This window comes from Leucobacter japonicus (assembly GCF_001273855.1).
Classification (GTDB): Bacteria; Actinomycetota; Actinomycetes; order Actinomycetales; family Microbacteriaceae; genus Leucobacter; species Leucobacter japonicus.
The window spans coordinates 1-57671 of sequence record NZ_JHBX01000078.1; the positions used below are offsets into that span (position 1 = coordinate 1).

A 57671-nucleotide genomic window follows, 5' to 3' on the forward strand; every position below is an offset into this window, starting at 1 on the left:
ACACTGTACGACCCTTTCGCTTTTTTACGACATTTCAACAGCGCTGATTTTCGGAGGCACCCCATGAATGAACGACCCGATCGGAACGACTCCTCGGATCGTGGACCCCGAAACCAGCGCAACGACTCCCGTGGGGGAGGTGCGCGCCGCGATGATCGTGGAGGCCGCCAGCCCTACGATCGCGACCGGCGCGACGGAGGCTCTGATCGTCGCCCCCAGCGCGATGGTGATCGCCCGCGTCGTGACTTTGGCGATCGGACTGATCGTCAGCGCCGTCAGTTCTCCGATCGTGATGATCGTCGTCCGCAGCGTGACGGTGATCGCCCGCGTCGTGACTTTGGCGATCGTGATGATCGTCCGCGTCCCTCGTTCGATGACCGCGGCGATCGTCGTCCGCAGCGTGATGGCGATCGTCCGCGTCGCGATTTTGGTGATCGGACTGATCGTCCGCGTCGCGACTTCGGTGATCGTGATGATCGTCGCCCGCAGCGTGATGGCGACCGCCCGCGTCGAGACTTCGGTGATCGGAATGATCGTCCGCGTCGTCAGTTCTCCGACCGTGATGATCGTCGCCCGCAGCGTGACGGTGATCGTCCGCGTCGCGACTTTGGTGATCGTGATGATCGTCGCCCGCAGCGTGATGGCGACCGCCCGCGTCGTTCGTTCGATGACCGAGGCGATCGTCGTCCGCAGCGTGACGGTGATCGCCCACGTCGCGACTTTGGGAACCGTGATGACCGCCCGCGTCGCGATTTCGGCGATCGCAGCGATCGTCCACGTCGTGACTTCGGCGACCGTGATGATCGTCGTCCGCAGCGCGATAGCGATCGTCCGCGTCGCGACTTTGGCGACCGTGACGACCGTCCGCGTCGTTCGTTCGATGACCGTGGTGATCGTCGCCCGCAGCGTGACGGCGATCGTCCGCGTCGTGATTTCGGGAACCGTGATGACCGTCCGCGTCGCGACTTCGGTGACCGTGATGATCGTCGTCCCCAGCGCGATGGCGATCGCCCGCGTCGTCAGTTCTCCGATCGCGATGATCGTCGCCCGCAGCGCGATGATCGCGCCGACTACGGTCGTGGCGGCACCCGTGGCGGCGGCCGAAGCGACCGTGGCGGCAAAGACCGCGTGTTTACCGAGGCGGAGCGCCTCCAGCACGAGCTCCGTCCGGTCCGCGCAGACCACCAGGATCCGGTACTCCCGGAGACCGTCGAGCCGCGCGACCTGCACCCTGCCGCACGCAATGAACTGAAGACGTTGCAGGCTGACGTGCAGGAGCGCGTCGCGCGCCACCTCGCAATGGTGGTGTTCCTGATCGACGATGATCCCGAGCTGGCGCACCAGCATGCGCTCTCGGCAAGTCGACGTGCGGGGCGCATTCCCGTCGCACGCGAGACGCTCGCGATCACGGCGTACCGCACCGGCGACTTCGCACTCGCGCTCCGGGAGCTTCGCACCTACCGCCGACTGAGCGGTCTCGACGGGCACGTCGCGATCATGGTCGACAGCGAGCGCGGCCTCGGACGCCCTGATAAGGCGCTCGAGACCGGTCTGGCCGTCGATGCGTCGGCGCTCGACACTGACCAGCGAGTGCACTTGGCGATTGCGATGTCGGGCGCACGCCTCGATCTCGGGCAGACCCAGCAAGCGCTGTTCGAGCTCGAGATTCCAGAGCTGAACCCCACCAAGGCGTTCTCCTGGAGCCCCGACCTCTTCTCGGCCTACTCCGCAGTGCTCGAAGACTTGGGGCGCTCGGAAGAAGCCGCGAAGTGGCTCGAGCACGCGAACCACGCCGCGCGGGCGCTGCAGGCGCACCACGGCTCGCAAGACGAACTCGAGGTGTTCGAAGTGTACGAGTCCGAGCCCGAAGGGTTTGAATCTCGGGCTGAGCAGCTTGACTCCGCGGATGATCGCGGCACGGATCATGAGGGAGAGCGCGAAGAGTTCTCCGCTGACGCTTCTGACGGCATGTCGGCCGACGCAGACAGCGCCCGTGTCGATGACGCGACCGCTGAAGCTGAGCCCATTGCCGTGGGCGCAGATGTTGAGGCTGAGGCTGAGGCTGAGGCTGAGACTGAGACTGAGCCCAGCGTCTCGCCGATTGATGCGGCTCGCGCTGAAGAGGCCCATCTGCCCGAGGACATGTCGATCGAGGATGAGGTCGACGAACTGCTCGCCGCGGCCGGCATCGGCGCGCTCGACTCGGATGACTCGGACGACGACGCGGATCGCAAGAACTGATGGGGCTGTTCGGCAAACGCTCCACAGCCCTCGGCGACACCCCGATCGCGGGGCGCGAGCTGCTGCTCGCGGACCTCGACGGGGTGATCTATCGCGGGCCGAAGGCGATCCCGCACGCGGTTGCCGAGTTGAACCGCGCGGGTGAGCACCTGCGACTGGGCTATGTCACGAACAATGCCTCGCGCACCGATGAGACCGTGGCGCACCACCTGCAGGAGCTCGGTCTGCACGTGACGCCCTCGGACGTCGTGACATCTCCGCAGGCGGCCGTGGCACTGCTCGCGCGCACGGTCCCCGCAGGATCGCGCGTGTTGGTGATCGGTGGTGATGGGCTCGTCGATGAGCTCACGAAGGCCGGGTTCGAGGTCACTCGGAGCGCGGATGATGCGCCTGCCGCGGTGGTGCAAGGATTCGCGCCCGACGTGGGCTGGGTGCATCTCGCCGAGGCGGCGTTCGCGCTTGCCGAGCAGCCGGGTCGCGAGCCGCTGCCCTGGATCGCCACGAACACGGACTGGACCATCCCTGTCGAGCGCGGTCTCGCTCCGGGCAACGGCACCCTGGTCTCTGCAGTGCACACCGCGGTGCAGCGGCTTCCTGTGTTCGCGGGCAAGCCCGAGACGCCGATCTTCGAGGCTGCCTTTGAACGATTCGGCACGCGCAATGCGCTGATGATCGGCGATCGTCTCGACACCGACATCAAGGGTGCGGTGGCGGCCGGCATTCCGTCGCTCCACGTGCTCACTGGGGTCGATCGCCCGAAGCAGCTTGTCGCCGCATCGCAGGACATGCGCCCGGAGTTCATCGTCGCGACGCTGGCCGAATTGCACGAGCCTTATCCGACGACCGAACGTCTGAAAGACGGCACGATGCAGGTGGGCACGGCGAAGGTGCGGATGGACGGACACATCGCCTCGGTCGTCGCCGAAGGCGATTCGCCGATCAACCTGCTGCGGGCGGGGTGCGCGGCGATTTGGGCCTCCGGTCTCGCGATCTACGGGCTGCAAGTGCCCGAGATTCTGTATGAGGATCACTGGCGCGTCTAGCCTGTGGACAGCGCGGGTGGATGTCCCCAGTCATCGCTAGTCTGGAGTCATGAACGAATCAGCCGCTCCTGACACCGACTCGGGCTCTGCCGGAGCTCCGGCGACTCCGGCGGTGTCTGAGGACGGGCTGATGAGTCGTCTCGACGTGATCGAGTCGCAGCCGCTGGCGCAGCGGGCGGCCGGTTTCGAACAGGTGCACGATGAGTTGCTCTCCGAACTCCAGAGAGGCGACCGGGGTGAAAGCTGACATCAACCGACCGTCGGGCGCTGCTGAGCATGCTCACGGGGCGGTGTGGAGTGCGGCACCCGAACGTCTCGATCGGGTGCTCGCGGAGCTCGGCCTCGCTCGTTCCCGCAGCCGGGCAGCCGAGTTGATCGCAGCCGGTGGTGTCACGGTCGATGGCAGCAACGCTGCGAAGGCCTCGCTGAGCGTGCCTCGTGGGGCCCGGGTCGAAGTGTCAGGTGACGATCACTACGTCGGGCGAGCGGCGCACAAGCTCATCGCCGCACTCGAACAATTCGACGTCGACCCGGCAGGCCGAATCGCCCTCGATTTGGGGGCGTCCACCGGCGGGTTCACGCAGGTGCTGCTCGAACGTGGGGTCACCGCGGTGCAGGCGATCGACGTCGGGCATGATCAACTCGCCGCGCAGTTGCGTGGCGATGCGCGCGTGCATCTCGTGGAGGGGCGCAACGCCCGCGATCTCACCCCTGAGAATCTCGCTGCCGACACCGGGATCGACGAGCGTCCCAGTCTGGTAGTCGCCGACCTCTCATTTATCTCGCTGAGCCTGGTGCTCCCCGCAATCTCGGAGTGTGCGGCCCCCGAAGCCGAACTCCTGATGCTCATCAAACCGCAGTTCGAAGTGGGGCGCGTGCGCGACGGGGTCGTGACCTCGCCCAAGCAATGGGCCGAAGCAATTCGCATCGTGCTCGATGCCGCGGCGCGACACGGTTTCGCGGCCCGTGGCATTGCCGACTCCCCGATCGAGGGCGGGGCAGGCAACCGGGAGTATCTGGCGCACTTCGAGCGCGCCGCGGCACCGGTTCCGACAGAATGGGAGTCGCGCATCGCTGCACTCACCGGCGCGGCGGCGGCGGTTGAGCCCGATGCGGGTGCGGTCGAAACGGGCAGCACGCAATCGACAGCGGATGGAGGGCGATGAACGTGCAGCAGCAGTCCGAGCAACGGCGTATCTTGATCGTCTCGCACACGCACCGCGATGAGGCGGTGTCGGCGACGGTCGAAGCGGTGACCACGCTGATTGGAGCAGGAGTACTGCCCGTCTTTGATGCGCCGGATCGCGAGGCGTTCTCCCCGCATCTCGAAGTCGAGCAGATCGGCCGACTCGGCGACGACGTCACGATCGATGAGCTTGAAGCGGCGATCGTGCTCGGAGGCGACGGCACGATTCTCCGCGCGGCAGAACTGCTTCGAGGCTCGGAATGCCCCATCATCGGGGTCAACCTCGGGCACGTGGGGTTTCTCGCAGAGATGGAGAGCGTCGATCTCACGACCACGATCGATCGCGTACTGCGTCGCGACTACACCGTTGAAGAACGCTTGACGGTCGACGTGCAGGCCAGCCACGACGGCGTCGTGATCGCTGAGACCTGGGCGCTGAACGAAGCCAGCGTCGAGAAGCAGCGGCGCATGCTCGAAGTCGAGATCGGTGTCGACGGCAAACCGATCTCGACCTTCGCCTGCGACGGCGTCGTGCTCGCGACACCGACCGGGTCAACGGCGTACGCGTTCTCCGCGGGCGGCCCCATCGTGTGGCCGTCGGTGCAGGCGATGCTGCTCGTGCCCATTGCCGCGCACGCGCTCTTCGACCGCCCGCTCGTCACCGGCACCGACTCCGAACTGCGCGTGCGCATTCTCCCCGAGAACATCGGCCCGGGTGTGCTGTGGTGCGACGGGCGCCGTCGCACCGAGCTACCGGCAGGTTCGATGGTCACGGTGCGACGCTCAGACCTCTCCGTGCGCCTGGGGCGCCTCACCGGGGGCGTGTTCTCGGACCGACTCGTGCGCAAGTTCCACCTGCCGACCTCGGGGTGGCGGGGCAGCCGACGCGGAGGGGAGATCGCGTGATCGAGGAACTCCGCATCAGAGACCTGGGCGTAATCGTCGATTCGACCGTGCCACTGGGGCCGGGCTTCACCGCGATCACCGGTGAGACCGGCGCCGGCAAAACAATGGTGGTGAGCGCGCTGGGGCTGCTCATGGGCGAGCGCAGTGACGCCGGCGCCGTGCGATCCGGTGCCGCTCAGGCCCGCGTGCACGGCATCGTGCGTACGCAGGATTCAGTGGTCATCGACCTCGTCGACGAGCTCGGCGGAGAAGTCGAAGACGGCGAGCTCGTGCTCAGCCGCACGGTAAGCGCTGAGGGGCGCAGCCGTGCCGGTATCGGTGGAGCGAGCGCGCCGGTTGGCAGCCTCGGCAAACTGGCTGACCGGCTCTTCGCGGTGCACGGCCAGTCCGAGCAGCTGCGCCTCAAATCGGCGTCGGCACAACGAGAAACGCTCGACCGTTTCGGCGGAGAGATGCTCGCGACGACGCTGGCGGAGTACCGCGAGTCGCATCGAGAGCGTCAGCTGCTCTCCGCGCGCGTGCACGAACTCACCGAAGCACGTGAGGAGCGTGCCGCAGAGGCGGTGCGCCTGCGCACTGAGCTCGACGAGATTGCCGCGGTCGATCCGCAAGCGGGCGAGGAGATCGAGCTGTCGGGCCGTATCGAGCTGCTCAGCAATGTCGAAGCGTTGCGCTCCGCAACCGCGACCGCTCACGAGGCTCTGGCGAGCGAATCCGACGACCCGCTCGCGCGCGATGCCTCGGGGTTGATCGACGAAGCCGCCCGCGAACTCGAACGGGTCGCGGAGTACGATCCGCGCCTCGCTGCCGTACTCGAATCGCTGCGCGCAGTGAGTTTTCAGGTCGCCGATGCGGCCCGAGAACTCGCCGCGTACGCCGGCGACCTCGATGAGGAAGGCCCCGGAGAACTCGCGCGAGCGAACGAGCGCCTGGCCGCGCTGAACGTGCTCTTCCGCCAATACGGCCCCGATTCGGCCACCGTCATCGCCGCAGCCGAAACGGCCGCGCAGCGACTCGCGGAGCTCGACGGAGACGGTGATCTCGTGGATGAGCTCGCTGCGCGCCTCGATTCCGAGGCGGCCCGTGAACGCAGCCTCGCCGAGCGGCTGACCGAGCTGCGCACGGCCGCAGCCGAACAGCTCTCTGAACTCGTCAGCGCAGAATTGCGCCAGCTGGCGCTGCCGGATGCCCGATTCGTCGTGCAGGTTGCGCCCCTGCCGGCGCTCGGCGGTTCTGGAGCCGACGAGGTGCAGCTGCTGCTTAGTCCGCACGCCGGAGCGGCACCCCGTCCGGTCGCGAAGACGGCCTCCGGTGGTGAGCTCTCGCGCGTGATGCTCGCACTCGAGGTCGTCGTCGCGGCGGTCGATCCGGTGCCCACATTCGTCTTCGACGAGGTAGACGCCGGCGTCGGCGGGGCGGCCGCGATTGAGATCGGGCGTCGTCTCGCGCGCCTCTCGCGCACGTCGCAGGTCATTGTGGTGACGCACCTCGCGCAGGTCGCCGCGTTCGCTTCGAATCATCTGCAGGTCATTAAAGACTCTGCGGGCGGATTCACCGAGAGCAGCTGCCAACGACTCGAAGGAGACGCGCGGCTCGCCGAGATGGCGCGACTGCTCTCGGGGCTCAGCGACTCCGGGAGCGCGCTCGAGCACGCCGCCGAACTGCTCGCACTGCGCGACGCCGCGTGAGCCGGTACCGGGTGTCCATGGTCACTGCTACGCTCCCCACATGGTGAAGTTCCTCGGCCGTCTGCGGCCCTCGGCGCCGAGAAAGCCCGACCTCAACGACAATGCCGCGGCGAAGGCGGCATATCTCGATTCGCATCCCGATGTGAAGCACGCCGACATCGAGCAGATGGACGCCGACACGCGAGAGATGTACCGCGACGCCCGAGAAGCCGCAGTCGATGCGCGCGAAGAGCGGGCGAAGGCGCAGACCCGTGAGTTCGTCGTGCGCGGGCCGTTCCAGCTCGGGTTCACCATCACCCTGGGCGTGCTCGTCGCGATGCTGTTCGGCGGCATGATCGAGCAGCTGACCACGATCATCATGTACGTCGCCGCGGCGCTCTTCGTCGCGTTGGGGCTTGACCCGGTCGTGCGATCTCTCGAACGCCGCGGGCTCAAGCGCCCGCTGGGCATTGCCGTCGTGTTCGGCGGCTTCGTGCTCGTCATCGCCGGTCTCCTCGCGATCATCATCCCGATGATCGCGAGTCAGATCACGCTGCTCGTGCGCAGCGCACCGGGGCTCTTCCGAGACATCACGCACCAGCAGTGGTTCCTCGACATCAATGACCGATTCGGGCAGTTCGTCGACTTCGACGGCCTGTTGCAGATGGGACAAGATCTCGTCAGCAAGCCCGAGAACTGGGCGCAGGTCGCCGGTGGGGTGTGGCAGGCCGGCATCGGCATCGCCAACGGACTGACCGCGGGCCTCATCGTGCTCATTCTCACGCTGTACTTCCTCGCCTCACTGCAGTCGATCAAGCGAGCGTTCTACTCCCTGGTGCCGCGCTCCGGCCGCGCCAAGGTGATCGACATCACCGAGCAGGTCACCAAGTCCGTCGGCGGCTACGTCAACGGCATGGTGATCCTGGCATTCGTGAACGCCGTGCTCGGCTTCGTCATGATGACGATCGTCGATGTGCCGTTCGCGGGCCTAGTGGCGGTCGGCGTCTTCTTCCTCGCGTTGATCCCGCTGATCGGTTCAGTCATGGCGACGGTGCTCGTGACGATCGTGGCGCTGTTCCAGTCACCCTCCGCTGCCATCATCGCGGCGGTCTACTACCTCATCTACATGCAGATCGAGTCGTATCTGCTGACCCCGCGCGTCATGAATCGGGTGGTCTCGGTTCCGGGCGCGCTCGTGGTGATCGGTGCGCTCGCCGGCGGCACCTTGCTCGGCCTGCTCGGTGCACTGATCTCCATCCCCGTCACCGCGATGGTGCTGATGATCATCAAGCAAGTCTGGGTGCCGCGGCAAGAGCTGCGATAGGCCCGAAGCGAACACGTCCGAGTTGAACTGATAGGATTGAAGCCCGTGGGAACAGAGCAGAGCGCGGACCAGGCCGGAATCACCAAACACATCTTCGTCACCGGAGGTGTCGTTTCATCGCTGGGCAAGGGCCTTACGGCTGCGAGCCTCGGAAATCTGCTCACCGCGCGCGGGTTGCGCGTCGTGATGCAGAAGCTGGATCCCTACTTGAATGTGGATCCTGGAACGATGAACCCGTTCCAGCACGGCGAGGTGTTCGTCACCGACGACGGGTCGGAGACCGACCTCGACATCGGGCACTACGAGCGATTCCTCGGCATCAACCTCTCGGAGGCGGCGAACGTCACCACCGGGCAGATCTACTCGACGGTGATCGCCAAGGAGCGTCGCGGCGAGTACCTCGGTGACACGGTGCAGGTGATTCCGCACATCACCAACGAGATCAAGCGCCGTATGCGCCTCCAGGCATCGGAGACCCCGCGCCCCGACGTCATCATCACCGAGGTCGGCGGCACGGTTGGCGATATCGAGTCGCAGCCGTTCCTCGAGTCGGCGCGCCAGGTGCGTCACGAACTCGGCCGCAAGAACGTGTTCTTCGTGCATGTCTCGCTGGTGCCCTTCATGGGTGCTTCGGGCGAGCAGAAGACCAAGCCCACCCAGCACTCCGTGGCGGCCCTCCGCTCGATCGGTATTCAGCCCGACGCACTGGTGCTGCGCAGCGATCGACCGGTCACCGACGACAACCTGCGCAAGATCGCGCTGATGTGTGACGTCGATGAGAACGCGGTCGTCAACGCGATCGACGTGCCGAGCATCTACGACCTGCCCCAGCTGCTGAACTCGCAGGGGCTCGACAGCATCATCGTCGAGAACCTCGGGCTTTCGGATCGCTCGAGCGACGTCGACTGGACCGGCTGGCAGCCCGTGCTCGACGCCGTGCACCAGCCCAAGGGCGAAGTCACGCTGGCGCTCGTGGGCAAGTACATCGATCTGCCCGACGCCTACCTCTCGGTCACCGAAGCGCTGCGCGCCGGTGGGTTCGCGCACTCGACTAAGGTCAACATCCGGTGGGTGCCCTCCGACAACTGCGAAACGCCCGAGGGTGCGCGCGAGGCGCTCGGAGACGTCGACGGCATCTGCATCCCGGGCGGCTTCGGCATCCGCGGCATCGAAGGCAAGCTCGGCGCACTGCGATTCGCCCGCGAGAACCACGTTCCGACTCTCGGCCTCTGCCTCGGCTTGCAGTGCATGGTGATCGAGTACGCCCGCAACGTCACGGGTCTCGAAGGTGCATCGTCGACCGAGTTCGACCCCGAGACGACGGTTCCGGTCATCGCGACGATGGCCGAGCAGGTCGACATCATCGACGGCGGCGACCTGGGCGGCACGATGCGCCTCGGTCTCTACGAGGCCGCGCTCGCCGACGGATCGCTGGCCGCCAAGCTCTACGGTGCGCCGAGCGCCAGCGAACGTCACCGTCACCGTTACGAGGTCAACAACCGCTACCGCGATCAGATCGCGGCGTCGGGCCTGTCGTTCTCGGGCACCAGCCCCGACGGCGCGCTGGTCGAGTACGTCGAACTGCCGACCGACGTGCACCCGTTCTACATCGCGACGCAGGCGCACCCAGAGCTGCGCTCGCGCCCGGGCACCCCGCACCCGCTCTTCGCCGGGCTGGTCGGTGCCGCGATCGATCGCCGCGAGGCCGCGAGCCTCTTCGAGGTCGAGCCCGAGGAAGCCGCCGAGCACGGTGAGTGAGTCGTTCGGCACGGACGTCATCGGCGAGGCTGGCCGCAGCGGCCTCCTCGCCGACTCCCGTGCCGACGACGTCGTCGTCTCGGCGAGCGAGGTACTCGCCGAGGGGCACGTCTGGGACATGCGACGAGATCGCTTCCCGTTCGGCGGCACCGAGCTCACTCGCGACTACCTCGATCACACCGGCGCCGTGTCGGTGCTCGCACTCGACGCCGACGACCGCGTCCTGCTGATCAAGCAATACCGACACTCGACCGGGCATCGGCTCTGGGAGATCCCCGCAGGGCTGATGGACGTACCCGGTGAATCGGGACTCACCGGCGCGCGCCGCGAACTTGCCGAGGAAGCCGATCTGCAGGCGAATTCCTGGCATCTGCTGCTCGACCTGTTTCTGGCACCCGGAAGCTCGACCGAGGCCATGCGCGTCTTTCTTGCCCGAGACTTGACGCCGATAGCGCACGACTACGTGCGCTCGGAAGAAGAAGCCGAGCTCACCCCGGAATGGGTGCCGCTCGACGAAGTCGTGGCAGCAGTGCTCGACGGCCGGGTGCAGAACACGGTGACCGCGAATGCCGTGCTCGCCGCAGAGGCTGCACGAGCGCGCGGGTGGTCGACACTGCGCGATCCCGCACTCCCGTGGAATGGCCGCGCCGCCGTGCGCGGAGAACGTTCGCGCTGATGCCGCTGAGCCCGGAGCAGGGCGCGGAGCGCTATCTGCGCCACGTCGCGCTCGAACTCGGGCTGTCGGCCAATAGCCAGGCCGCGTATCGCCGCGACCTCATCGCCTACAGCGGCTGGTTGCGGGAGCGCGGCATCGATGACCTCGCCGAGGTGCACCCCGACACCCTCGCGGCCTACGTCGCCGACCTCGCCGATCCGCCTCGGCCGAGCGAGGGGCACCCGGTGTCGGCACTTGCTCCGGCGTCGATCACGCGCCGACTCTCGACGGTGCGCGGAATGCACCGCTTCCTGTTCGAGGAAGGGCTGCTCGCCGAGCACGCCGGCAGCGGACTGCGCACCCCGAAACGCGCGCAGCGCCTACCCAAGGCCCTGCCCTTCGAATCGGTGGAAGCGCTACTCGGTGCGGTCGGCGGTGACGATCCCGTAGACTTGCGCGACCGTGCCCTGCTCGAACTGCTCTATGCGAGCGGCGCGCGCGTGAGCGAGGTGACGGCGCTCGACGTCGACGATCTGCTGCCGGTTCCGGGCCGTGCCGACACGGTGAGCGAACCCGAAGCCGCGCTCGGCGACGGCGGGTTTCTGCGGGTGACCGGCAAAGGATCAAAGCAGCGCATCGTGCCCTACGGCAGCTACGCGGGTCGCGCGCTCGCCGCATACCTCGTGCGCGCCCGACCGACCATGGTTGCGCGTGGCCGCGGAACACCGGCGCTGTTCGTGGGCCCGCGCGGGGCGAGATTGTCGCGCCAGAGCGCCTGGCTCGTGATCCGCGCCGCCGCCGACCGCGCCGGCATCACGCAAGAGGTGTCTCCGCATACGCTGCGGCACTCCTTCGCCACGCACCTGCTCGCCGGTGGCGCCGACGTGCGCACCGTGCAAGAGCTGTTGGGGCACGCCTCGGTCACCACGACGCAGATCTACACGCAGGTGACCGCCGACACGCTGCGCGAGCACTACCTGCTGTCGCACCCGCGCGCAACGTAGGAGCCGTCGGGAGCGCGGTTCGGCCCCACGCATCGCAGCGGCGTCACGCGCTCATGCCGCTATGTCGTCGTACCGCCATCCCGCCGTGCCGCCATCCCGCCGCGCGTTCAGAGGAAGATCTGCACTCAGCGGGTTCGTTTCGGGTGCCGGGGTTCCTCTGACTGCAGATTTTCCTCTGGGGGCCGGTGGCGGGCGAGTGCGGGCTCCGGCGGGGTTGGGGGGGTCGGTGGCGGGCGAGTGCGGTGCGGCGCGCTGGCAGCGCCCATCAGGTGAACGCCGGGTAGCCAACAGGGAAAGACTCGGTGCTGCGAGCGGAAATCTCGGCAATACGGGCCTGCGAGCTCTCGTGCGGGTGACATTCTCGAAGCAGCACCCGCGCGCGCCCGACCGGTCGCGTCGCGCCCGAACGACTGCGAGAAGACGCCGCCTCTTGAACGACTCACTGCGCGAAGATCCTCAGATCCCGCTGACCCGCGGTGCGCACGCCGCCCCCGAACGCACACTCATCGACGTGCTGCGCGCGACAGCAGCGGCGTACCCCGAGGCCTCGGCGATCGACGCCGGATCGGGTGCGCTGAGCTACCGCGAACTCGTCGCAGCAGTCGATGAGCGTGCCAGCGAACTGCGGGCGGCAGGGGTGCAGGTCGGCGATCGCGTCGGTGTGCGTGTGGACTCGGGATCGCAAGACCTGTACATTGCGATTCTCGCGATCATGCGTGCGGGGGCGGCATACGTGCCGGTTGACGCCGACGACACCGATGAGCGGGCCCGCCTGGTATTCGGCGAGGCCCGAGTGGTGGGCATCGTCGGCAACCACGGCTTCGTGCCGCGCGCGAGTGATGCCTCGGCAACTGATGAGCCCGCGGTCATCGAACCCGCGAGCGAGGTGCCCACAAGCGAGGCGATTGAGGCCGAGGCAGCCCCCCTGGTCGACCCGACCCCGGATGATGATGCGTGGATCATCTTCACCTCGGGGTCGACGGGCGTACCGAAGGGCGTCGCCGTCACCCACCGATCCGCCGCCGCATTCGTGGATGCCGAGGCGCGCATGTTCTTGCAGCGCGAGCCTCTCGGCCCCGGCGACCGGGTGCTCGCGGGCCTGTCGGTCGCGTTCGACGCCTCGTGTGAGGAGATGTGGCTCGCGTGGCGGCACGGGGCCTGCCTGGTGCCGGCTCCGCGGGCGATCGTTCGGGCCGGTGAAGACCTGGCGCAGTGGCTGGTGCGGCAGAGCATCAGCGTCGTGTCGACCGTGCCGACGCTCGCCGCCATGTGGCCGCGTGAGGCGATCGAGCACGTGCGCCTGTTGATCTTCGGCGGCGAGGCGTGCCCGCCCGAGCTCGCCGCCCGCCTCGTGGAAGACGGTCGCGAGGTCTGGAACACGTACGGCCCGACCGAGGCGACGGTGGTGGCCTGCGGGTGCCCGCTCGACGGCGTCTCGCCGATCAGTATCGGTCTGCCGCTCGACGGCTGGGATCTGGCGGTCGTCGACGCCGAGGGCCGCCGTGTGGCGCCGGGGGAGTCGGGCGAGCTGATCATCGGCGGCGTCGGCCTCGCGCGGTACCTTGACCCTGCGAAAGACGCGGAGAAGTACGCGCCGATGCCCGAGCTGGGCTGGGAGCGCGCCTATCGTTCGGGCGACCTGGTGCGGTACGAGCCGACGGGGCTCATGTTCTTGGGCCGTGCCGATGACCAGGTGAAGGTGGGCGGTCGACGCATCGAGCTCGGCGAGGTCGAGAACGCGTTGCAGGATTTGCCCGGCGTGACGGCCGCTGCCGCCGCGGTGCGCTCGAGCGACGCCGGTGTGCCGGTGCTCGTCGGGTACCTGGTCGTCGAGGGGGAGGCACCGCTCGATCGCGCACTCGCCCGTGAGCATCTCGCCGCGCGACTCGCGGCCGGAGTGATGCCGTTGCTCGCCGTGGTCGACGAACTCCCCATTCGTACCTCGGGCAAGGTCGACCGCGCGGCGCTGCCGTGGCCGTTGCCCGGAGTCGACGCTCCGGCGGCCGAGGGGCTGAACGCGAGCGAGGCCTGGTTGGCCGAGCAGTGGCAGGCCGTGCTCGGGGTGCCCGTGCCGGGCGCCGACGCCGACTTCTTCGATCTGGGCGGCGGCTCGCTACCGGCGGCGCAGCTCGTTTCGCGCATTCGCACCCGGGTGCCCGAGTTCACCGTCGCCGACATCTACGATGTGCCGCGTCTCGCAGCGATGGCGAAGGCGATCGCGGCGGTCGATGACGCGGGTGATGCGAGCAGCTTCCACCAGCCCGCCCCGACGCCGCGCGGCACGCAGTGGGCGCAGACGCTGGCCGGTGTGCCGCTGTTCATCGCGAGCGGGTTGCGCTGGCTCGTGTATCTGCTGACGGCGGGCACGATCCTGAATCTTTCGACCGGGTTCGAAGTGCTGCCGAGCGTGTCGATCTGGATGCTGCTCATTGGCATCCTGGTGCTGTCGACGCCGTTCGGCAAGATGGCGATCGCGGCGATTGTGGCGCGCGTGCTGCTCGTCGGGGTGCGCGCCGGTGACTACCCGCGCGGCGGCGTGACGCACATGCGCCTGTGGCTCGCGGAGCAGTTCGCGCAGCAGATTGACGCGGTTGGGCTCGCGGGTGCGCCCTGGATCACGATCTACGCCCGTGCCCTCGGCGCGAAGATCGCGCGCGATGTCAGCTTGCACACGCTGCCGCCCATCACGGGAATGCTCGAGGTCGGCGCGCGCTCGGCCATCGAACCCGAGGTCGACCTCACCGGCTATTGGATCGACGGCGACCTGCTGCGCATCGGCGGTGTGCGCATCGGCAGCGATGTCACGGTCGGCTCGCGCAGCACGCTTGCGCCGGGCACCCGAATCGATGACGGCGCGGAGATCGCGCCCGGTTCGGCGGTGTTCGGTCGTGTGAAATCGGAGCAGACCTGGGCAGGATCGCCGGCCGTGCGCATCGGTGGCAATCGAGCGGAGGAGTGGCCCGATGGCCAGCCGCATCACGAGCCCGTGTGGCGCTTCGCGTACGCGGGGTCGTCGATCGTGCTCGCCCTGCTGCCGTTCGTCTCGTTCGCCGTCGGCGGCCTGCTCATCGCTGCCGGCATGCGCGGGGCGGAGTCGCTCGGCACCGCATTCGGTGCGGCACTGCTCTGGTTGATTCCGGCTGCACTGGTCACCGGTGTCGTCTACGCCGGCGCGGTCGTGCTGTTCGTGCGGCTGCTCGCGATCGGGCTCGACGAGGGCACCTTCCCCGTGCACAGCCGTATCGGCTGGCAGACCTGGACGACGGAGCGCCTGCTCGACGCGGCGCGCACCTTCCTATTCCCGCTCTACTCGAGCCTCTTTACACCGGTGTGGCTGCGCCTGCTCGGCGCTCGCGTCGGCCGCAACGTCGAGGCGTCGACGGTGCTGCTGCTCCCGAAGATGACGCGCATCGATGACGGCGCCTTCCTCGCCGACGACACGATGGTCGCGTCGTACCAGCTGCACCGCGGGTGGATGCGGATCGGCCGCGTGCGCATCGGCAAGCGCGCCTTCCTCGGCAACTCGGGGATGGCCGGACCCGGGCACCGCGTGCCCAAGGACTCACTCGTCGCCGTGCTCTCGGTCGCGCCCGGCAAAGCGAAAGCGGGCTCCTCCTGGCTCGGCTCACCGCCCGTGCGCCTGCGCCGCCTGGCGCAGGACGGTGACGACAGCCGCACCTACCACCCGGGTGCCGCACTGCGCATCGCGCGGGCACTCTGGGAGCTCGGACGCATTCTCGCCGTCTTCGCGACGACCGCGCTCGGCCTCACCGTGCTTTTTGCGTTCGCGTGGCTCTGGACCTCGGTCGGAGCCGTCTGGACGATCCTGCTCTCGGGCCTCGTCATGCTGGCCGCGGGCGCCGTCGCCGCCGGCATCTCGACCGCGGCCAAGTGGATCATCGTTGGGCCGATCCGGGCCGGCGAAGCGCCCCTGTGGTCGAGCTTCGTCTGGCGTACCGAGGTGAGCGACACGTTCACCGAGATGCTCGCGGCGCCCTGGTTCGCCCGCGCGGCCGCAGGCACCCCCGCGCTCGCCGTCTGGCTGCGCTCGCTCGGTGCGCGGATCGGCTCAGGAGTGTGGTGCGAATCGTACTGGCTGCCGGAACCCGACCTCGTGACACTCGGCGACGGATCCACCGTCAACCGGGGGTGCGTCGTGCAGACGCACCTGTTCCATGATCGAATCATGAGCATGGATACCGTCGAACTCGCCGCGGGCGCGACCCTCGGGCCGCACAGCGTCATTCTGCCCGCCGCCGTCATCGGCGCCCACGCGACCGTCGGCCCCGCATCGCTCGTCATGCGCGGCGAAAGCGTGCCCGTCGGTTCGCGCTGGAGCGGCAACCCCATCGGACCCTGGCGCGCCATCAAACTGCGCGCCTACCAGTCGACGAAGTAGTCGACGATGCACCTGCGAAAGACCGGCATGAGCGACCCCTACACTCCCACCAGTGGCGACCCGAGATACTCGGTCGCGCACTACGACCTCGACCTGCGCTACACCCCGCGCACGAACCGGCTCGAAGGCCGCGCCTGCCTGCAGGTGCGCGTGCTCGAAGCCACCGACCAGCTGCGCATCGACCTCATCGGGCTCAGCGCGAGCAAGGTTCGCGTCGACGGCGCACTCCAGCGGCAGGCGAAGCAGGGGCCGCACGCGCTGACGATCCGGCTCGACGACCCGGCGGAACCCGGTGCCGAACTGCAACTCGACATCGAGTACGCCGGCCGCCCCGCACCCCGACGATCGCGCTGGGGCCAACTCGGCTGGGAAGAACTCGAACACGGCGCCCTCGTCGCCTCTCAGCCGACCGGCGCACCCACGTGGTTCCCCTGCAACGACCGCGTCGACGACCGCGCCACCTACGACGTCTCGTTCACCACCGATCGCGGCTTCTTCGTCGCCATCACCGGGGTGCCCGGCACCGTGACCGGGCGATCCGGCAAGACCCTGCGCACGTTCTCGACGACCGTGCCGACCGCCACCTACCTGCTGGCCGCACACATCGGCGAATACGCCGAATACCGCCTCGGCGACCGCGCCCGACTCATCGCACCACCCGGACGATCACGCGCCGTGCAGCGCGCCTTCGCACCCGTGCCACGCATCATCGACGTCTTCGAAGCATGGTTCGGGCCGTACCCGCAAGAAGACCTCACCATCGTCGTCACCGAAGAAGAACTCGAGATTCCCCTCGAAGCGCAAGGCATGGCAACGTTCGGCCGCAACCACGAAGCCCCCAGCGAGCAACGCCTCATAGCGCACGAACTCGCCCACCAATGGTTCGGCAACTCCGTCGGCCTCGCCCGCTGGCAAGACATCTGGCTCAACGAAGGCTTCGCCTGCTACTCGGAGTGGATCTGGTCAGAAGCCTCAGGCGGGCCGAGCATCGCCGACCTCGCCGAACAGCACCACGCACGACTCTCCGCACTGCCGCAGCACCTCGTGCTCGCCGACCCCGGCCCCGCCGACATGTTCGACGACCGCGTCTACAAACGCGGCGCCCTCGTGCTCGAAACGCTGCGACGCACCCTCGGCGACGACGTCTTCCGCGCCGTACTGCTGCGCTGGGCCACCGAACGACGCCACACCCTCGTGCGCACCCCCGACTTCATCGCCCTCGTGCAGGAGATGAGCCCCGTGCCGGTCGACGCAGTGTTCGACTCCTGGGTGTTTGCTGCGGCGTTGCCTGCGCTGCCTGCTCGGTAGGTCTGCCGGGCGCGCACCGGGCGGCGGGCTCCCCCGGCGTCGCTCATTGCGACCTCGGCGCGTGCATGGTCGCACGCTTCTCGGTCGCAAATGCGACACCGGGGAGCCCGCCGCCCGGTGCGCGCCCGGCCGCTCGTGTGGGGCGGTGGTCAGCGACTGCCTGGATGGGCGCTTGTCGGTCAGCGTTTGACGGTTTGGTTGCGTATGCCTACAGAACGCGTCACGAGACTGCCGGGTTGAGCTCGCTCATCCTGGTCAAAGCGGGTTCGAAAAAGTACCCGCTAATTGAGCCCGTCGTGCCAACCCAGATGTTTCCAATGAACCCATGACGGACCGGCAACGACTTGCGGCGCTGCGGATCAAGATCCTCATAGATCACTGCTGCGCCAGAAGTGCGCTTGACGAAAACGGAATCTTCAAGTGCCGCGGTGAAGGAAGCTGTCGATTCGGGTGACAGTTCCGCGAATACGACGTCCGCAAAGCCATCGGACTGGGGATATCCCCAGGTACAGTGCGTGAGTTGCAACGCACCTTGATACGCTGCGACGGCACTTGGTCCGAACGGCTCGCTTGCAAGCCTCTCGAGGCCGTCGGGGCCAACCTCGTGCCGTTCAACTCGATCGTCATTCAGGAAAGCGTGTATCGACTCGATGGGCAGAATCTCATCGCATGACGGGACGACAATCGAGGGAGCCGAAGGCGTTTCCGAAGGATTGGGAGTCGGCTCTACGGTCTCCCGAACGGTTGTCGGTGTCTGTGGCTCGCCTTCGTTTGCGACGCTCTTCGGTTCGGGTGCGCACCCCGTCAGGCAGACGAGAAGCAGCAATGAGCTGGAGGCGAGCGCTGCCAGCACGCCAATACTTTGCCGGAACATCACGCGTGTGACTCTACCTGCGTGCAGGCTTGTTGGGAGATTCGGCTTCAGTTGGTGGATCTTGCGCTGAACGTGTCATCGAAGCCGAATCTCCTACGGCAGGCGCGCGGTTTCCGTGCGCCGAGGCTCGGGGAGTGCGAGGGCGACGGTGAGGATCGCCCGGGGCATGGGTGCCAGGAGCGTCAGGGGCAGGTCTGCGCCCAGCAGCGGGGGCTCCGTGGTGGTGTGCCAGGTGCCGTCGGCGCGAGTCTCGACTGCTGGTGCGCGCAGCGACGTGCCCAGGCCCGCGCCGGAGGCCTTCGCGATGGCTTCGAGGCGGGTCCAGGTGCGGGTATCGGCGTCGGACGGGTGCAGGTCGAGCGCCTCCGCGATGCGGGCGCGTGTGAGGTCGTCGTCGAGCTCGACATCGATCGCGAAGGCCGTGGCCTCGGGCGGGGCGACGCCGACCGCCACGAGGCCCGCTGCGTAGCTGATGCCGATGCGGGGGAGCGCCGGTGAGGGCGAGCTGTGCTCGCCGACAAGGCGGACGCTCGGTGCGCCGTGCGCGGTGCTGCCGCACGACGGGCACCGGCGCACGAACACGAATGCCTCGGGCGCGATGCCGGGGCGCAGGTCGTGGAGCAGGCCCGCGAGGAGTTCGTGGGCGATGGCTTGGCGATCCGGCGCGTGCGTGGTGTTGGGCTGGTCGACGGGATGCGCGCGCCACGCGAGGTGCGCCCCGAAGGGGGTCTCGGCGTGCGCGACGGGCGTCATTCGCCCAGCAGCGCGAGGCGGCTGACGGTGCGGAAGAGGTCGGCCGGCGGGTCGGCGATATCGACGAGCCCGGCCCGGTCGGTACTCGCGAACACCGTCAGCGGCAGGTCGGCGTGCACGAGCACGTCGAGCAGCGCGACGAACCGCTGACGCGCCTCCCGGCTCGCGCGCGACAGCGGCGGCACACCGACGAGCACCCAGTGGCCGTGCTGCGCGGCGAGGTCGAGGAAGTCCTCGGCGATCGACGACGCCTCGAGCAGGTCGTCGAAGGAGAACCAGATCTCAGAGGAGGAGTGAGAAGTCGCGGAGTCGACCGGGCGCACCGCGAGCGCGCGCAGCGTACGGTGCCCATCGAGCACCTGCGTGGCCTCGGCTGCGGTCGGCGGGGTGAGCTGAGCGGCGCTGACGGCGCTCGCCGCCGGGGTGCCGGTGGGTACGGCGATCCAGCGCCCCGATGCGAACCCGGTCGCGGGCCGCGCATCGCCCGCAGCGGAGCCCGCCGTGCGGTAGTCGGTGCCGCCGTCGAGGGTGCGCACCGCGAAGTGCTCGCGGATGAGGCGCACGCTCGGCTCGACGACGTGGTGGAACACCGGGTTCGCGAGCAGCCCCTCGGGGGCGTAGTTCGAGGTGAAGAGCGTGGGGATGCGGCGCTCAACCAGCTCCGCGATGAGCCGGTTGAGCAGGCTCGCCCCGCCCGGATCGTGCACGTGCAGCTCGTCGAAGAAGAACAGTTCGGCACCGTCGAGCAGTTCGTCTACCGTGTCATCGATCGCCTCGCGCGCGGTCATCTGCGCGCCGAAGCGGCGCTGCAGCTCCTGGAAGAAGGTGTGGAAGTGCACGCGGCGCTTGGCGGCCTCGGGCACGTCGACGGCGGTGAAGATCTCGCTCATGAGCCAGGTCTTGCCGCGACCGGCGGGCCCGTGCACGAAGGCGCCGACGGGCGCTGCGGGATCGGCCCAGTGCTCGGCGAGCTCCGCGATCTCGGTGAGCAGCTCGCGCTGCGGCGCATCGAGGTCGATGCCGCGAGCGGCGGCGGCGTGCCCCACCCGGTCGGTGAGCTGCGAGAGCGTGGGTGCGTCGGTTTCGGTCACGTTCCCCGATCCTAGCGACGGCCGCTCCAGGCTAGGATGGAATGTCAGCGAGCGGGAGGAGGCCGGGTATGGCGAAGCAGGTCGAACTTGGGCCCACCGGGCGACCCGATCGCATCATCCCGGCGCCGAAAAAGCTCGACCGCCACGGCCCCGCGCGCATCATCGCGATGTGCAACCAGAAGGGTGGCGTCGGCAAGACGACGAGCACCATCAACCTGGCCGCCGCGCTCGCGCGCTACGGTCGCCGCGTGCTCGCCGTCGACTTCGATCCGCAGGGCGCGCTCTCAGCCGGCCTCGGCATTCAGGCGCACGACGTGCCCACGATTTACGACCTCATGCTCGGCAAGGTGAAGGATCCGCGCGAGGCGATCCAGCACACCGAGACGGCGGGCCTCGACGTGATCCCGGCGAACATCGATCTCTCGGCGGCCGAGGTGCACCTCGTGACCGAGGTCGCCCGCGAGCAGATTCTCGCCGGCGTGCTGCGCAAGGTCGCCGGCGACTACGACGTCATTCTGATCGACTGCCAGCCCTCGCTCGGGCTGCTCACGGTCAATGCGCTGACGGCGAGCCACGGCGTGCTCATTCCGCTCGCCTGCGAATACTTCGCGCTGCGCGGTGTCGCGCTGCTCGTCGAAACCGTCGACAAGGTGCGCGATCGCCTGAACCCGGCTCTCGAGCTCGACGGCATTCTCGCGACCATGTACGACGCCCGCACGCTGCACGCCCGCGAGGTGCTCGAGCGCGTCGTCGACACGTTCGACGACAAGGTCTTCGACACGGTCATCGGCCGCACGGTGAAGCTGCCCGACGCGCAGATCGCCGCGAAGCCGATTCTCGACTACGCCCCCTCCAACGCCGCATCCGAGGCGTATCTCAAGCTGGCCCGCGAGCTCGTGCAGCGCGGCGTCGTCGCCTAGCGCCATGGTGGTGAGCACCGATCCGGGCGCCGCTGCGGCAGGTACGGATCCGGTGCCCGCGGCGAATGCGGTCGCGCCTGCCGGGGGAGCGGCCGATCCGGCGTCTGCGTCTGCGTCAGCAACCGCACCGGCGACCGCGGAAACGACTGAGACCGCGCCCGCCGGCTTTCGCGTCAGCCTCGAAATCTTCGACGGCCCCTTCGACCTGCTGCTGAACCTCATCGGCAAGCACGAGCTCGACATCACCGAGGTGTCGCTGAGTCTCGTGACCGACGAGTTCATCGCGTACCTGGCAACGATCGAGGGCGAGGGCGTTGAGCATCTCGACCGTGCCTCGGAGTTCTTGGTCGTCGCCGCAACCCTGCTCGACCTGAAGATCGCGAGCCTGCTGCCGCAGGGCGAGGCGGTCGACGCCGAAGACATCGCGCTGCTCGAGGCGCGCGACCTACTCTTCGCGCGTCTGCTGCAGTACCGGGCGTTCAAGCAGGCGAGCGCGTGGTTCCGTGACCAGCTCGAGGCCGAGGGGGCGCGGCACGCGCGGCTCGTGCCGCTCGACGCGAAGTACCGCGACCGCGGGCCCGAGCTCGTCTGGACGCTGAACGCCGCCGACTTCGCGGCGCTCGCGACGCTGGCGTTCGCGCCGCGCGAGATTCCGACGGTCGGGCTCGACCACCTGCACGCGCCGCTCGTGTCGATTCGCGAGCAGGCGGCAGTCGTCGTCGCCCTGTTGCGTACCGGCGGCGTGCGCAGCTTCCGTGAACTCATCGCGGGAGAACCCGAGCGGGGTGTGGTGGTCGCGCGCTTTCTCGCCATTCTGGAGCTGTATCGGCGGGCCGCAGTGACGTTCGAGCAGGCCGAGCCGCTCGGAGAGCTGCACGTGCAGTGGTTCGGCGAGAGCTGGTCAGACGACGAACTTGCTACGTTAGGGAACGATTATGACTGAGGCGACACTCGAGCAGACGGCCGAGCCGGGCGCGAACCCCGAGCTCGAGCGCGCCCGCGCCGCGCACTCGCTGTCGCAGCAGCTCGAGGCGCTGCTCATCGTCGCCGACGAACCGCTCAGCGCGGTCGCCTTGGCGACTGCCACTGACCGGCCCGTGCGCGAGGTTCGGGCGGCCTTGTCGGCACTCGTTGCCGAGTTCAACGGCGACGCGGTGGGGTCTGGTGCTGCGGGCGCTGCGGTCGCAGCGGGCGATGGCGCGGGTGCCGGATCGCCCCGCGGCTTCGAGCTCCGCGAGGTCGCGGGCGGATACCGGTTCTACGTCCGTGAGAGCCTCGACCCGATCGTCGCCGACTTCGTGCAGCAGCAGACGCCGTCGCGCCTCTCGCAGGCGGCACTCGAAACGCTCTCGGTGATCGCGTACCGCCAGCCGATCTCGCGCGGCGCGATCGCGTCGATCCGCGCGGTGAACGTCGACTCGGTCGTGCGCACGCTGCTCGGCCGCGGCCTCGTGACCGAGGTCGGGCAAGACGGCGAGACCGGCGCGATTCTCTATGGCACCTCCGACGCCCTGCTCGGATACCTCGGCATCGGCGACATCTCGGAGTTGCCACCCATTTCACCGCTCCTCGATGAGCCCACGGAAGGATTCGAAGAATGACGCGCTCGGAGGGCCTCGGCGGATCATTCTCCGTCGACGGCGAGAACATCGAAGTCGACCTCGCGGAGTTCGGGTGGGATCGGCCCATCACCGGCGCGGGTTCGGGTGGTGGTGCAGGCGCTGCTGGTAGCGACGGCGGCGACGCGGCGCACGACGATGACGGCCGCGTTCGCCTGCAGAAGGCGCTCGCGCACGCGGGGGTCGCTTCGCGCCGCGCCTGCGAAACGCTGATCACCAGCGGTCGCGTCACGGTGAACGGCGTGGAGGAGCGCGAGCTGGGCTCGCGCGTCGATCCGGATACTGATGAGGTGCGCGTCGACGGCGTCGTCGTGCAGCTCGACGTTTCGAAGCGCTACTTCGTGCTCAACAAACCCACTGGCGTCGTCTCGACCATGAGCGACGAGAACGGCCGCCCCGACCTGCGTGAGTTCGCCGATCAGGTGGAAGACCGCCTCTACAACGTGGGTCGCCTCGACGAAGACACGAGCGGCCTGCTCATCCTCACGAACGACGGCGACCTCGCGCACCGCCTCGCGCACCCCAGCTTCGGGGTGCAGAAGACGTACATCGCGAAGGTGCGCGGGCGGGTGACGGCTGCGGTGATCCAGCAGCTCAAAGACGGGGTTGAGCTCAAGGACGGGCCGATTCACGCGGATCGCGCGAAGCTGCTGCCGAACGGCACGGGCACCGCGCACTCGCTGGTCGAGCTGACGCTGCACTCGGGGCGCAACCGCATCGTGCGCCGCATGCTCGCCGAGGTCGGGCATCCGGTCGTCGAGCTCGTGCGTCGCCAATTCGGGCCGCTGCACCTCGGCACGCTGCGCTCCGGCGAGCTGCGCGAGCTGGCGCCGGCCGAACGCGGGGCGCTGCTCTCGGCAGTTGCCGACGGCGGTGCTTCGGGCGACGGTGCCGAGGGCGGTGCCGGATCGCCGAGCGCCGACACCCGCGGCCGCTCTGGCGGTGCCTCGACCGAAGCCGGCAAGCCCGCGAAGAAACGTCGCGAGGTGACCGCCGGTCGACCGGGAGACGGTGCCGGCGCGCGCGGCATGCGCGGCACGGCGGCGCGCGGCAACCCGCATGGTCGTGGCGGCCCGAAGGGCGACGGGGCGCGTGGCGCGGATCGCGAAGGCGGTCGTGGGCGTTCGGGTGACGGCAACGGCGGCTCCGGTGGCTTCGACGGTTTCGGCGGGCGCGGCGGATCGGGCGGCCCCAAGCAGCAGAACAACGGTCGAGCCCCGCAGCGCGGTGGCAGCCAGGGACAGCAGCGCGGTGGCTCGAACGGGCCCCGTGGCGGTCGGAAGCAGGGCGGACGATGAGCGCGGCAGCACCCGAATCGGTTACCGTGGCCGGGCGTCCCGGTGATCCGGCGCCTGAATCGCAGGCTACCGTCGCGCAGGCATCCGGTGCGCACTTGCGGGCGCCGGGGGAGCGTGCGCCGCTCGCAGCGCGAACCCGGGGCACGGTGCACATCATCGGTGCCGGGCTGCTCGGGGCGAGCGTCGGGCTCGGCCTCCGCGAGCGCGGCGTCGACGTGACGCTCGAAGACCTGTCGCCGACCACGGTCGCGCTCGCCGCCGACTACGGTGCCGGTCGACTGCGCACCGCCGACGATGCGGCACCCGCACTCGTGATCGTGGCGACCCCGCCCGACGTGACCGCCGACGTGGTGGAGCGCGCGCTGCGCACCTACCCCGGTGCAGTCGTCACCGATGTCGCGAGCGTGAAGCTGGCGCCGTTCGAAGAACTCACCCGTCGCGGCATCGACCTCGCCAACTACGTCGGCTCGCACCCGATGGCGGGCCGCGAGCGCGGTGGGGCCATCATGGCCCGCGCTGACCTGTTCGTCGCACGCCCCTGGGTGATCTGCCGTGACGGCGAGACCTCGGCCGAGGTGCTGTCGGTCGTCGAGGCCGTGGCCCTCGATCTCGGCGGCGTGCTGCTCGAGATGACCCCTGCAGAGCACGATCGCGCCGTCGGGCTCGTCTCGCACCTGCCCCAGGTGGTGTCGAGCCTGCTGGCCGCGCGCCTCGTGCCCGCCCAGGAGCAGGCGATCGGGCTCGCCGGTGCCGGGCTGCGCGACACCACCCGCGTCGCGTCGAGCGACCCGGAACTGTGGGTGCAGATCTTGGGCGCCAACAGTGCTCCCGTTGTCGAGCTGCTCGACGCGTTCGCCGCCGACGTGGCCGCGTTCGCCGATGCGCTGCGCGATCCCGCGCAGACCGGGGCGCGGCGTCGCATCGCCGACCTGCTCTCGGCCGGCAACAACGGGGTCTCACGCATTCCGGGTAAGCACGGATCGTCCGAGCGATTCACCTCGATCACGGTGCTCATCGATGATTCTCCGGGCCAGCTCGCGAAGCTGCTCACCGAACTCGGAGAACTCGGTATTAATATGGAAGACTTGCGTCTTGAGCACTCGCCGGGCGCCCAGATCGGATTCGCCGAGATCGCTGTGCTGCCAGAGGTCGCCGAACGAGCCCTCGCTGATCTCGCGGAACGCGGATGGAGAACGCTGTGACTGATGCTGCACTGCAGAACGCGGCATCGAGCGACCCCGCATCCGTGACCTCGATCTCGACCGCACCGCTGCTCGTCGCAATCGACGGGCCTGCCGGCAGCGGCAAATCGAGCGTCTCGCGCGCGGCAGCCGAGCGACTCGACTTCGGCATTCTCGACACGGGCGCCGCGTACCGCGCGCTCGCGTGGATGGCGACCGAGCTCGGTGCCGATCTTGATGATGCCGATGCCGTCGCGGCGATCCTGCGCGATTGGAACTACTCGATCACGCTGCGCGGGCCGCAGCAGGTCACCGTCGTCTGGAACGATGGCGAGACCTATCGCACGTACGCGCTGACCGACGCGATTCGCGAGCACGCCGTGAGCGGGCTCGTCAGCCGAGTGTCAAAGCATCCGGAGGTGCGCGAGCGGCTCAACGCGATGTTCCGCGAGATCGTCGCCGCGTCGGGGCTGCCCGGCGTCGTCATCGAAGGGCGCGACATCACGACCGTGGTGGCGCCCGATGCGCCCGTGCGCATTCTGATGACCGCGTCTGCCGACGTGCGGGCGCAGCGCCGCGCCGGCGAACTGTCGGGCCTCACGCACACCGAGGTGCTCGCCGCGATCGAAGCGCGTGACGCGAAGGACGCGCTCGTCGTGGACTTCTTCACCCCGGCCCCGGGGGTAACGCTCGTCGATACGAGCGATCTAGACTTCGAGCAGTCGGTGCAGGCTGTGGTCGATATCGTACGAGCGGCGCAGGGTGCCGCGGAAGAGAGCGAATGATGAGCGAGCAGACCCCTCAGCGTGCGGGCAAGCACGCCGCCGACAGCGGCGATACCCCCGTGAACGGTGGATCCGGCAGCGACGGAGCCGAATTCGATGGCCCCGAGGTGATGCAGGTGAACCCCGACGGCAGCCAGGTGGCCGCCGCCCCCGAGTTCGACCCTGAAGACTACGAGACCGAAAGCGTCTTCAACGCCGCCGATTTCGCCGACGACGTGATCGTGGGCGAAGGGTTCGACCCGTCGGTCACCGACGAAGAGCGCCTGCGCGCCATGCGCTCGAACCTCGAGGGCTTCGACCTCGAAGACGACGACCTCGCGATGATCAGCGACGAGGGCGAGTTCCTCGGCTTCCGCGAGCCGGTCGCCGAAGCGCTGCCCGTCGTCGCCATCGTCGGCCGCCCGAACGTGGGCAAGTCGCAGCTCGTCAACCGCATCCTCGGCCGCCGCGAGGCCGTCGTGCAAGACAAGCCCGGTGTCACTCGCGATCGCGTCACCTACCCGGCCGAGTGGTCGGGCACGCGCTTCAGCCTCGTCGACACCGGCGGCTGGGAACCCGATGCCAAGGGCATCGACGCCTCGGTCGCGCTGCAGGCCGAGGTCGCCATCGAGCTCTGCGACGTCGTGCTGTTCGTCGTCGACTCGCGCGTCGGCCCGACCGCGACCGACGAGCGCGTCGTGCAGCTGCTGCGCCGCACCGACAAGCCCGTCTTCTTGATCGCCAACAAGGTCGACGACGCCGTGCTCGAGGGCGAAGCCGCGCAGCTCTGGTCGCTCGGCCTCGGCGAACCGCACCCCATCTCGGCGCTCCACGGCCGCGGCGTCGCCGACCTGCTCGACCAGGTCATCGCCGTGCTGCCCGACGAATCCGCCGTCGCGCAGCCCAAGCTGCTCGGCCCCCGCCGTGTCGCCCTGCTCGGCCGCCCCAACGTAGGCAAGTCGAGCCTGCTCAACAAGGCCGCCGGTGAAGAACGCGCCGTCGTGAGCGACATCGCCGGCACCACGCGCGACCCGGTCGACGAACAGGTCGAGATCGCGGGCCGCGTCTGGACCTTCGTCGACACCGCCGGCATTCGCCGCCGCGTGCACCTGCAGAAGGGCGCCGACTTTTACGCCTCGCTGCGCACCGCCGCGGCACTCGAAAAGGCTGAGGTCGCCGTCGTGCTCATCGACGTGACGCAGGAGATCTCGGATCAGGATCTGCGCATCATCGACCTCGTGCTCGAATCGGGGCGCGCGCTCGTGCTCGCCTTCAACAAGTGGGACATGCTCGACGACGATCGTCGCCGCTACCTCGAACGCGAGATCGAGACCGACCTGGCACACGTCGACTGGGCGCCCCGCGTCAACATCTCGGCGCGCACCGGTCGCCACCTCGAGAAGCTCGTGCCCGCGCTCGAGCAGGCCCTCGAATCGTGGGACACGCGCGTGCCGACTGGCAAGTTCAACGCGTTCGTCGCCGAGCTCGTGCAGGAGCACCCGCACCCGCTGCGCAGCGGCAAGCAGCCGCGCATCCTGTTCGGCACCCAGGTGCAGAACCGCCCGCCGACATTCGTGCTCTTCACCTCGGGCTTCCTCGACCCGCAGTACCGCCGCTTCATTCAGCGACGCCTGCGCGAACGCTACGGCTTCGAGGGCAGCCCCATCGTGATCAACATGCGCATTCGCGAGCGGCGCCCCCGCCCGTAGGGCGAGTGAGGTGCGAGCGGGGCTCGGGATCTGAGGATCCCGGGCCCCGCTTCCGTGTGTGGGGCGGTGTGCTTGGTTCGGGGGCTGGTTTCCATCGCGAGTGCACCACTTTTACGCGAGTGCACCCCTTTCTGGCTGGTGCACTCGGTAGAAAGTGGTGCACTCGCAAAAGGAGCGAGGTGGCGAGGTGCCACTGGCGAGGAGCACTTGGACAGTGCACGCAGTGGTGACTCTCGCCCTTGCAAAGGGTTCCCGGCCGCGAACGCACCCCTTGTTCGCGAGTGCACCCCTTTGTGGCTGGTGCACTCGGGAGAAAGTGGTGCACTCGCGGGAGTTTGGGAGGGGCGAGGGGTCGCGGGGCTGAGATATAGAGGGCGTCGCCGCGCAGCCAGGGCGGGATTACCCAGCGCAGGATCACCCAGCCGGTGCACGCTAGCCTCTCTGCATGGGAGATGCTGCGTCAACGCCGGGGGAGGCGGGGGAGCCTCGCGAGCGCGCGGAGCAGCCCGGGAGTGCCGGCGAGCGACCAGAGACGCCCGGGGACCGTGGGCCTCGGGGCCACAGGCTCAGGAAGATCGGAGCCGGGGAGAGCGGACCCGAGGAGAAGAGCCTCGGGGGGCGCGGCACCGGGAAGAACGTGCCCAGAGACAACAGCCCCAGTGACCTCACCCCCACCAAGCCCCTGACCCGGCAGCTCACCCCGCTCGAGCGGGCCATCGACCGCACCGCCCATCGCCTGCTCGCGGGGAAGCCGGCCAGTGGGGTGCGCGCGGTGCTCATCGAGGTCGCCGTCTTCCTGCTGAAGCAGGCGTGGGCGTGCGTCTTCGGGGCGCTCATGCTGATTGTGATCGTCGCGGCTCGGCTGTGGTACCCCGACGATGCGGTGCTCGCCCGCAATGACGCGATGACGATCGCGGCGGTGGCGATCCAGGTCGGAATGCTCGCCGGCAAGCTCGAGAGCGGGCGCGAGCTCTGGGTGATCGTGCTGTTTCATATCACGGGCACCGTGATGGAGCTGTTCAAGACCGACGTGGGGTCGTGGGCGTACGCGGCCGACGGGGTGCTGCGCCTCGGTGCGGTGCCGCTGTTCAGCGGGTTCATGTACGCCGCGGTCGGGTCGTACATGGTGCGCATTTATCGGCTGCACGACCTGCGGTTCACGCGGTATCCGCCGATCTGGGCGACCACCGTAGTGGCGGTGGCGATCTACGCGAATTTCTTCACGCACCATTACGTATTCGATGTGCGGTGGATCCTGCTCGCTGCCGTCGTGCTGCTGTGGTTCCCGACGATGATGCACTTCCGTATCTGGCGCGCGACGCTCACGGTGCCGCTGCTGCCCGTGTTTCTCGGGGTGGCCGTGTTCATCTGGATCGCCGAGAACATCGCCACACTCTCGGGCGCCTGGCTCTACCCGAACCAGGCCGAGGGGTGGGAGTTCGTGTCGGGGCAGAAGATCATCTCGTGGCTGCTGCTCATGATCATCTCGGTCGTCATGGTCACCTGGGTGTATCGACCCAGGCGACCTGACGCGGTCGAGGTGACGCACGAGCGGTGATCCGGCAGCCGTCAGCGGGTTAGACCGCGGCGAGATGCGCGAGTGCGGCGAAGCCGAAGACAGCGGTTCCGGCGAGGGCGATGACGGCCCAGATGGCGAGCATCGCCGCGTTCAACCAGACACCCCAGAGTGCGAGGGCGCGGTCTTGCGTGCCGCGGCGCAGGGCGAGGATGCCGAAGATGAGTCCGGTGATGGGAGCGAAGAAGGTCCAGCCGCTCGCGACCGACGCGATGCCAAGCACGAAGCTGGTGATGGTGAAGGCGCGCGAGTGGTCGGCGGCGACCGGCCCGTTCGGGAACGGCACGGAGCCGGTCGATGCGGCGTTGCTCGCGGGCACCGGCGCGGTGTCGGGGGCGACGGTGGTGTGTGCGGTGGTCTCGGTGACGTCGGGGGTCAGGGTGGCGCTCATGGCGTGCTCCTCTCGGTGCGGGGCGAACCGGCTGTTCGTCCGCGATGATTCCAAGGTACGTTCGCACCCCCGGTCGCCGCGTCGGCCCGAGGTATCAACCGCATGAGACCCCGGTACCGCTTCGCGCAGTACCGGGGTCAGGGTCGTTCGGGGTGCGGCGAGGGGTCGACTCAGGGTCACCCTGGTGCCGGATCGCCGCACCCCGTTCGCTCAGCCCTCGCTTGCGGTGCTCCATGCGAGGCGGTTGAGTGGCTGCAGTCTCGTGCCAATTTGATGACGCGTGTGGTGCGCTAAAAGGGGTTTTAGTGCATCACACGGGTCATCAGGTGCTGGTGCTCTGCACTCGGGGTGGCTTCGGAACCCGCGCCAGAAGGTTTGATGGCAGTTTGGTGCGCTATTCGTGGTTTTAGCGCACCAAACTGCCATCAAGTTCTCGCGCGTTGGGCGCGGGCTCGGGGGCAGCTCGGGGCCAGCGCGCCTAGTGCGAGGACTCCGAGACGTCGGTGCCCTTGGGTGTCGTCACGAACACGGCCACGGCGACGGCGAGCATGATGATGCCTCCGGCGATCCCGGTCGACTGCATCGCGTGCGTGAACGCGACGCCCGCCTGCTGGCCGAGCTCGGGGAGGTTCAGCTCGCCCGCGATCGAGACCGCGGCCCCGAGCGACTCCTCGGCTTGCGTGGCGAGGGTGGGGTCGATGCCGGTGAGCACGCTCGCGCCCATGAACTCGGTGCGGTAGAGCAGCGCTGAGATGCTGCCGAGAATCGCCACGCCGAGCACGGCGCCGAGCTCGTACGAGGTCTCCTCGATTGCGCCGGCGTTGCCCGCTTTCTCTTCGGGGGATCCGTGCATGATCATTGCGGAGGCGATGGCGAGGGATCCGGTGCCCGCGCCCACGAGGCACAGGCCGATGATCACCGTGAGTAGTGAGAGCGTGCCGGGCTGCACGCCGATGAGCAGCATGCCGAGCCCCGCGAGCCCGAGGCCGCCCGAGAGCACGGCTCGCGCGCCGATGCGGCGTGCAACAGCCGGGGCCGCGAGCGATGCCAGCGCGCCCGTGATTGCAATCGGGAAGAGGCGCACGCCGGCCTCGACCGGCGAGGCGCCGTCGACGAGCTGCAGCCACTGCGCGATGAGCAGCAGCGCGGCCATCATGGCGAACGTCGAGCCGAGCGCGGCGATCGTGCCGGCCGAGAAGACGCGGTTGCGGAACAGGCCGAGGTCGAGCAGCGGGGCGTCGCTGCGCAGGCAGCGCAGCACGAACCACACGAGCAGCGCGGCGCCGGCGACGAACGCGACGATCGCCTCGGGAACGAGCACGCTCGCCTCCTTGCCGAAGGTCTTGATCGCCCACACGAGCAGCGTCATACCGACGAGCGACAGCGCGGCCGCGATGAAGTCCCAGCGGCCCGGGTGCGCGACGCGCGACTCGGGGAGGATCAGGATGCCCGCGATCACACCGATCGCCATCAGCGGCACGTTCACCAGGAACGCCGCGTGCCACGAGAAGTGCTCGAGCAGCACGCCGCCGATGAGCGGACCGAAGGCGGCGCCGAGACCCGACACCGCGGCCCAGATCGCGAGGGCGGTGGCGCGCTCACGGGCGCTCGTGAAGATGACGCGGATCAGCGACAGCGTGATCGGCATGATCATCGCCCCACCGATACCCAGGATCGCGCGAATCGCGATGACCGACTCCGCGTTCGTCGCGAACAGTACCAGCAGCGATGAGGCGCCGAAGATCGTGTAGCCGAGCAGCAGCATGCGTTTGCGGCCCCAACGGTCGGCGATCGCCGCGAACGAGACCAGCAGGCCGGCGAGCACGAGGGAGTACACGTCGATGATCCAGAGCTGCTGCGACGAGGTCGGGTGCAGCTCGGCCGCCATTTCGGGCAGCGCGATGTTCAAGATGGTCATATCCATCGTGATCACGAGCAGGCTCGCGGTGAGCACGCTGAGCGCGGCCCAGCGGCGGCGCTTGCTGAGCGGGGCGCGGGGCGCTTCGGCGCTCGCATTGCTTGCCTTTTCGTTGCGCGGGGTCGGGGTCTGGTTGGTGTGCAGATCGGACATGGTCACGGCCTTTCCAGGGTCGCTGTGTTCCGGGGTGGGAGGGGTGGTGCAGGATCGGGCCGGCCGCGGTGCGGCCGAGCCCCACTACGTCGCGGGGTCGGGGGCCGGCATCGTCGCGAGCGCCGTCAGCGTGCGCATGATCTGATCGCGGCTGAGCGGGGCCCGGGTGAGGCCGGCGTGCATCGTTGCCCCGTCGAGGAAGACCGCGATCGCAATGGCGCGCTCGTCGCCGACGCACGGCCCGAGAATCTCGATGAGTCGCTCGGGCCAGCGCAGTGCGAGTGCGCGCAACCGTTCGTCGGTGGTGCCGGCGGTCATGAGCGCGATGTCGGCGTGCACGGTGCGCTCGTCGCTGAGGTAGCGGAGCATCTCGTCGACGACGGGCCCCGGGTCGTCGATGAAGTGCTCGGCGAGCGGCTCGAGCCGGGCGAGCGCCTCGTCGATCTCGTCGGCGAGGGCCTGCAGCGCCGACTCGCGCAGGTCGTCGATCGACGTGAAGTATTGGGTGGTCGACCCGAGCGGCACCGACGCACGCGCGGCGACGGCGCGGTGGGTGAGGGCGGCAGGGCCCTGCTCCACGATGATCGCGGTGGCTGCCTCCAGGATCGCCCGGCGCCGACCCTCGGGGTCGCGTCGACGCGGTGCGGCCTGCGTGGCGGCCTGCGTGGCGGTCTCTGCGTTCATCGTGCTCCGGGGTCGGGGTGTGCTTGCTGCCCCCGCGGATTGGTGTCACTTTCTGCGCGAAACCGTGGTGATTTGGCTCGGAAAACGACACCAATCCGGGGTGGGGTGCGGGTCTGCCAGTAACTGTACATGTGTACATGTACTTTTGTACAGTTCAGGATCGCTTCTCGTGTTGCCGACCGATGACGACCTCGCACCGGATTGCCCCCGATTGCCGCGCCTCACCCGAATGTCGGAGGATGCAGGTAACGTCAGACGCACACACCGACACCATGTCGGTACGCGGTCACCGGAAGGGGTGGCCGCAAGAGGGGAGCAACATCATGGCGCAGGTCAGCACCGCAGATTTATACGACGAGCGCGGCAGTGAGCTGGAGTCGGTCTCGCTGCAGTTCCAGAACATCGGCGGTATGACCGGCTTCACGGGTGTCGTGCGCACGGTCAAGTGCCATCAAGATAATGCGCTGCTCAAAGAAGTGCTCTCGGGCCCGGGTGAGGGTGCCGTGCTGGTCATTGATGGCGGTGGATCGCTGGAGACCGCACTGGTCGGCGACATGATCGCGGAGCTCGCCTGCGACAACGGCTGGGCGGGTCTCATCGTGAATGGAGCCATTCGTGACCGTGTCGCGATCGGTACGCTGCCGTTCGGGGTGAAAGCGCTCGGGTCGAACCCCGCGAAGTCCACGAAGACGGGCGCCGGCGAGCTCGATGTGCCGGTCGAGATCGGCGGGGTGACGTTCCGGCCCGGCGCGCAAGTCTGGTGCGATGACGACGGCATCTTGATCGAGCCGTAGCCGCGTACGAGCGATACGAGACCTCTGACGATTTCGAGCGCTGCGATGATGCCCCGCGAGCCCTATGATGCGAGTATGACCGAGCGCACCCGTGCCCTGTGGCCATTCGTACCGTACGCGGTGATCTCCGTGGTGCACGTGATCGCGTGCTTCGGCCAGTACGCCTTCGAAGGGTGGACGAAGCTGCTGCTCATGCCGCTGCTCGTCGGCGCCGTCGTCGCGTCGCTCGTCTTCGTGCCCGGGCTGCGCGTGCGGCCGGTGCCGGTGGGCGCGCTCACAGTGCTCGTCATCGCCATCGTGTTTTCGTGGCTCGGCGACGGGGCGCGGTGGTTCTTCCCGATGTTCCGCGACGAGCTGCCGATGATGCTCGCGTGCTTCGGCATCGCCCACATCGCTTACGTGCTGCTGATGTGGCGCGGTCGCGGTATCGCCGTGCGCCGGCTGCCGGCGTGGAGCCTGGTCTACGTGGTCGCGTACCTCGTGCTCATCGCGCTGCTGCTGCCGCACACGAAGTCGCTCTCGGGGGCGGTCATGGCTTACGGGGTGCTGCTCGCCGCGACCGCCGCGATGGCGACCCGGTGCGGCCCGATCGTGGGGCTCGGCGGCGCGCTCTTTTTGCTCTCCGACGCGATCCTCGCGTTCCGGCTCTTCGTGCCCGGCACGTCGATCTGGACAAACGGGCTCGTCATGCTCACCTACACGCTCGGCCAGGGCCTCATCGCGTTCGGCATCGTGGCGGCGCTGCGCCGACGCGACACCACCGAAAACGCGCGCGGCGCTGCGGGCGCCGGCGACCCCGCATCGCCCGCGGCGCCGCTGACCGCGTAGTCGCTCGTTGCCCAGGCGCTGCAGTCGTCACCCAATCTGCAGCCATCACCCCATCTGCAGCCATCACCCTCTATGGGGGTGGATGTGTTCCTCTGCTTGCGGATTGGGTGATGAGCGCGGGTGGCGAGGTGGCTGGGCGGTGGGGCCGCGCGCGGCCCCATCAGCGCTTACGCGAGTTCGGTGCGCAGCAGCTCCGCGCCCGCCGCGAGCGCCACCATCTTGTCGCGGGCGACGCCGCGCGAGAGGGGGGCCATGCCGCAGTTGGTGCTCGGAATGAGCTTGTCGGCGTCAACGTAGGGGAGCGCGCGGCGCAGCGTCGCGGCCACCTCCTCGGGCGTCTCGATGGTGTCGCTGGCGACGTCGATCGCGCCCAGCATGACCTTCTTGCCGCGCAGCATCTCGATGACCTCGACGGGTACGCGCGAGTTGTGCGACTCGAGCGAGATGATGTCGAGCGACGACTGCTGCAGCAGCGGGAACGACTCCTCGTACTGGCGCCACTCCTCGCCGAGCGTCGCCTTCCAGTCGTTGTTCGCCTTGATGCCGTAGCCGTAGCAAATGTGCACGGCGGTCTGCGCCTTCAAACCCTCGGTGGCGCGCTCGAGGGCGGCGACGCCCCAATCCTTCAGCTCGTCGAAGAACACGTTGAACGCGGGCTCGTCGAACTGGATGATGTCGACGCCGGCAGCCTCGAGCTCCTTCGCCTCCTGGTTCAGGATGGTCGCGAACTCCCACGCCAGCTTCTCGCGGCTCTGGTAGTGCGCGTCGTACAGCGTGTCGATCATCGTCATGGGGCCGGGGAGCGCCCACTTGATCAGCTGGTCGGTCTCGGCGCGCAGGCGCTTCGCGTCTTCGGCGAACACGGAGCGCTCGCGGCTCACCGCACCCGTGACGGTCGGCACGCTCGCGTCGTAGCGGTTGCGAATGCGCACGGTCTCGCGGCGCTCGAAGTCGACCCCGCTGAGGTGCTCGATGAACGTCGTGACGAAGTGCTGACGCGTCTGCTCACCGTCGCTGATGATGCTGAGGCCAGCGCGGCGCTGCTCCTCGGCCGCGAGCGACTGCGCGTCGAGCTTGCCGACCGCGAGGTCGTCGCCCTCGAGCTTCCAGGGCGACCACAGCTTCTCGGGCTCGGAGAGCCACAACGGCTTCGGCAGGCTGCCAACGATCGCGGTGGGCAGGAGTGCGTTCATCGATGATTCCTCAGGGTTGTGACATGCGGTCAGTGGCGCGGCGGGCCAGGGCTGTGTGCGGGCCGCTGGCGGTCGGGGTTAAGCGAGGGCGGGTGCGGGATCCGCCACCGACTCAGCGGCAACCCCGTCGCCGGCGACCCACGCCTCGAGCACCGAGCCGAAGGGCTGCATCAGGTTCGCCTCGGTGAACTTGCCCTGGATGGTGCCGAGCTGGCTGCGCTCCACGCGGTCGTAGTAGACCTGCGTGGGCGAGAAGTCGGCGTTCTCAAGGGTCGGACGGTAGACGTCGGCGGCCGAGGTCGTCGCGTTGTAGATCTCGGGGCGGTAGATCTTCTGGAAGGTCTCCATCGTGCCGATGGTCGCCGCCAGCGCGAGCGGGGAGTGATCGTTCAGCAGGTCGCCGCGGTGGTAGAACGCGAGCGGGGCTGCGGCGCCGCGCGGCATGAAGTAGCGCACGTTGAGGCCCATCTTCGCGAAGTACTGGTCGGTCAATGAGTACTCGTCTTGCTGGTACTCGACGCCCAGCACGGGGTGCTCGTTCACGAGTCGATGATACGTGCGCGAGGTCGAGACGCTGATGCAGATGACGGGAGGTTGCGCGAAGCGATCCTGGTACGCAGAAGACGCGAGGAAGCGCTCGAAGACCTGGCCGTGCAGGTCGCCGAAGTCGCCCGGCAGGCCCTTTGCGCCGCTCGCCTTGTGTGCGGGGAGCACGACGCTGAAGTCGTAGTCGCGAATGTACGAGGAGAAGTTGTTGCCCGCGATGCCGGGCACGCGCTGGCCGGTGTGCGTATCGAGAATCTGCACGTCGAGCACCTCGATGACCGGGAACGCGGTGTCGTCTCCGGCGGCCGGGATGTGCAGGTCAACCGAGATGATGTCGAGCTCGACCTGGTAGCGGTCGCGGGTCGGGTTGTCCCAGTGCACGAGCTCGTTGCAGCGGTTGTCGATCATGGTGAGGGCGTTGCGCAGGTTCTGCTGGCGCTTCTCGCCGCGGGCGAGGTTCGCGAAGTTGGTGGTGCTGCGCGAATTCGCCGACGGCGCGTAGTCTTCGTCGAAGCGGGTGGTGCTGATGCTGAACGTGCACTCGGATGTCATGTTTTCGAGTGTAGGCAGAACCCGGGGATATAGCCCCATCGGTATGGACGATGCTCTGCCAGAGGTAAAACCTATGTCAAGAGTTCGACGCCGAAATCGGAGACGACGTCGCGCATCTCGTCGACGAAGCGCTGCGCCTGTGCGGTGAGTGCGATGTGCGTCTGGCCGATCCACCCGATCTCAATCCGCTCGTCGACGTCGAGTGGCACGGCCACGATCGAGGGGTCGAGATCGTCGGAGATGATGCCGGTCGAGATGGTGTATCCGCCGAGACTGATCATGAGGTTGAAGATGGTGGCGCGGTCGCTGACGCGGATGTCTTGCGCGACCGAGCGGGTCGAGAGGATCTCTTCGGCGAAGTAGAACGAGTTGTTGGCGCCCTGGTCGAAGGTGAGGCGGGGCAGCTCGTCGAGGTCGTCGAGCGTGACCCGGGCGCGGCCGGCGAGCGGGTTGGTGCGCGCGATGAAGATGTGCGGGGTGGCGAGAAACAGGGGGGTGAAGGTGAGCCCCGAGTCGCGCAGCAGCTTGTCGATGACGTTGCGGTTGAAGTCGTTGCGGAAGAGCACGCCGAGTTCGCTGCGCAGGGTGCGCACGTCTTCGATGATGTCCCAGGTGCGCGACTCGCGCAGGCTGAACGCGTACTCCGCGGCGCCCGACGCCTTCACCATACGGGCGAACGCGTCGACCACAAACGAGTAGTGCTGCGTCGAGACCGCGAGCAGCCGGCGCGAGGGGGCGCGGCCGAGGTAGCGCTGCTCGAGCAGCTCGGCCTGCTCGGTGACCTGCCGGGCGTACCCGAGAAACTCGGTGCCGTCTTCGGTAAGCGTGACCCCGCGGGTGGAGCGCACGAACAGCGTCGATCCCACGCGGCTCTCGAGGTCTTTGAGTGCGGCCGACATGGTGGGCTGAGAGACGTAGAGCAGGTCGGCGGCCGCGCTGATCGAGCCCTCGGCGGCGACCTCGACGAAGTACCTCAGCTGCTGCAGGGTGATGCCGCGGGCCGCGCTCGTGCCGGTTCTGACCATAGGTCGAGGCTATCGCGAGTTGCTGGGTGGCGCGGTTTCTCGATAGCCGGAGCGGGAGTGTGGCGAACTGTTACAGTTCGAGCGCGCCCGTGACGGGTGGCTCGGTGAGTTCTTCGGGCAAGATGCGCAGCAGTTTCTTGACCCCGCGAATGGCCGTGGCACCGGCGGCGGTGACCCGCACGCGCAGCTCGGCGTCGCTGGTGACGACGGTGGTGATTGACCCGCCGGCCTTCAGCATCTCGACGGCGCCGACGATGGTGTCGTCGCCCGTCTCTTCGGCGCTGAGCACGTGCACGGCGTCGGTGCTCTCGATGCCGCGAGCGCTGCCCTCGACGACGAGGATCCAGTCGGGGTAGACGCGTTCGAGGCCCGGCACGCGGGGCTCGGCGAGGTCGAGGAACCCGGCTCGAATGCCATCGCGGGTGTGCACGAAGTCGGTCAGGCGATCCCGCAACCGCACTGCGGCACCCCTGCGGTCTTTCCACCAGCCGTTGGGAACGCTGCCGATGACGTTCGCGGCGTCGACCACAACCGTGGGCGGCGGGCCGAGCAGGGGGCGCAGCAGCTGCCAGCTCGTCGCGAAGGCGGGGTGCAGGGGGAGGTCGTCGACCTGGTCGAGCGGCACCCAAGCGAGGGCGTGGCTTTCGGGGTCGGTGATCTCGGGCTCGAACGGGGTGATGACGTCGGCGATGAGGGTCGTGTACGTCCATCCGCCGCGGTCGAGCACGTGGGTGTATCGGGCACGCACGGCGTCGTCGGGCACCCCGGCCTCTTCTTGCGATTCGCGGATCGCCCCGGCGATCGCACCCTCACCCTCGTGGCGGGCGCCGCCCGGAATGCCCCAGGTGTCGCCGTGGTCGCTCCAGGTGACGCGATGCTGCAGCAGGATCGCGTCGCGTGCGTGATCGTACGCGAGCAGGCCGGCAGCGCCGAAGCGGCCCCAGTAGCGGCCTCCGTCGTCGGCGGTGACCCAGGCATCGCCGGAGTTTCGGAGGTCGCTCATGGTCTCAGCGTAGTCGGGTTGGTGGGCTCGGTGCTGGTGTTGCGGGAATGCGCGGGTGGTGGGGCGGTGTTGCACTCGACGTGGCCCGCGGGTTCGTTCGCGTCGGGCCTCCTGTGTTGCTTTGTTTTCCGCCGTTTGCCCTGCCGCCTTGCCGCCCTGCCCGAGGAGCTTCGATGACCGCCCCTGAACCGCCCGCCGCTGTGGCGCTCGCCGCCGCCGATGCTGAGGCCCGCGGGCTCGCGGTCGAGTTCGTGCCGCGCGAGCCGGGGCAGCGGCCCGCGCCGGTCGATGGGCTCGAGCTCGTGAAGACGATCGTGGTGCAGGCGAAGGATCGCTTCGTGCTCGTACTCACCCCCGTCGGTGCGCAGTTCTCGTGGGCGAAGCTGCGCAAGCTGCTCGGCGTCAACAAGCTGTCGCTGCCCGACGCAGACGGCGCGCTCGCTGCGACCGGCTACGTGCGCGGCACCATCTCACCGTTGGGTGCTGCCGGTTCGTGGCCCGTGGTGATCGACGCGCGGCTCGCGGGGCGCCGGATCGCGATCGGCTCGGGCAGCCCCGCGTTCGGGGCACTGGTCTCGGCCGATGAGCTCGCCGTTGCGTATGGTGCGAGTGTGGTGGATCTCACGTCGGAATGAAGGGCGCGCCCGGGGTGCGTTCGTGGTCTCACCGTGGAATCTGCGGCGGTGCTTGGGTTTCTGGCCGGCTGGTTATTTACGTTGCCGGAATGTGGGTAATATAGAGGGGTTGCCTCGGCAGTGGATCAGTTTCTGATCGGCTCGCTGGAGAACAACGGGCTGTGGCGCAGCTTGGTAGCGCACTTGACTGGGGGTTACAGGCAATAGCCCTCAGCACAAAGACTTACAACTGAATAACGGGATGTGGCGCAGCTTGGTAGCGCACCTGACTGGGGGTCAGGGGGTCGCAGGTTCAAATCCTGTCATCCCGACGAAAAAGCCCTGATGAGAACCCATTTCTCGTCAGGGCTTCTCTCGTTTCTGGTGACCTCGGGAGCCTCCGGCTCGAGGGCCACAATCGAGCGGGACCGCTGGCCTCGACTCGAGCTGCTTGGCCGCTCGATACGGATCTAGTGGGCCAAATAGTGGAAATCTAGTGGGCCAAAATCCGGGCACCGCGACATCTCGACCCCATTCAAGATCGAGTGGAATGGCGCGGTGGGTCAGAGCTGTGGGCCCTGTCGGCGGGGCTCCTCCTTCCTGCCTTTCGGGCGTGCGAGAAACTGGTTCGCGATCTTCGCCGCTTCGTTGAGCTGTCGGTGGTCAGGATGCAGGTATCCCTTCGTCGTCTCGATCGACGCATGCCCGAGGATGCGTTGCAGAACGTGGAGCGGCACACCAGCGTCCGCGAGCCAGGTGGCTCCCGTATGACGGAGGCCGTGCCTGGTAAGGTTCGGCAGCCCGAGCTCGACCACGAGCTGATCCCAGTTCGTCGCATCCCGGACAGTCGCCGTGGTGAGCACTCCACCCCTCGGGCCGCGCAGGAGCGGATCTCCGGGCTGCTTCCCCGCAGACAGGCGGATGAGCACCGGTTCGAGCGCATCGAGGATCGGAACGTAGCGCACGTTCCGGCCCTTGGTCTGCTTGCGCACAAGGCCTCCCTTGCCGGGGTAGATTTGCCGCTCGATGGTGACGATCCTGTTCTTCCAGTCGATGTCGCCAACTTCCAATCCTGCGACTTCGGAGCCTCGGGCAGAGAGCAGCGCACAGAGCATGACATGGTCCGAGTAGCTCTGGTGCACCTCCGCGCACTTCTCAGCGAGCGCGGTCAGCGTCTCGATGTCTGAGATCGCATAGGCGCGCAGGGCTCCGGGCTTGAGAGTTGAGTCGTGGTTGAGTGTGCGACGCGCCCGATTCTTCGCTGGGTTCGAAGGAATCACCTCATCCCGCACCGCCACGTCAAGGACTCGAACGAGCGGCCCGATGGAGTTCTTGATCGTTGAGGGTCCGTATTCGGTCTCCCACTGGTCGATCGTGCGGTCGATGACTCCGGTCGTGATTTTGCTCACCTTCAGATGGCCGAGCGCCGGGAGCACTCGGAGCCTGAGCCCCGCGTCGTATCCCGAGACGGTGGAGGTCACGTCGAGCCCTCGTTGCCAGCGATCGCCGATGGACTCCACATAGTCTGCGAGCGTCACCAGGAGGTTCGCCCCGGTCTCCGTCGCTTGCCGCATAGTTTCGAAGAATGCCTCGGCCTCGTCCGTTGTCTCGACGAACTCGGAACGGCTGGGGCGTTTCTTCGTCTGCGGATCAGTCCATCGCACTCGGGCGAGGTATCCGTTCCCGCGGCGCTCGATGCTGGTGGAGAGCTTCACGCCGACGGGAGGCATCTTGTGCTGATGCGGGTCAGCCACGATCGCGCTCGCGTTCCAGAACCCAGGCCCGCACGGTCGGCGGGTTGTAGCGGGCAACGCCTCCGACGCTCACGAAGGGTGGGCCCTCGGACTGGCGCCGCCAGCGAGAAAGCGTTGCCTGCGAGACGTTCAAGAAGTCGGATGCCTCACGCGAGTTCCACAGTGGCTCCACCTCATCTGGCGTCGCGCACATGATCAGCCGCTCGCTTCGCGCGAATGAACTCGTCTTCGATGTCCTGCCGCGCCTGGACATCGGCCGCCACGAACGCAACGAAGTCCTCGTCTCGGTTCGGTATCACCACATCTTCGATGGGCGGCTGAGGGTTCTCGCCCGGCCAGGACGTCTGCCGTGTCGGACGATCGCGGTCGATCCGAGTACCGCACGTAGCGATCCACTCGCGCAGCCGTTCCCGGGCGAGCGCAAAATCCGTGTGCCAGGCGATAGGCCCCGATCCTGACTGCTCGGGATCGTAGCTCGCGACCCAGTGCAGATGCAGTGCCGACAGCTCCCACAGGAGCTCTGGGTGCCGGTACCAGAACGGCGGCACGACGCTGGCCGGCAGGCCGTAGGTGATCCTCAGCCAATCGACCCACCGGTTGAGCGCAAGCCATTCGGCTTCCGCGTCGCCCGACGAGAGAAGGTTCCAATTGATCGGGCGGGGAGGTTCCGGCAGCGTTGTGCCGGCCATGAGTCGGTCGTAGAGGTCATCTTCCTCGAACTCGGCGTCAAGGTCGTCGTTAGGTTCGACTTCGGGGTTGCCAGCAATGGAGAGGTCGTTCATGGCAATCACAAGCTCAACGCGGCCGGCCGGGCTACCGACGGTGCACGGAACTCGACGGCAGCCGCAGCAGTCGGCACCTCTGGCTGAGCCGGTGCAATCGTTCGGGGTGTGCGTTCGACCGTATAGCGGCGACGTGAGGTGTCGAAGAGGAGCTTGGCGGTCACGAACTGCTGTTCCTCGATCTTGTTGCCGCGATGCTCGTAAGTGCGGGTCTTGAAGTCGCCGAGGGCAACAATGTCATCGCCTTCCGTGAAGTCGTTGAAGGCCTCCTCGGCGTTCTCGCCGAGCATCACCAGCTTGATGTAGCTGGTGCCAAGGAGGGTGAAGCTGCCGTTGTTCTCGTTTCGGTAGTGCTTTTGCCCGAGCTGAGCGATGAACAGCGAGAGATCGTCGGGCAGGCGCCTGAGCTGTGGCCGGCGGGCGATGTATCCCTGGATCGACCTTCTGGTTCGAATGTCCATCTCTGCGTCCTTTGCAGTCACCGTCGCGCCTGGTGCGCGACCTCTACGAATCAGGTGCGCTCGCCCCGCATCCGGTCGCATCGCGCCGAAGACTGGCCTCAACCGAGGCTCGGTCAGCAACGAGCTGCGAGCCGTCCACCCGTTGGGTCCAGCGCCGGAGCCGGGTGACGATGGGCGGAGCGGAACGGAGCAATACGAGGCCGGTGCCGAATGGGAGCCTGCGGATGGTGTCTGGCGGCATGATTGCGACGCGGCGGATCGAGCGCTGTGCGGATCGTGAGCCGTGGTCGCCGACGGTCGTGGAGTCGGTGATCTCGTCTCGCTCGCCGATAAGCGTCGAGAGGTCTTGGAGGTCGCGACTGTTGGAGGCTCCGCCGAGGATGATCTTCACGATTGCGGCATCCCAGATCGCGGATGCCGCGTTGTCCGACCATTGGTCCCGCGCTTGCGCGAGGGACTGCAGGACGGGCATGGTCGTTATCCCGGTGCCGCCTCCTTCGGCCATGAGCGTCGGCAGCGATGGCAGCGGGCTGAGATTCGCCACTTCATCGAGCGCGAGCAGCAAGGGCGGGTCGAGTCTTGCCCCCGGGCTGCGTGCGGCTAGGCGGCGGGCGGCTTCTACAACATCTTCGATGAGCGCTGCGACTAGCGGGGCGCTGTTGTTCGCGCCTGCGGCAGTCGCCAGCAAGTAGAGGGTGCCCTTCTGTTCGAGGAACGATTCGGGGTCGAACATCTCATCCGGGCCCGGGGTGACGGCATCGAGCACGCGCGGGTCGGCGAGTGCCGCGAGGGCGAGTGAGACACCCTGCCAGATCGAGTCTCTCGTGCGCGGATCGGCCTCGAGCATGGCCTGCAACGCCTCGGCCCAGCCACCTGCAGCACGCGGGTGCGTGCCGAGGATCGAGACGGCATCGCCCGCGGCGGCGGGATCGAGCGTCCATCGGAACAGATCGGCTGGTTGCCGGCCGTCGAGCGCTGCAGCGTGCAGCAGGCATTGGAGCGCGACGCGGGTTTTCGCCTCCCAGAAGTCACCGCCCTCCACACCACCCTTTCCGAGCCCAGTGGCGGAAGCCAGGCCTGCGGCTCGGATCATCGCTGTCAGTGGCGCGTCGCATCCACGGACGGGCGACCAGCGCAGCCCGGCTGGGATGCCTGCTGCGAGGCCTTGCGGATCGAACACCGCGACCGGGCCAATGCGCTCGCGCGCACGGATGGTCGCGGTCGCATTGTCAGGCCGCGTCGAAGTCGTCACCACGGCGCCTGGGGCGGAGAGGATCGAGTTGATGACGATATGCACCCCCTTGCCGCTTCGGGGCGGCCCGATGAGCAGGATCGAGTCTTCGACCGAGGCCCACACTTCGACCCCGCGCGAAGCGCCGACGCGGTACCCCACGTCGGCCGGTTCCGGGTGGCCGAGCGAGGGGCGAAGGTCGCCGGCGCGTGCGAGCAGGGCGCGCGGAGATCCGGCTCTGGCGACTTCAGCCCGGGTGGCTATACCTGCGATGCAGTATGGGGCCATCGCCTGACGCCGCCCGTGATGCCGGATCGCCGACCATATCCACCAGCCGGCTGCGGCGGCCGCGAGGATCAGCACGCCCGCGACGAGCCAGTAGACGACCGGGTTCAGGCCAGGCGCATCGAGTGCGCTGGCGGGGTCGCCAGGGTGCAGGAGCACCCCGGCACCAGAACCGGCCCCTCCGGTGGGCTGAGGTAATCCGGTGAGGAACGCGGCGACGCTTCCCGCGCCACGGAGGATCGCCGCCAGGATCGCAAGCGTGGCAAGCCCGACGAGCGCGGCGTTCGTGAGCTCGTCGCCGAGGTTCCCGGTCGGGCGGATCGGGGAACTCATTGCGGCTGCCCGACGCAGACCGTTGCCGAGATGCGGCCCAGCAGCACGGCTTCGCCCGTGGGCGAATGCTCAAGGTAGCGGGAGTCGATCAGTGCTCGGGCAATCCCGTCCGGCCCCGATTCGGCGTGCGCGATGATGACCGCCACCGCGACCTCTTCGCCGGGGATCATCCCGGACCCGGCGAACTGCATCAGACGCGGCGGCGCCGGGGCTGGCTCCACGGCGGCCGCAACCTGCGCGGAGGATTCAGCGGCGGGCGTTTGCGGGTCGCCCCTGCGGGGTGAGCGTGGGGTGTAGAAGTCGGTGATGGTGCGGCCGTCGGTCTCGATCACGTCGACGCGGAGGGTGCGGCCGGTCTGCCGGCTGATCGCGTCGACGATCGCGGGGAACGACGCACGACGCCAGGGCGGCGAGAACTCGGGCGGCAGGTACGGTGCCCCATCGACGGTGAGGGTCAGGGTGCCGTCGTCTGCGACGACGATCCGCACCATCACGGCCGTCGGGTCGGTGTGCTTCGAGTGATCGCGTTTTGGCATGCGGGAATCTCCTTTGTCAGGGGTGGAGGGCAGAGCTCGGCCCTGACGCGCAGCACGCCAGGGCCAGGACTGGAATGAGGGTCAGAGGGCGGCCCGACCCGCCGAGCGGCTCGCCTCCGGTGCGGCTCGGCGGGCGGCCTGCTGATAGGCGGGCGGGAGCCGGTACGCCGCCGGAGCAGGGTCGAGCATCGACTCGACATCCCCGGCACCTGTGACGACCTCAGCGAGCCCCTCCGCAAGGAGCAAGTTGCAGCCGTTCGACGCGGCGGAGGTGATCGGGCCAGGCACGGCGCCGATGCGACGCCCCAGATCGTATGCAGCCATCGCGACCCTTAGGCTGCCCGATCGGGATGTGGCCTCGGGAATCACCGTCGCTGCACTGAGCGCGGCCATCAGGCGGGTACGAGCGACGAATCGATCCCGGCTCGGTGAGAACCCGGGCGGCACTTCAGAGAGCAGCAGGCCGCCGCCGTCCGCAATGCGCTGGAACAGAGAAGCATGTGCAGCCGGATAAGGGCGGTCGACGCCACCCGCAAGCACCGCGATCGTCGAGCCGGAACGGACTTCGAGCGCGGCACGGTGCGTCTCGGCGTCGATGCCATAAGCGCCGCCAGAGACGAGGATGCGCGGGGACCCGGCCAGTTGCTCGGCGAGCTCGTGGGTGACGTGCACGCCATACCCGGTGGCAGCGCGGGCACCGGTGATCGTCACCCGGGAGGTGAGCGACGAGGTGAGCAGTTCCGGGTTCCCCTTCGCCCACAGCACCAGCGGCGTCGAAGGCCCGAGATCGGTGAGGCCGGCCGGCCACCCCGCGCGCCCAGGCGTGAGCAGCCTGAGCCCGCCCCGTTCGGTGAGGGAGACGAGTTCGTCTGAGAGAGCGTCTTTCTGCCGCGCGGCGGCTTCCTGCCGCCAGCGGATGCCTTCGAGCGGGTCGACCTGGGCGGGAATCGCCGCGCCCGGATCTCGGATCAGCGCGAGCGTCTCGGTGAGGCCGATGGCCTGCACGAGCTTCCCGGTGACCGGGTCTCCCGGGTCGGTGAGCGCCGCGAGCGTCATGCGCGCGATCATGTCTTCCGCGTAGTCGGTCACCGTCGCCTCCTGAGCCTGGTTGTTGTCAGAGGGCAGGTACACCGGGCAGGCATGACGAAGCGGGCGGAACCGCAAGACCTGGGGGTAGGGTCTGCCGGTTCCGCCCGCTCAGCGGGGGTGTCTAGTCGTTCATAAGTTCCTCGATACCTTCGTCCTCCTCTCTGACGTAGCCGCCCTGCTCCCGGTAGAGCGCGAGCCGGCGCCCGAACCACAGCGTGAACCCAGCCGCGAGAAGCGCGACCGCACCGCCTGTGGCAATGAGCCACGGGAACCCGCACCCGCCGGTGACCGCAAGCTCAGGCGGGAGCTTCGGCAGATCCGGCGTCTCAGGTGCCGGCGGCACCTTCGGCGGGGTGCCGGTCACGACCGTGGTCTCGCCTGGTGCACCGCAGCGCCCTTCGGCGAGCACCATGCCGTCTTTCGCGTAGAGGGTCTCGACCCAGTAGACGTGCCCGGCCCGGTCGACGCTCGTCTTCCCGGAACGATAGATGCCAGCCTGAGTGACCGGGATCTTCTCGGAGGTGAAGAACGGCGTCTCGCACACCGGCTCAGCCTCGGGGTCGTGAGGGCCGTAGGCGCGGAACACGAGATACGAGCCGTCGGGGATCTTCGATCCCTGCACGAGCGCGGCATCGTCGAACTCCTCGCCGACGCTAGCGGTCGGGGTGGCCTGCGTGATGACCGACAGCGGCTGCTGGTCGTCGGGAACGTAGAACCGCTCCCAGATGTCCGACACGGAACTCTTGAAGGGCTGCACCCGGTCGTCGCCCGCGAAGGTGGTCACCACGACGTAGTAGCCAGGCTCATCGGGCTGGATGCGATCGTTGTCGGTGTAGCCGATGTCGTAGACGCCGTTCTTCGCAGGCGTGATGATCGTCGTCAGCACCGGCGCGTTCTCGAGGTCGAGATCGTCGGTGAGCTCCGCGTCGCTCTTGAACGGGCCGTAGACCGTGTGCGTGAGCTCCTTCTCGTCCGGGCCCCAGTAGCCGTCGCCCTCGAAGTCGGGGTGATTGTCGGGAAACCCAGTCACGGTGATGCGGTCGAAGGCGCGGCCTCCGGCGTGCACGTTGTACTCGCGCACCTCGGAGGTGATCGTCAGCGGCCAGCGCACCGAGTGCGACTCGATGTTGATGCCGTAGTCGTCCTGCCAATCAGAGGCGATGTAGGGGCGCACCCACTCAGGCTGCGACGCTTTCTTCACCTGCCACACCCAGGTCACGAAGCCCGCATCAGGGAGGATCACCTCGGGCGACTCGTAGGTGCCCGGCCCGGTCGCGGTGACCTGCACCGTGCCGATCGGCACCGCACCCGCCGGAACTTCAGATCCCAGCGCGGGCGGCAGGGTGCCGGGCACCTGATAGGCGGTGCCCTCGAACACCACCGGGATCAGATCGCCGTTGTGCTTCAGCCACCTGCCGTTGCTCGACTCGACGGTGATGGTGTCGGTCACGGCATCGCCGGGCTTCACGAGCCGGCCGTTCGCCTTTGACACTGCTTCGGGCTGGAACGGGGTGACCGAGGTCTCCGCGACCCGGCCGAAGCGATCCGTGAAGGAATCGGTGAGGTACTTCGCGTTGCCGCCTTGCTGCTGCTTGTCGATCTTCCACACCCACGTGTAGAAGCCCGACTCCGGGGCGGTGAGGGTGCCCGGTGAGACGTAGCTGCCGGGATGGGTGAGCGTCAGCGTCTCGGTGCCGAGCACGGGCGCGCCCTGCGGGGGCGCGTTCGCTTCGGCCGGCTGCGCATCGAACGGCCCGTACAGGGTACCCTCGGCGAGCACCGGCACCGGGTTCCCGTTCACCTTGATCCAGGAGTGCTTCGTCACCGACACGGCGAGCTTGTCGGTGAACACGTCGCCGGCCTTTACGAACTTCGCCGAGACGACCGTCTCGATGACCGGCTGGAAGTCGAGCGGGATCACCGGGGACTTCGCGGTCGCCGACAAAGGCTCGAAGGAAGCCGCCGCGAGAATGCGCTGCTCGCCAGGCGTGTAGAAGAGATCGACACCCGCCCCGTAGCCGATCGCGGGAGCCTGCATGGCAGCCACGATCTGGTAGTCGGGAGCAGACTCGGGCGGGGTGCCGATGATCTGATGCGTGCCCGCGCCGAGCGTCGCGGTGGCCGACCCGTTCGCGAAGGTGGCATTGGTGAGGGTCACCGCGCCCGTCGCAGACGCGGGATTCGTGCTGACCGTGAGCTGCCCGTTGTACTGGTCGCTCATGCTGATCGACAGCGACACCGACGGGTTCGCGACCGCGTTCGCCGCCGCGGCGTCGCGCATCGCGCCCAGGTTCGCGAGCACGGTGCCCTGCGCGCCCGTCGGGACGCGGGTGATGAAGTGCGCATCCCCGCCACGGCCGGCGTAGTTGCCGTGATCGGCGACATCCCACACATACATCTGCACCGCAGCCGTCACATTCGGGTCCTGCGACTCTCCCCAGCGGCCCATGACATAGTTGAGACGAGCCAGCTCGGTGTCGCTCAGGCTGTCGAGCGTGGTCTTCAACTCGGGATGCTGGGTCGTGCCATACGGCGGCAGCGCGTCAAGGTCCATGCAGTACGCCTGCCGGCCGTGCGAGGAGAACGAACCGAGCCACAGATCTTCGTTGCCGTAGCCGACGCCGAGCGTCGCGGCCTGCGCCGGGGGCGCGGTCAAGAAGAGACCGCTGATGAGCATGAGCAGGATCGTAAGAAGCGCCGCCGCACGAGCGACGGCTCGACTGGGCGGTCTCGCTACGCCGGGCGGAACGAGCACGGTATTCGACATGGGAACTCCTGACTGGACGATGGAAGACCACCGTCAGGAATGACGGCAGCCAACAGTCAGGTGCGCGCGCCGTCACGCAATGAGGGGCCGACAGACGTCAAGCGCAACCGCCTGAGTTGGCTATCGACGACGCCTGCCGTACTTACGACGTGTGCGGTGGTGACGCTGTTCCGGAACATCTCGATGGCACAGGACAACTCCGTCTCGCGTTCGTCTGCTCCGAACGCGGCATGCAAAGCATCGTTCTCCCCGTCCGAGGAGCATCACCCTCCGCACGGCGGCAAGTGAGAGGGTGGCTCCGACCGGGAACCACCGGTGGCATTGCGGGCGAGTGCTATGGAAGCCTTCGTTGCCCGTGCCGTGCTTCTCCCTCACTTGTCCGTTAGAGCTCCTTGAACTCGCGCCAGGTGTGTCCATCCCAGAACCAGCCCATGCGTGACCCTTCGTGCACGATCCAGAGGTGCGTGATCGCTGCACCTATGGCTGGCGGCTCAGTCGGGACGCCGAAGCCGTCGTGCCAGGCCGGCGCTTCACGGCTGAGAGGGCGCGCGATACTGAACTGGGTGTCGTCGTCGATCCAGACAAAGAGGTGCCGTTGCTTGGCACCAGCGGCTTTCAGTTTCTGCGCGTTGTCCTCTTTCTCTGCGAGCGCGCCAACGAGCAGCCGGAGCGCTTCGTTGCTTCCGCTGGCTGTTCCACCGCTCCCGAGCGAGGGGACCACTCTATGCACGTGCTGTCGATGTTCATGATCTGGAACCGCAGATGCGCGCTCGACACCAGCCATGATTAGCGTGCGATAGATGGGTGACAATGGCCCCCCGTCCAGCACGTGCACTGCGGCGCGCTGTCGATTGAAGTCGGTCTCGCCTGCGTGCTCGAGCGCTACTAGCGCCGGGTGAACCTGCTGGATGAACTTCCCAAGTCCCCACTGGGTGTCAGAGGCCATCGTGACCCAGCAGGTCCGAAGTTCTCCGGTTGGGGCAGCGGTCTTGCGGGAGGAATCGAGTGCCTTGCGGCCGGCACGCCTCCGCCCGTCAGTGACTCGGGTGACCTCCACCGCGAAGCGCTGGTCGGCCGAGAGATAGTCGACACCGCCGGTCTTGTCCGCGTGCACCAGCTTGATTCCCAGAGTGCACTCGACAATAGCTTTCGCGGCACGTTCATCAGCATGCTCAGCATTCATGTCGCCTCAGGGCTCGTCACCGGGGCGAGGTGTCGGATTCGTTGTCCGTCAAGATCACGTCGATGGCCACCGGAGTCGGTTCTCCCGCATCGATTGTTACGGTCGCGATCACGGTCACCTCGCTGCTGGCATGGAAGTAGTGCTCATTCCAGTCCTCGACCCAATCCGCGATTTCGCCGTCTTCCATGTACCAATCTGACTTCGCGACAAACCCGCTGATGGAGAGCAAGACCTCAGCAGTTGCAGTGACAGTATCCGCATCTTCGGTCAGTGTGAACTCGGTGACCTGGTCAATGGCATCGATGGTCGCATCTTCAAACGGCACGGAGAACTGCACGAAATCGGGGTAGGCGTAGTCTCCGCCATAGACCATCTGCACCGAGATGTTCTCCGACTCGAGCGCGAGGACTGTGTTGGTCGCAATGGTGATGAGGTGTGCTTCCGCCGCGGCTTCGGCTGTCGCTTCGACGATCTTCTCGACCTGGGTCGCTGAGTGCCATACGTTTCGCACATGCACTAGACGGGAGGCGTCGAATCCGAGGTCTGCCAAGTCACCCTGGAGATCGCCGTGAAGCGAGTCGCCGTCATCGTCCAGGAAGCCCTTGTCCGCCGCAACGAAGATGACCCGCTCATAGCCGCGGCTCGGATCCAACAGTGCAAGAACCGTCTCCCAGATGGCAGCATCTCGGAATCCCACGGAGACGACGGGATCCGAGCCGACCTCCATGAAGGGGCGGCGTCTCGCCAGATCCCTCAGCACGAGCCGGTGTGTCGCAACCTCTGGAACAGGCTCGCGACGGATGCCTTGGCTGGCGAAGAGCGCATCGAAGTTGGCCTCGACCTTCGGCAGAAGCACCTCGAACGCAGCACTCAGCTGTTGCGAGACCTCTTCCATCGGCGTCCCATGGTGCGACAGCTTGTCCACCAGCACGCTCGCGTCCTGCGAGACCTCCTCGACGTTCTCGTGCTGCTGTCGACTAAGCTCCAGGACTACAACTTCCGGGAAGACAATCTCACAATCACCAGCTGCTGCCAGCTCTTTCAGCCGGATGCCGGCGTTGTTGGCAAGCCACGGGTCCTTGAAGACGGCGTTGGTGTCGGGTACGACGGCGATCACGTCCCCATTTTGGCGGAGATCGAAAGTGGAGACAATATTCCAGTACGCTCGCGACATGCTGTTCGGTATTCCTGAACTTGCGGGGTTTTCTAGAGCATCCGTGCGCGGGTGTCGAAGAGTTCGAGTTCGGCGGGGTGGAGCTGGTGCTGCACCACGAAGCTGCGATCCTTGATCTTCCAGAGGCCCTGCCCGATGCCGAGGCCCGGGAGCAGGGATCGTTCGGTGTCCGTGAGGCCGAGTGTCTGTGCGGTGACGCCGAGCTGGTCGGATTCCTGCCGGTAGATGATCCGAGTCTCCGCGTTCGCGAGGAGCGACGAGGCGAGACCCCGCATCCGCGATCCCTGATCGCCGACGTTCTCAAGGTCCGAGAGCTTGTGGAACACCAGCAGGTTCGCGAGCCCGTAGTGCCTGGCGAGCCGCCACTGCGCATCCATGCGAGCGAGAAGACTCGGGTAGGACATGAGGCGCCACGCTTCGTCGTAGACGACGAAGCGTTGCCCGCCGGCAGGGTCTTGGAGCGCCGCTTCCATCCACGCCGCCGCACAAGTCATCAGCACCGCAAGCAGCGCCGAGTTCTCGGCCACTCTTGAGAGATCGAGCGAGAGCATCGGCAGGGTGGGATCGAACTTCTCGGTGCTTGGGCCGTCGAACATCCCCGACAAGTCGCCAGCGACGAGCCTGCGGAGTGCGTGTCCGACCATGCGGCCGTCTTCGGCGAGCCGGCCATCGGGATCGTCGGCTTTCACAGGTGCGAGGATGCGGTCGACGACCATTGGCAGGATTGGCACTTCTGAGCAGCGCACTGCATCGGCGAGGGCGACGTCGATCGCGGTGTGCTCCACGGGCGTGAGGCGGCGGTCGAGCACGGTCTCCGCGAGCGCCCCGATGAGATCCCTGCGGCGGGCTGCGACCTGTGCCGCCCAGTCCTCATCCGGGATGCCAGCCGCACGGTAGCCCTCATCCAAGGGGTTCAGGCGAGTCGGGAGCGACGGGCCGAGCACGATGGCGCGGCCGCCGACGGCCCGGGCGACGGAAGTATGCTCGCCTTTCGGGTCTCCCGGGATGTAGACGCGGCGCCCGAATGGGAGCGCCCGAGTGTAGAGGCTCTTCGCGAGCGAGGACTTCCCGGAGCCGACGATGCCGGCGAGGATCATGTTCGGGGCGGTGATGACCCCTTGCTTGTAGAGCTGCCACGGGTCGTAGACGAAGGAGCCGCCCGAGTAGAGGTCTTGCCCGATGAAGGTTCCGGCTGAGCCGAGCCCGCCTTCCGCGAGGAACGGGTAGTGCCCCGACAGCGTGGCAGAGGTGTCCTGGTGGCGCGGGAGTCGGAACCGGCCTGGCGTGCGCAACGCTGCGGGGCCGTCTTCCCCGGCCCGCGGTAGATAGCGGGTTGCGCGGCGAGCTTCGCGTTCCTCGTCTGCTTGTGCTCGGGCGGCGGCGATAGCTGCGGCTCTTGCTTCGGCTTGGAGGCGGGCTGCGGCTTGCGCGCGGGCTCGGCGGTGCCTTCGCAGTTCCCCTTCCGGGCCGACGAGCACCGAGGTATGGAGCCGTCCTGGCTCAGTCTCGCCTGGATCGTTCCTCATCGTCCGAAGCCGCGCACAGAGGGGTGGTTCACGTAGTGCTGCCGGTTGATCGTCGGGGTGCCGAGACGATCCCGTCGCACCTGCTGCGAACCAGCAGCAGTTTCGCGTGCGGGAATGCTGGCTGGCGCGGCGTGGCGGGGTTCGTCGATGCCGAGCAGCACGGGTCTGGGAAGGATGTCTTTTGCTCGATAGAGGGCGACGTGCTGGTGGGAGTGGTTGTAGACGAGGGTGTACGCGTCGAACGTGGCCACGCGGTCCAGCTGTCCGATAGGCGCTTCGTCGTAGACGTATCCGTTCTCGAGAGCCGCATCGACCGTCTCGTCGCCAACGTCGTAGCCGGAGAGTTCAAGGATTGCCTCGTCTATGCCGCCCCTGTCAATGAGATCAAGGGTGTCATCTGCCTCGCCACCTTGCAGGAAGACCACGTTGATGAGCCGTCCGGTGCCCTCGCGCGCTTCAGCCGCGGGCTGCCACGCGATTCGCCCTGCCGCCTCCATGCTGGCGTCCAGGTGCCGTTCAGCCTGGCCAATGAGCAGAGCAGCGTGCCGGAGCTCGGCTGCGGCGGTGAGTGCGTCGCGGGTGCCGACGGTGCGGTTTCCAGCCTCATCGGTGGCGCGGCCTCGCAAGCTGGTGTGGAGAGTCGCGAACTGTTCGAGCACTGTTTCGAGCGATCGTAGAGCGCCGCGCAGGTCGTCGAGCATCTCAGACACCCGTTCTGGCTGGTTAAGCACGCGGCTCGCGTGGGCGAGACCGCGCATTGCCTCGTACATCTCACTTGCATCAGCTTCAGGATCGGTGAAGGTCGGCATGATCGGGGCTCCGTTCGGGAGAATGTGGTGGTGGTCAGATGGATCGGCACAGCGGCAGCGCTGCTGCGGTGAAGGCCTGGGCTTGCTGGCCGACGAGCCTTCTCGTTTCGCAGGAGGCCTGGATCGCGGCCTGTTCGATCTGCGACACGGCCGCGTCAAGCTCGCTCGTGGTCGGCGCCGAAATGGAGACGAGGCCGACGACGCGCAGAACGCCGTGCCCGGCGGTGAGCTCCGATTCCTGTTGCAGGACATCGCTGTACTCGGCGGAGGCTCGCATGTCCTCGACCTGGCCGATCTTCCGTCGTTGTGCAGCGTCGGCGATCATCTCGGTCTTCTTCTTCCGCAGATCCCGTGCCGCCTGATCCGCCCGGACCGGAAGGTAATGCAGCGAGAGGGAACGGAGCACGCCGCCGGTGAGAACGAGCGGGGCGAGGAACCCCGGGAAGGTCTGCGCCCTGGGCCACTCACTGATCCACAGCACCGCGTGATGCGCGCTGTCGGAGCGCAGCCGATCCCACGACTCGTTCACCGCGACCGGGCCCGCGATCGCGAGATCCCGGCCGAGTGCGCCGTGCCGTTCCAGGGCGGGGCCAGCGGCTGGGTCGTAGGCGGTGCGGAGGATCAAGGCGACGTCGCCCGGGGTGAGCCAGCCGGTCATGTGCAGTTCGGCGCTGCGGAGCGCGGTCTGGAACGACTGCATCTCCTGACGAAGCACCGCGGCCGCGCCCTTCATCCCGCCGCCAGCGGACCGGATCTGCCTGGCGGCAGCGCGCATGTTGATCGACAGCGACACGGTGGTGGCGTGGCGCTCGCCTGCGGGGCCGGCCCGCTCGATGAGTTCCCGGTAGGTGATCGCCGCCCAGGAGCCGTCGTCGGTACCGTGCGCCCGCCACCATTCGGTGAGCCCGGACCCGGAATCGGGGAGGGTGCGCTCCATGACCTGGATGCGGGCGATGCGACCTGAGCGGCAGGCAGCAGCGAGCACTCGGCCCCAGCCGGTGACGCGGCGCTGCTGCTCGGCAGGGTCAAGGAGCACGAATGCCGGATGCTGCACCCCGCACACCGCGGTGAGGGTCTGCGCGTGCGGGTCGTGGATCATCGCCGCATCCGTTTCGGGGTCTACCCATTCCCGGAGTGCCGCCATGTCTCCGGGGAGCGCGAGCGTGCCGGCGGGGCGCGGCTTCACGACGCGCCGGCGGTAGCGGGTCTGCTTCGCCCGGGTGCGGAGCATCCAGCGAGCGACGATGGGCGCCCACTCGATGAGCTTCCGCCCGCCGACAGGCACCCAGGCGACCGCGACGAGCGACGCCCAGGCGGGAGACGACCAGGCGAGGCCCGCGCCGCCGTTCGTGTACAGGCCCGCGACGACGATGAGGAGCGCGACCGCGAGGATGATGAGCTGCGAAAGGGAGAGACCGAGAAGGATGCCTCGGCGCGTGAGGCGCGAGAACTGCACCGGTCGCAGCTCGAACCGCTCCGGCGCGGAGGCTGTAGACGCATGCGAAGTCATGGGGTCATCCCTTTCCGGTCGGTTCGGGCGGGGTCTTCGCCGTCGGTGGAGAGAGAACCGCTGGCGGCTGCTGCGCCGGGGATGCTGATGGTGGCGGGGATGCCTGCTCGGAGGCGCTGCCGGCGTGCGAGTCTGCGGCGTCGCCGATCGCTCCGCCGAGCTTCGGCCCCGCAGTCGCAGTCTCCTTCACGACAATCGCTCCCGCCACGATGGGTGCGGCAACACCGGCAGCGCCGCTCGTGCCGACTGAAGCAGTGCCACCTTCAACAGCACCCTCGGTGGCCGGAGCCATCGCAGGAGCCTCGGCGGCAGGTGGAGGCGCGGCCGGAGCAGGCTCCGACGGAGCGCTTGCCGGGTCGTCGCGGCTGAGCACTTGCTTCGGCGCAGGACCATTTGGCTTCGACGGGAGCGGGATCGGCCGGTTGAGGGCGTTCTTCGCTTCCTGCTCCATCGAGGCGGCCTGGTACATATCGAAGCCGACGAAGCTCAGGAACTTGTACGCCATGTACGGTGCGAAAGCTGCGACGAACAGCAGCACGATCCCGGCGATCGGCTCCGATAGCGATTTCAGGTCGAGGCTGATGGGAGCTGCGACCTGGGCGGTGGCGATCAGGAAGATCACCACGATCACGAGCTTCGACGCGATCAGTGCGACGACGAAGGTCGCCCACTTCCCGAACCAGCCGCGCGAGGCCTCCCAGGTGAGGCCCGACAGCGCGATCGGTCCGAACACGATCGCCACCAGCAGCAGTGCCTTGCGGATGAGGAGGGAGAACCACAGGATGAAGATCGCCGCAATCATGAGGCCGGCGAGGAAGATCGTGAGCAGTGCCCCCGCCCCGCCCGCCACGGTGGTGATGGTGACGGCGGTGATGAGGAGGGCGAGCCGGTCGCCCATGCTCTCCATCGTCTGCCCGGTCGCCTGGATGATCCCGATGCACAGCTGGTCGGTGATTTCGAGGAGCAAGGCGGTGCAGGTGATGAGTACGAACGACCCCAGCACGCTCTTGGCAACCCCGGTGGCGGCGCGGGTGAGGGCGGACGGCTCGCGGCGGACAAGCCCGGTGATGAGCTGGAAGCAGAAGAACAGCAGCGTGATGAACACGGCGATGCCGAACAGGATGTTGTAGACCTTCACATACCCGTCGCTCGTAACATCGACGGCAGTAGTGCTCGAGAAGACTTCCCACATGCCTTGGAAGAGGGTGGAGACGGCGAGGCCCATCGCGGAGGCGATCCACCCGAAGAAGAGCCCGGCGGGGCCTTCACCGATCGCGGTGCAGACGGTGGAGATGCCGGGGATGTCGCAGATACTCACCCTGAACCACCACCGGTCAGTTGACGGCCTGGCCGACAGTCCAGAAGAAGTTGATCAACGTCACCGCGGCCCCACACAACACCGCCGCACCGCAGGACACGAGGACGCCGGTCTTGCCTCTGCTCGCGAGGTGAGGATTTGACGAGTTCGCGCCGAAACCCCAGACGATCGCGGAGACGATCAACGCCAAGACGCTGAGAATCAGGCCCACGGTCATGACGGCGCCGACGATGTCGCGCAGTTGCGCGATCCCGGGAAGTCCGTTGCTGTTCGGGTCAATGTCGATCATGGCGAAAGTGCTCCTGCCGGTCAGAGGGGGTTGGACGCGAACCGTCCGACAAGCAGGTGCACAAGCAACCCCCGGCGAGACCGCAGCCGCGCGCTCCGGCGCGGGAACGGAGCACAGGCGAGCGAGAAGCCCGCTCCGGGCCCCGGCTCTAGATGCGGTCGCCGACGGTCAGGAGGAAGTTGGTCCAGGCGATGCCGGCGCCGGCGAGGGCGGCGGTGCCGAGGGCGACGAACACGCCGATGCGGGCTTTCTGCGCCGTATACGGGTTCCCGGCCTGGGACGAGACAGCCCAGATGATGGCGGAGATCAGGAGGGTGAGCACGGCGGCGATGAGGATGTAGGTGAGGAGTGCCCCGATGACGGTGGCGAGGTCGCCAGAGGCTCCGACGGCTCCGAAGTCGGGAAACACATTCATCGTTGGCCTCCCAAGTTCGCCCGGCATCCCGGCGCGGTCATGCTGGTGCCGTCGCTCGGGACAGCCCCGTGCTGGGTCAGCCATTCGACGGCGTTGACAGGCGGTTGCCCCTGCCCGCCGGGGTGGATCTCGAGGTGGAGGTGGGGGCCGGTGGAGCGGCCGGAGGAACCGACATCGGCGATGTGCTGCCCCGCGGTGACGGTTTCGCCGGCGGTGACGTAGATGCCGTCTTGCCACATGTGCGCGTAGTAAGACGCGACGCGGGCACCGTGGACGGTGTGCTCGATCACGATGAGGCCACCCCATCCTGCGCTGAACTCCGCGACGGTCACGCGACCATCCGCGATCGCGTAGATCGGGGTGCCGTCTGCGGCAGCGAGGTCGCTGCCGGAGTGGAACTCGCTCTCCCCGGTGAACGGGTCGGTGCGCCACCCGAAGGAATCGGTGGCGTTGTAGCTGCCGTCCGGGAGGGGGAAAACGACGCGGCTGGTCTCCGGCACGACGCCGCCACCGCCGTTTCCGCTGCTGGGGGCGGGTTTGGTGAGGGTGGTGAGGATCGCCTCGGCGACGGGCTGCCAGTTCCGATACCGATCCGGGAACGCCGACACTTCGACCGCCTGCGCCGCGGAGCCGGGGTCCATCTGCTGCCAGCCCGGAATATCGAGCAGACCCCGCGGCGACGGATAGTTCGGCCCGTTCTCCCCGCCGTAGAACGCCTGGGCCTGATACGTCGGGTTCATCAGGTTGGCGACGGTGCCCCAGCCTGCGGCGGGCCGCATCTGGAACAGGCCCAGGGAGTCATGGTCGGAGGCGTCGCCGTCGTTCGGGAAGCTCCCGGATTCGGGGTAGGCGCCGGTGTTGGCGAGCATGAGCAGGCGGGATTCGGTGAGCGCGGCCATGAGCGCGATGCGCACGCCGGCCTGCCCGACACCGGGGATGCTCGCCCCGGTCGTGATGATCGTCGCCGCATGCGTCAGCTGGCGCTTCTCGAGTACGACCCTGGTGCCGTCGGCGGTGGTGGCGGTGAGGCTGTCGGGGATTGTGCCGACCGTGAGCGAATCCGTGACGCAGAACCCCAACGGCCCCGCGAACGCGCCGAGGCTCACGAGCGCGGTCGAAGGGCCGATGCAGAACAGCACCAGCAGCAGGACGAGCAGCTTCTTCGCCATCACCGCTGCCTATCGGAGCGGGGAATCGAGCGCGGAGAGCCGCAACAGCCGGCACGCCCCGTC

General features: G+C 67.8%; 51 protein-coding genes, 1 tRNA gene and 1 pseudogene (1 of these 53 running past the window's edge). 25 read left to right on the plus strand and 28 right to left on the minus strand.

Features of this window, described 5'->3' with window-relative positions:
* Window positions 1–130 precede the first annotated feature (130 nt).
* The 13 genes from AMS67_RS18080 to AMS67_RS02370 all read left to right on the plus strand — a co-directional run bounded on the left by AMS67_RS18080 (window position 131) and on the right by AMS67_RS02370 (window position 17491).
* The gene (locus AMS67_RS18080; RefSeq protein ID WP_156316501.1) at window positions 131–1252 is read left to right on the plus strand and encodes a hypothetical protein; all 1122 of its coding nucleotides are present in this window, start codon (window positions 131–133) and stop codon (window positions 1250–1252) included.
* A gap of 5 nt (window positions 1253–1257) precedes the next feature.
* Complete coding sequence (locus AMS67_RS02315; protein ID WP_241487968.1) at window positions 1258–2241, plus strand: hypothetical protein; 984 nt, start codon at window positions 1258–1260, stop codon at window positions 2239–2241.
* A complete protein-coding gene (locus tag AMS67_RS02320; protein WP_053385929.1) occupies window positions 2241–3284 on the plus strand; it encodes an HAD-IIA family hydrolase in 1044 nt (347 codons plus the stop codon). Before AMS67_RS02315 ends, AMS67_RS02320 begins: the two co-directional genes overlap by 1 nt.
* A 49-nt stretch (window positions 3285–3333) precedes the next feature.
* Window positions 3334–3531 carry a hypothetical protein gene (locus AMS67_RS02325; protein ID WP_053385930.1) on the plus strand — a complete coding sequence of 66 codons (198 nt, stop codon included), beginning with the start codon at window positions 3334–3336 and terminating at the stop codon, window positions 3529–3531.
* A complete protein-coding gene (locus tag AMS67_RS02330) occupies window positions 3521–4450 on the plus strand; it encodes a TlyA family RNA methyltransferase (RefSeq protein ID WP_241487963.1) in 930 nt (309 codons plus the stop codon). The genes AMS67_RS02325 and AMS67_RS02330 overlap by 11 nt, the downstream gene beginning before the upstream one ends.
* The gene (locus tag AMS67_RS02335; protein ID WP_053385931.1) at window positions 4447–5376 is read left to right on the plus strand and encodes an NAD kinase; all 930 of its coding nucleotides are present in this window, start codon (window positions 4447–4449) and stop codon (window positions 5374–5376) included. Before AMS67_RS02330 ends, AMS67_RS02335 begins: the two co-directional genes overlap by 4 nt.
* On the plus strand, window positions 5373–7064 hold the full coding sequence (gene recN, locus AMS67_RS02340; RefSeq protein WP_053385932.1) for a DNA repair protein RecN: 1692 nt from the start codon (window positions 5373–5375) through the stop codon (window positions 7062–7064). Before AMS67_RS02335 ends, recN begins: the two co-directional genes overlap by 4 nt.
* A 40-nt stretch (window positions 7065–7104) precedes the next feature.
* Window positions 7105–8367, plus strand: a complete 1263-nt coding sequence (locus AMS67_RS02345; protein WP_053385933.1) for an AI-2E family transporter — start codon at window positions 7105–7107, stop codon at window positions 8365–8367.
* A 45-nt stretch (window positions 8368–8412) separates the two neighbouring features.
* Window positions 8413–10125 carry a CTP synthase gene (gene pyrG / locus AMS67_RS02350; protein WP_053351733.1) on the plus strand — a complete coding sequence of 571 codons (1713 nt, stop codon included), beginning with the start codon at window positions 8413–8415 and terminating at the stop codon, window positions 10123–10125.
* A complete protein-coding gene (locus AMS67_RS02355) occupies window positions 10118–10801 on the plus strand; it encodes an NUDIX domain-containing protein (RefSeq protein ID WP_193787060.1) in 684 nt (227 codons plus the stop codon). The genes pyrG and AMS67_RS02355 overlap by 8 nt, the downstream gene beginning before the upstream one ends.
* Window positions 10801–11784, plus strand: a complete 984-nt coding sequence (locus tag AMS67_RS02360) for a site-specific tyrosine recombinase XerD (protein ID WP_053385934.1) — start codon at window positions 10801–10803, stop codon at window positions 11782–11784. The genes AMS67_RS02355 and AMS67_RS02360 overlap by 1 nt, the downstream gene beginning before the upstream one ends.
* Before the next feature lie 430 nt (window positions 11785–12214).
* Window positions 12215–16183 (plus strand): Pls/PosA family non-ribosomal peptide synthetase, encoded by a 3969-nt coding sequence (locus AMS67_RS02365; RefSeq protein WP_241487964.1) that lies wholly within the window; start codon window positions 12215–12217, stop codon window positions 16181–16183.
* 27 nt (window positions 16184–16210) lie between these two features.
* Window positions 16211–17491, plus strand: a complete 1281-nt coding sequence (locus tag AMS67_RS02370) for a M1 family metallopeptidase (RefSeq protein ID WP_053385993.1) — start codon at window positions 16211–16213, stop codon at window positions 17489–17491.
* A 220-nt stretch (window positions 17492–17711) separates the two neighbouring features.
* On the opposite strand, the gene AMS67_RS17210 is transcribed toward AMS67_RS02370, so the two are convergent.
* The 3 genes from AMS67_RS17210 to zapE form a co-directional block, all read right to left on the minus strand.
* A complete protein-coding gene (locus AMS67_RS17210; RefSeq protein WP_156316503.1) occupies window positions 17712–18368 on the minus strand; it encodes a hypothetical protein in 657 nt (218 codons plus the stop codon).
* Window positions 18369–18458: 90 nt separating this feature from the next.
* On the minus strand, window positions 18459–19118 hold the full coding sequence (locus tag AMS67_RS02375; protein WP_053385935.1) for a 4'-phosphopantetheinyl transferase family protein: 660 nt from the start codon (window positions 19116–19118) through the stop codon (window positions 18459–18461).
* On the minus strand, window positions 19115–20257 hold the full coding sequence (gene zapE, locus AMS67_RS02380; RefSeq protein WP_370726580.1) for a cell division protein ZapE: 1143 nt from the start codon (window positions 20255–20257) through the stop codon (window positions 19115–19117). The genes AMS67_RS02375 and zapE overlap by 4 nt, the downstream gene beginning before the upstream one ends.
* 20 nt (window positions 20258–20277) lie before the next feature.
* Here zapE and AMS67_RS02385 point away from each other — a divergent pair, with 20 nt between their 5' ends.
* From AMS67_RS02385 to AMS67_RS02420, 8 genes and pseudogenes are all read left to right on the plus strand, one after another.
* Window positions 20278–21129, plus strand: a complete 852-nt coding sequence (locus tag AMS67_RS02385) for a ParA family protein (RefSeq protein WP_193787061.1) — start codon at window positions 20278–20280, stop codon at window positions 21127–21129.
* Between the two features lie 4 nt (window positions 21130–21133).
* Window positions 21134–22072, plus strand: a complete 939-nt coding sequence (locus AMS67_RS02390; RefSeq protein WP_082305230.1) for a segregation and condensation protein A — start codon at window positions 21134–21136, stop codon at window positions 22070–22072.
* A complete protein-coding gene (gene scpB, locus AMS67_RS02395) occupies window positions 22065–22730 on the plus strand; it encodes an SMC-Scp complex subunit ScpB (protein WP_053385938.1) in 666 nt (221 codons plus the stop codon). The genes AMS67_RS02390 and scpB overlap by 8 nt, the downstream gene beginning before the upstream one ends.
* A gap of 173 nt (window positions 22731–22903) precedes the next feature.
* Window positions 22904–23605, plus strand: a pseudogene (locus AMS67_RS17040) (pseudouridine synthase); the annotation flags it as partial.
* A gap of 437 nt (window positions 23606–24042) precedes the next feature.
* The gene (locus AMS67_RS02405; RefSeq protein ID WP_082305232.1) at window positions 24043–25248 is read left to right on the plus strand and encodes a prephenate dehydrogenase; all 1206 of its coding nucleotides are present in this window, start codon (window positions 24043–24045) and stop codon (window positions 25246–25248) included.
* Window positions 25233–26012: a (d)CMP kinase gene (cmk, locus tag AMS67_RS02410; protein WP_082305233.1), complete on the plus strand. Its 780-nt coding sequence runs from the start codon at window positions 25233–25235 to the stop codon at window positions 26010–26012. The genes AMS67_RS02405 and cmk overlap by 16 nt, the downstream gene beginning before the upstream one ends.
* Window positions 26013–26122: 110 nt before the next feature.
* The gene (gene der / locus AMS67_RS02415; protein WP_370726581.1) at window positions 26123–27700 is read left to right on the plus strand and encodes a ribosome biogenesis GTPase Der; all 1578 of its coding nucleotides are present in this window, start codon (window positions 26123–26125) and stop codon (window positions 27698–27700) included.
* Between the two features lie 637 nt (window positions 27701–28337).
* Entirely contained in the window at window positions 28338–29258 is a 921-nt protein-coding gene (locus AMS67_RS02420) for a DUF817 domain-containing protein (RefSeq protein WP_241487965.1), read from the plus strand.
* A gap of 19 nt (window positions 29259–29277) precedes the next feature.
* On the opposite strand, the gene AMS67_RS02425 is transcribed toward AMS67_RS02420, so the two are convergent.
* The 3 genes from AMS67_RS02425 to AMS67_RS02435 form a co-directional block, all read right to left on the minus strand.
* Entirely contained in the window at window positions 29278–29667 is a 390-nt protein-coding gene (locus AMS67_RS02425; RefSeq protein WP_053385939.1) for a DUF4190 domain-containing protein, read from the minus strand.
* 478 nt (window positions 29668–30145) lie between these two features.
* A complete protein-coding gene (locus tag AMS67_RS02430; protein WP_053385940.1) occupies window positions 30146–31738 on the minus strand; it encodes an MFS transporter in 1593 nt (530 codons plus the stop codon).
* An 84-nt stretch (window positions 31739–31822) separates the two neighbouring features.
* The gene (locus tag AMS67_RS02435) at window positions 31823–32422 is read right to left on the minus strand and encodes a TetR/AcrR family transcriptional regulator (protein ID WP_053385941.1); all 600 of its coding nucleotides are present in this window, start codon (window positions 32420–32422) and stop codon (window positions 31823–31825) included.
* 323 nt (window positions 32423–32745) lie between these two features.
* On the opposite strand from AMS67_RS02435, the gene rraA reads away from it, so the two are divergent.
* Together rraA and AMS67_RS02445 are read left to right on the plus strand one after the other, a co-directional pair.
* On the plus strand, window positions 32746–33216 hold the full coding sequence (gene rraA, locus AMS67_RS02440; protein WP_053385942.1) for a ribonuclease E activity regulator RraA: 471 nt from the start codon (window positions 32746–32748) through the stop codon (window positions 33214–33216).
* Between the two features lie 75 nt (window positions 33217–33291).
* Window positions 33292–34044: a lysoplasmalogenase family protein gene (locus AMS67_RS02445; RefSeq protein WP_075201193.1), complete on the plus strand. Its 753-nt coding sequence runs from the start codon at window positions 33292–33294 to the stop codon at window positions 34042–34044.
* A gap of 167 nt (window positions 34045–34211) precedes the next feature.
* Here the strand turns inward: AMS67_RS02445 and AMS67_RS02450 are convergent, their stop codons facing one another.
* The 4 genes from AMS67_RS02450 to AMS67_RS02465 all read right to left on the minus strand — a co-directional run bounded on the left by AMS67_RS02450 (window position 34212) and on the right by AMS67_RS02465 (window position 38363).
* Entirely contained in the window at window positions 34212–35237 is a 1026-nt protein-coding gene (locus AMS67_RS02450) for a methionine synthase (protein ID WP_053385943.1), read from the minus strand.
* 78 nt (window positions 35238–35315) lie between these two features.
* A complete protein-coding gene (locus AMS67_RS02455) occupies window positions 35316–36335 on the minus strand; it encodes a putative oxygenase MesX (RefSeq protein WP_053385944.1) in 1020 nt (339 codons plus the stop codon).
* A 71-nt stretch (window positions 36336–36406) separates the two neighbouring features.
* The gene (locus tag AMS67_RS02460) at window positions 36407–37360 is read right to left on the minus strand and encodes a LysR family transcriptional regulator (RefSeq protein WP_053385945.1); all 954 of its coding nucleotides are present in this window, start codon (window positions 37358–37360) and stop codon (window positions 36407–36409) included.
* Between the two features lie 70 nt (window positions 37361–37430).
* Window positions 37431–38363 (minus strand): NUDIX hydrolase, encoded by a 933-nt coding sequence (locus AMS67_RS02465; protein WP_053385946.1) that lies wholly within the window; start codon window positions 38361–38363, stop codon window positions 37431–37433.
* Window positions 38364–38536: 173 nt separating this feature from the next.
* Here AMS67_RS02465 and AMS67_RS02470 point away from each other — a divergent pair, with 173 nt between their 5' ends.
* Together AMS67_RS02470 and AMS67_RS02475 are read left to right on the plus strand one after the other, a co-directional pair.
* A complete protein-coding gene (locus AMS67_RS02470; RefSeq protein WP_053385947.1) occupies window positions 38537–38998 on the plus strand; it encodes an aminoacyl-tRNA deacylase in 462 nt (153 codons plus the stop codon).
* 237 nt (window positions 38999–39235) lie between these two features.
* Window positions 39236–39309, plus strand: a tRNA-Pro gene (locus tag AMS67_RS02475).
* A 231-nt stretch (window positions 39310–39540) separates the two neighbouring features.
* Here the strand turns inward: AMS67_RS02475 and AMS67_RS02480 are convergent.
* The 18 genes from AMS67_RS02480 to AMS67_RS02565 all read right to left on the minus strand — a co-directional run.
* Window positions 39541–40731 (minus strand): tyrosine-type recombinase/integrase, encoded by a 1191-nt coding sequence (locus AMS67_RS02480; RefSeq protein ID WP_082305235.1) that lies wholly within the window; start codon window positions 40729–40731, stop codon window positions 39541–39543.
* Window positions 40724–40984: a helix-turn-helix domain-containing protein gene (locus tag AMS67_RS18405; RefSeq protein WP_503100485.1), complete on the minus strand. Its 261-nt coding sequence runs from the start codon at window positions 40982–40984 to the stop codon at window positions 40724–40726. The genes AMS67_RS02480 and AMS67_RS18405 overlap by 8 nt, the downstream gene beginning before the upstream one ends.
* A complete protein-coding gene (locus AMS67_RS02490) occupies window positions 40905–41513 on the minus strand; it encodes a hypothetical protein (protein WP_053385999.1) in 609 nt (202 codons plus the stop codon). The genes AMS67_RS18405 and AMS67_RS02490 overlap by 80 nt, the downstream gene beginning before the upstream one ends.
* A gap of 5 nt (window positions 41514–41518) precedes the next feature.
* Window positions 41519–41995: a single-stranded DNA-binding protein gene (locus AMS67_RS02495; protein ID WP_156316504.1), complete on the minus strand. Its 477-nt coding sequence runs from the start codon at window positions 41993–41995 to the stop codon at window positions 41519–41521.
* A gap of 22 nt (window positions 41996–42017) precedes the next feature.
* Window positions 42018–43823 carry a type IV secretory system conjugative DNA transfer family protein gene (locus AMS67_RS02500; RefSeq protein WP_053385950.1) on the minus strand — a complete coding sequence of 602 codons (1806 nt, stop codon included), beginning with the start codon at window positions 43821–43823 and terminating at the stop codon, window positions 42018–42020.
* On the minus strand, window positions 43820–44359 hold the full coding sequence (locus AMS67_RS02505) for a hypothetical protein (RefSeq protein WP_053385951.1): 540 nt from the start codon (window positions 44357–44359) through the stop codon (window positions 43820–43822). The genes AMS67_RS02500 and AMS67_RS02505 overlap by 4 nt, the downstream gene beginning before the upstream one ends.
* Before the next feature lie 81 nt (window positions 44360–44440).
* Window positions 44441–45448, minus strand: coding sequence for a DNA-processing protein DprA (locus tag AMS67_RS02510; RefSeq protein WP_053385952.1), 1008 nt, complete (start codon window positions 45446–45448; stop codon window positions 44441–44443).
* A 121-nt stretch (window positions 45449–45569) separates the two neighbouring features.
* Window positions 45570–48215 carry a hypothetical protein gene (locus AMS67_RS02515; protein WP_053385953.1) on the minus strand — a complete coding sequence of 882 codons (2646 nt, stop codon included), beginning with the start codon at window positions 48213–48215 and terminating at the stop codon, window positions 45570–45572.
* A 382-nt stretch (window positions 48216–48597) separates the two neighbouring features.
* Window positions 48598–49398, minus strand: coding sequence for a hypothetical protein (locus tag AMS67_RS02520; protein ID WP_053385954.1), 801 nt, complete (start codon window positions 49396–49398; stop codon window positions 48598–48600).
* Window positions 49399–49414: 16 nt separating this feature from the next.
* Window positions 49415–50515 carry a PIN domain-containing protein gene (locus tag AMS67_RS02525; RefSeq protein ID WP_162230804.1) on the minus strand — a complete coding sequence of 367 codons (1101 nt, stop codon included), beginning with the start codon at window positions 50513–50515 and terminating at the stop codon, window positions 49415–49417.
* An 89-nt stretch (window positions 50516–50604) separates the two neighbouring features.
* The gene (locus AMS67_RS02530; protein ID WP_053385956.1) at window positions 50605–52098 is read right to left on the minus strand and encodes a putative type IV secretion/conjugal transfer ATPase; all 1494 of its coding nucleotides are present in this window, start codon (window positions 52096–52098) and stop codon (window positions 50605–50607) included.
* A complete protein-coding gene (locus AMS67_RS02535) occupies window positions 52095–52907 on the minus strand; it encodes a hypothetical protein (protein WP_053385957.1) in 813 nt (270 codons plus the stop codon). The genes AMS67_RS02530 and AMS67_RS02535 overlap by 4 nt, the downstream gene beginning before the upstream one ends.
* A 34-nt stretch (window positions 52908–52941) precedes the next feature.
* Window positions 52942–54417, minus strand: coding sequence for an SCO6880 family protein (locus AMS67_RS02540; RefSeq protein WP_053385958.1), 1476 nt, complete (start codon window positions 54415–54417; stop codon window positions 52942–52944).
* Between the two features lie 4 nt (window positions 54418–54421).
* Entirely contained in the window at window positions 54422–55735 is a 1314-nt protein-coding gene (locus tag AMS67_RS02545) for a TrbL/VirB6 family protein (RefSeq protein ID WP_053385959.1), read from the minus strand.
* A 16-nt stretch (window positions 55736–55751) separates the two neighbouring features.
* Window positions 55752–56024, minus strand: coding sequence for a DUF6112 family protein (locus AMS67_RS02550; RefSeq protein ID WP_053385960.1), 273 nt, complete (start codon window positions 56022–56024; stop codon window positions 55752–55754).
* Between the two features lie 148 nt (window positions 56025–56172).
* Window positions 56173–56439, minus strand: a complete 267-nt coding sequence (locus tag AMS67_RS02555) for a DUF6112 family protein (RefSeq protein WP_053385961.1) — start codon at window positions 56437–56439, stop codon at window positions 56173–56175.
* Window positions 56436–57608, minus strand: coding sequence for a M23 family metallopeptidase (locus tag AMS67_RS02560; protein WP_053385962.1), 1173 nt, complete (start codon window positions 57606–57608; stop codon window positions 56436–56438). Before AMS67_RS02560 ends, AMS67_RS02555 begins: the two co-directional genes overlap by 4 nt.
* A gap of 9 nt (window positions 57609–57617) precedes the next feature.
* A protein-coding gene (locus AMS67_RS02565) for a hypothetical protein (protein WP_053385963.1) crosses the window boundary here: on the minus strand, window positions 57618–57671 show its 3' end. It continues 609 nt past the right edge of the window; only the last 54 of its 663 coding nucleotides appear in the window; its start codon lies beyond the right edge, outside the window; it ends in the stop codon at window positions 57618–57620.

Excerpts from the sequence above, each read along its gene's own strand:
- AMS67_RS02320 (WP_053385929.1), top strand. The coding sequence starts at position 2,241 with ATGGGGCTGTTCGGCAAACGCTCCACAGCCCTCGGCGACACCCCGATC.
- AMS67_RS02325 (WP_053385930.1), top strand. The coding sequence starts at position 3,334 with ATGAACGAATCAGCCGCTCCTGACACCGACTCGGGCTCTGCCGGAGCT.
- AMS67_RS02335 (WP_053385931.1), top strand. The coding sequence starts at position 4,447 with ATGAACGTGCAGCAGCAGTCCGAGCAACGGCGTATCTTGATCGTCTCG.
- AMS67_RS02345 (WP_053385933.1), top strand. The coding sequence starts at position 7,105 with ATGGTGAAGTTCCTCGGCCGTCTGCGGCCCTCGGCGCCGAGAAAGCCC.
- AMS67_RS02360 (WP_053385934.1), top strand. The coding sequence starts at position 10,801 with ATGCCGCTGAGCCCGGAGCAGGGCGCGGAGCGCTATCTGCGCCACGTC.
- AMS67_RS02370 (WP_053385993.1), top strand. The coding sequence starts at position 16,211 with ATGAGCGACCCCTACACTCCCACCAGTGGCGACCCGAGATACTCGGTC.
- AMS67_RS02375 (WP_053385935.1), bottom strand. The coding sequence starts at position 19,118 with ATGACGCCCGTCGCGCACGCCGAGACCCCCTTCGGGGCGCACCTCGCG.
- AMS67_RS02385 (WP_193787061.1), top strand. The coding sequence starts at position 20,278 with ATGGCGAAGCAGGTCGAACTTGGGCCCACCGGGCGACCCGATCGCATC.
- AMS67_RS02390 (WP_082305230.1), top strand. The coding sequence starts at position 21,134 with ATGGTGGTGAGCACCGATCCGGGCGCCGCTGCGGCAGGTACGGATCCG.
- scpB (WP_053385938.1), top strand. The coding sequence starts at position 22,065 with ATGACTGAGGCGACACTCGAGCAGACGGCCGAGCCGGGCGCGAACCCC.
- AMS67_RS02405 (WP_082305232.1), top strand. The coding sequence starts at position 24,043 with ATGAGCGCGGCAGCACCCGAATCGGTTACCGTGGCCGGGCGTCCCGGT.
- cmk (WP_082305233.1), top strand. The coding sequence starts at position 25,233 with ATGGAGAACGCTGTGACTGATGCTGCACTGCAGAACGCGGCATCGAGC.
- der (WP_370726581.1), top strand. The coding sequence starts at position 26,123 with ATGCAGGTGAACCCCGACGGCAGCCAGGTGGCCGCCGCCCCCGAGTTC.
- AMS67_RS02425 (WP_053385939.1), bottom strand. The coding sequence starts at position 29,667 with ATGAGCGCCACCCTGACCCCCGACGTCACCGAGACCACCGCACACACC.
- AMS67_RS02430 (WP_053385940.1), bottom strand. The coding sequence starts at position 31,738 with ATGTCCGATCTGCACACCAACCAGACCCCGACCCCGCGCAACGAAAAG.
- AMS67_RS02435 (WP_053385941.1), bottom strand. The coding sequence starts at position 32,422 with ATGAACGCAGAGACCGCCACGCAGGCCGCCACGCAGGCCGCACCGCGT.
- rraA (WP_053385942.1), top strand. The coding sequence starts at position 32,746 with ATGGCGCAGGTCAGCACCGCAGATTTATACGACGAGCGCGGCAGTGAG.
- AMS67_RS02445 (WP_075201193.1), top strand. The coding sequence starts at position 33,292 with ATGACCGAGCGCACCCGTGCCCTGTGGCCATTCGTACCGTACGCGGTG.
- AMS67_RS02450 (WP_053385943.1), bottom strand. The coding sequence starts at position 35,237 with ATGAACGCACTCCTGCCCACCGCGATCGTTGGCAGCCTGCCGAAGCCG.
- AMS67_RS02455 (WP_053385944.1), bottom strand. The coding sequence starts at position 36,335 with ATGACATCCGAGTGCACGTTCAGCATCAGCACCACCCGCTTCGACGAA.
- AMS67_RS02460 (WP_053385945.1), bottom strand. The coding sequence starts at position 37,360 with ATGGTCAGAACCGGCACGAGCGCGGCCCGCGGCATCACCCTGCAGCAG.
- AMS67_RS02465 (WP_053385946.1), bottom strand. The coding sequence starts at position 38,363 with ATGAGCGACCTCCGAAACTCCGGCGATGCCTGGGTCACCGCCGACGAC.
- AMS67_RS02470 (WP_053385947.1), top strand. The coding sequence starts at position 38,537 with ATGACCGCCCCTGAACCGCCCGCCGCTGTGGCGCTCGCCGCCGCCGAT.
- AMS67_RS18405 (WP_503100485.1), bottom strand. The coding sequence starts at position 40,984 with ATGTCCAGGCGCGGCAGGACATCGAAGACGAGTTCATTCGCGCGAAGC.
- AMS67_RS02490 (WP_053385999.1), bottom strand. The coding sequence starts at position 41,513 with ATGAACGACCTCTCCATTGCTGGCAACCCCGAAGTCGAACCTAACGAC.
- AMS67_RS02500 (WP_053385950.1), bottom strand. The coding sequence starts at position 43,823 with ATGAGTTCCCCGATCCGCCCGACCGGGAACCTCGGCGACGAGCTCACG.
- AMS67_RS02505 (WP_053385951.1), bottom strand. The coding sequence starts at position 44,359 with ATGCCAAAACGCGATCACTCGAAGCACACCGACCCGACGGCCGTGATG.
- AMS67_RS02515 (WP_053385953.1), bottom strand. The coding sequence starts at position 48,215 with ATGTCGAATACCGTGCTCGTTCCGCCCGGCGTAGCGAGACCGCCCAGT.
- AMS67_RS02520 (WP_053385954.1), bottom strand. The coding sequence starts at position 49,398 with ATGAATGCTGAGCATGCTGATGAACGTGCCGCGAAAGCTATTGTCGAG.
- AMS67_RS02530 (WP_053385956.1), bottom strand. The coding sequence starts at position 52,098 with ATGAGGAACGATCCAGGCGAGACTGAGCCAGGACGGCTCCATACCTCG.
- AMS67_RS02535 (WP_053385957.1), bottom strand. The coding sequence starts at position 52,907 with ATGCCGACCTTCACCGATCCTGAAGCTGATGCAAGTGAGATGTACGAG.
- AMS67_RS02540 (WP_053385958.1), bottom strand. The coding sequence starts at position 54,417 with ATGACTTCGCATGCGTCTACAGCCTCCGCGCCGGAGCGGTTCGAGCTG.
- AMS67_RS02550 (WP_053385960.1), bottom strand. The coding sequence starts at position 56,024 with ATGATCGACATTGACCCGAACAGCAACGGACTTCCCGGGATCGCGCAA.
- AMS67_RS02555 (WP_053385961.1), bottom strand. The coding sequence starts at position 56,439 with ATGAATGTGTTTCCCGACTTCGGAGCCGTCGGAGCCTCTGGCGACCTC.
- AMS67_RS02560 (WP_053385962.1), bottom strand. The coding sequence starts at position 57,608 with ATGGCGAAGAAGCTGCTCGTCCTGCTGCTGGTGCTGTTCTGCATCGGC.